The sequence below is a fragment of the Synechococcus sp. ATX 2A4 genome (assembly GCF_024346375.1).
Lineage (GTDB): Bacteria > Cyanobacteriota > Cyanobacteriia > PCC-6307 > Cyanobiaceae > MW101C3.
In genome coordinates this window covers 1-44,635 of record NZ_JAGQCV010000016.1, presented here as the reverse complement: position 1 = coordinate 44,635, position 44,635 = coordinate 1, and the positions used below count along the sequence as shown (strand labels likewise).

The 44,635-nt window shown below is 67.4% G+C and carries 41 protein-coding genes and 2 pseudogenes; 22 read left to right on the top strand and 21 right to left on the bottom strand.

Annotated features, from left to right (window positions below):
* Positions 1–206 precede the first annotated feature (206 nt).
* From KBY97_RS13415 to KBY97_RS13395, 5 genes are all read right to left on the bottom strand, one after another.
* Positions 207–1,010 carry an inositol monophosphatase family protein gene (locus KBY97_RS13415; RefSeq protein ID WP_255147662.1) on the bottom strand — a complete coding sequence of 268 codons (804 nt, stop codon included), beginning with the start codon at positions 1,008–1,010 and terminating at the stop codon, positions 207–209.
* Positions 1,007–2,407: a BCD family MFS transporter gene (locus tag KBY97_RS13410; protein ID WP_255147660.1), complete on the bottom strand. Its 1,401-nt coding sequence runs from the start codon at positions 2,405–2,407 to the stop codon at positions 1,007–1,009. The genes KBY97_RS13415 and KBY97_RS13410 overlap by 4 nt, the downstream gene beginning before the upstream one ends.
* Before the next feature lie 67 nt (positions 2,408–2,474).
* On the bottom strand, positions 2,475–4,235 hold the full coding sequence (locus KBY97_RS13405; RefSeq protein ID WP_255147659.1) for a TolC family protein: 1,761 nt from the start codon (positions 4,233–4,235) through the stop codon (positions 2,475–2,477).
* Positions 4,236–4,303: 68 nt separating this feature from the next.
* Positions 4,304–5,692: a TIGR03279 family radical SAM protein gene (locus tag KBY97_RS13400; RefSeq protein ID WP_255147657.1), complete on the bottom strand. Its 1,389-nt coding sequence runs from the start codon at positions 5,690–5,692 to the stop codon at positions 4,304–4,306.
* A gap of 116 nt (positions 5,693–5,808) precedes the next feature.
* The gene (locus KBY97_RS13395; RefSeq protein WP_255147654.1) at positions 5,809–6,684 is read right to left on the bottom strand and encodes an undecaprenyl-diphosphate phosphatase; all 876 of its coding nucleotides are present in this window, start codon (positions 6,682–6,684) and stop codon (positions 5,809–5,811) included.
* Positions 6,685–6,933: 249 nt separating this feature from the next.
* On the opposite strand from KBY97_RS13395, the gene KBY97_RS13390 reads away from it, so the two are divergent.
* The 3 genes from KBY97_RS13390 to nadB all read left to right on the top strand — a co-directional run bounded on the left by KBY97_RS13390 (position 6,934) and on the right by nadB (position 9,905).
* Entirely contained in the window at positions 6,934–7,560 is a 627-nt protein-coding gene (locus tag KBY97_RS13390; RefSeq protein WP_315857171.1) for a DUF3120 domain-containing protein, read from the top strand.
* A 145-nt stretch (positions 7,561–7,705) separates the two neighbouring features.
* Positions 7,706–8,083 carry a photosystem II complex extrinsic protein PsbU gene (psbU, locus tag KBY97_RS13385; protein ID WP_255147652.1) on the top strand — a complete coding sequence of 126 codons (378 nt, stop codon included), beginning with the start codon at positions 7,706–7,708 and terminating at the stop codon, positions 8,081–8,083.
* Between the two features lie 157 nt (positions 8,084–8,240).
* Complete coding sequence (gene nadB, locus KBY97_RS13380; protein WP_399217852.1) at positions 8,241–9,905, top strand: L-aspartate oxidase; 1,665 nt, start codon at positions 8,241–8,243, stop codon at positions 9,903–9,905.
* 31 nt (positions 9,906–9,936) lie between these two features.
* Here the strand turns inward: nadB and KBY97_RS13375 are convergent, their stop codons facing one another.
* Entirely contained in the window at positions 9,937–10,863 is a 927-nt protein-coding gene (locus tag KBY97_RS13375) for a vitamin K epoxide reductase family protein (protein WP_255147649.1), read from the bottom strand.
* A gap of 168 nt (positions 10,864–11,031) precedes the next feature.
* Here KBY97_RS13375 and rimO point away from each other — a divergent pair, with 168 nt between their 5' ends.
* From rimO to KBY97_RS13360, 3 genes and pseudogenes are all read left to right on the top strand, one after another.
* Positions 11,032–12,507: a 30S ribosomal protein S12 methylthiotransferase RimO gene (gene rimO / locus KBY97_RS13370; protein WP_255147646.1), complete on the top strand. Its 1,476-nt coding sequence runs from the start codon at positions 11,032–11,034 to the stop codon at positions 12,505–12,507.
* A pseudogene (locus KBY97_RS13365) lies at positions 12,504–13,393 on the top strand (MFS transporter); the annotation flags it as partial. The gene rimO and the pseudogene KBY97_RS13365, both read left to right, overlap by 4 nt.
* Before the next feature lie 313 nt (positions 13,394–13,706).
* Entirely contained in the window at positions 13,707–15,311 is a 1,605-nt protein-coding gene (locus tag KBY97_RS13360; protein ID WP_255147644.1) for a B12-binding domain-containing radical SAM protein, read from the top strand.
* A 27-nt stretch (positions 15,312–15,338) separates the two neighbouring features.
* On the opposite strand, the gene KBY97_RS13355 is transcribed toward KBY97_RS13360, so the two are convergent.
* Together KBY97_RS13355 and KBY97_RS13350 are read right to left on the bottom strand one after the other, a co-directional pair.
* Positions 15,339–15,722 (bottom strand): DUF4346 domain-containing protein, encoded by a 384-nt coding sequence (locus KBY97_RS13355; protein WP_255147642.1) that lies wholly within the window; start codon positions 15,720–15,722, stop codon positions 15,339–15,341.
* A 16-nt stretch (positions 15,723–15,738) separates the two neighbouring features.
* On the bottom strand, positions 15,739–16,917 hold the full coding sequence (locus KBY97_RS13350) for a GNAT family N-acetyltransferase (protein ID WP_255147639.1): 1,179 nt from the start codon (positions 16,915–16,917) through the stop codon (positions 15,739–15,741).
* Between the two features lie 62 nt (positions 16,918–16,979).
* Between KBY97_RS13350 and KBY97_RS13345 the strand changes: the two genes are divergently transcribed.
* A complete protein-coding gene (locus tag KBY97_RS13345; RefSeq protein ID WP_255147637.1) occupies positions 16,980–17,423 on the top strand; it encodes a hypothetical protein in 444 nt (147 codons plus the stop codon).
* On the opposite strand, the gene KBY97_RS13340 is transcribed toward KBY97_RS13345, so the two are convergent.
* Complete coding sequence (locus KBY97_RS13340) at positions 17,408–18,109, bottom strand: RibD family protein (protein ID WP_399217851.1); 702 nt, start codon at positions 18,107–18,109, stop codon at positions 17,408–17,410. The genes KBY97_RS13345 and KBY97_RS13340 overlap by 16 nt on opposite strands.
* On the bottom strand, positions 18,106–19,029 hold the full coding sequence (locus KBY97_RS13335) for a 6-carboxytetrahydropterin synthase (protein ID WP_255147634.1): 924 nt from the start codon (positions 19,027–19,029) through the stop codon (positions 18,106–18,108). The genes KBY97_RS13340 and KBY97_RS13335 overlap by 4 nt, the downstream gene beginning before the upstream one ends.
* Positions 19,030–19,091: 62 nt before the next feature.
* Here KBY97_RS13335 and KBY97_RS13330 point away from each other — a divergent pair, with 62 nt between their 5' ends.
* Positions 19,092–19,706, top strand: a complete 615-nt coding sequence (locus KBY97_RS13330; protein WP_255147631.1) for a shikimate kinase — start codon at positions 19,092–19,094, stop codon at positions 19,704–19,706.
* A gap of 12 nt (positions 19,707–19,718) precedes the next feature.
* Here the strand turns inward: KBY97_RS13330 and KBY97_RS13325 are convergent, their stop codons facing one another.
* Positions 19,719–19,988, bottom strand: coding sequence for a chlororespiratory reduction protein 7 (locus tag KBY97_RS13325; protein WP_255147629.1), 270 nt, complete (start codon positions 19,986–19,988; stop codon positions 19,719–19,721).
* A gap of 13 nt (positions 19,989–20,001) precedes the next feature.
* Between KBY97_RS13325 and KBY97_RS13320 the strand changes: the two genes are divergently transcribed.
* Positions 20,002–20,733 (top strand): DUF6816 family protein, encoded by a 732-nt coding sequence (locus KBY97_RS13320; RefSeq protein WP_255147627.1) that lies wholly within the window; start codon positions 20,002–20,004, stop codon positions 20,731–20,733.
* Here KBY97_RS13320 and KBY97_RS13315 read toward each other — a convergent pair.
* Positions 20,693–21,451, bottom strand: a complete 759-nt coding sequence (locus tag KBY97_RS13315; RefSeq protein WP_255147626.1) for a glutathione S-transferase family protein — start codon at positions 21,449–21,451, stop codon at positions 20,693–20,695. The two genes, KBY97_RS13320 and KBY97_RS13315, sit on opposite strands and share 41 nt — an antisense overlap.
* Positions 21,452–21,638: 187 nt before the next feature.
* Between KBY97_RS13315 and KBY97_RS13310 the strand changes: the two genes are divergently transcribed.
* Genes KBY97_RS13310 through KBY97_RS13290 form a run of 5 tightly spaced genes read left to right on the top strand, consistent with a single transcriptional unit; the run spans position 21,639 to position 26,035 of the window.
* Positions 21,639–21,845, top strand: a complete 207-nt coding sequence (locus tag KBY97_RS13310) for a DUF751 family protein (RefSeq protein WP_255147625.1) — start codon at positions 21,639–21,641, stop codon at positions 21,843–21,845.
* 2 nt (positions 21,846–21,847) lie between these two features.
* Positions 21,848–22,297, top strand: a complete 450-nt coding sequence (rbfA, locus tag KBY97_RS13305; protein ID WP_255147624.1) for a 30S ribosome-binding factor RbfA — start codon at positions 21,848–21,850, stop codon at positions 22,295–22,297.
* Positions 22,290–23,936, top strand: coding sequence for a glycoside hydrolase family 3 N-terminal domain-containing protein (locus tag KBY97_RS13300; protein WP_255147622.1), 1,647 nt, complete (start codon positions 22,290–22,292; stop codon positions 23,934–23,936). The genes rbfA and KBY97_RS13300 overlap by 8 nt, the downstream gene beginning before the upstream one ends.
* 50 nt (positions 23,937–23,986) lie before the next feature.
* Positions 23,987–25,180, top strand: a complete 1,194-nt coding sequence (locus KBY97_RS13295; RefSeq protein ID WP_255147621.1) for a TPR domain-containing glycosyltransferase — start codon at positions 23,987–23,989, stop codon at positions 25,178–25,180.
* Between the two features lie 3 nt (positions 25,181–25,183).
* On the top strand, positions 25,184–26,035 hold the full coding sequence (locus KBY97_RS13290) for a uroporphyrinogen-III synthase (RefSeq protein WP_255147619.1): 852 nt from the start codon (positions 25,184–25,186) through the stop codon (positions 26,033–26,035).
* Here the strand turns inward: KBY97_RS13290 and KBY97_RS13285 are convergent.
* From KBY97_RS13285 to zds, 3 genes are read right to left on the bottom strand one after another with little or no spacing between them, the layout of a single operon-like run.
* Complete coding sequence (locus KBY97_RS13285; protein WP_255147617.1) at positions 26,022–26,633, bottom strand: hypothetical protein; 612 nt, start codon at positions 26,631–26,633, stop codon at positions 26,022–26,024. The genes KBY97_RS13290 and KBY97_RS13285 overlap by 14 nt on opposite strands.
* A gap of 28 nt (positions 26,634–26,661) precedes the next feature.
* Positions 26,662–27,126 carry an SRPBCC family protein gene (locus KBY97_RS13280; RefSeq protein WP_255147616.1) on the bottom strand — a complete coding sequence of 155 codons (465 nt, stop codon included), beginning with the start codon at positions 27,124–27,126 and terminating at the stop codon, positions 26,662–26,664.
* A gap of 5 nt (positions 27,127–27,131) precedes the next feature.
* The gene (zds, locus tag KBY97_RS13275; RefSeq protein ID WP_255147615.1) at positions 27,132–28,649 is read right to left on the bottom strand and encodes a 9,9'-di-cis-zeta-carotene desaturase; all 1,518 of its coding nucleotides are present in this window, start codon (positions 28,647–28,649) and stop codon (positions 27,132–27,134) included.
* 183 nt (positions 28,650–28,832) lie between these two features.
* Here zds and KBY97_RS13270 point away from each other — a divergent pair, with 183 nt between their 5' ends.
* The 4 genes from KBY97_RS13270 to KBY97_RS13255 all read left to right on the top strand — a co-directional run bounded on the left by KBY97_RS13270 (position 28,833) and on the right by KBY97_RS13255 (position 31,291).
* Complete coding sequence (locus tag KBY97_RS13270; RefSeq protein ID WP_255147614.1) at positions 28,833–29,237, top strand: iron-sulfur cluster assembly accessory protein; 405 nt, start codon at positions 28,833–28,835, stop codon at positions 29,235–29,237.
* A gap of 125 nt (positions 29,238–29,362) precedes the next feature.
* Positions 29,363–29,788: a hypothetical protein gene (locus KBY97_RS13265; RefSeq protein ID WP_255147613.1), complete on the top strand. Its 426-nt coding sequence runs from the start codon at positions 29,363–29,365 to the stop codon at positions 29,786–29,788.
* An 8-nt stretch (positions 29,789–29,796) separates the two neighbouring features.
* Entirely contained in the window at positions 29,797–31,020 is a 1,224-nt protein-coding gene (locus KBY97_RS13260) for a lipid-A-disaccharide synthase-related protein (protein WP_255147612.1), read from the top strand.
* On the top strand, positions 31,013–31,291 hold the full coding sequence (locus KBY97_RS13255) for a hypothetical protein (protein ID WP_255147611.1): 279 nt from the start codon (positions 31,013–31,015) through the stop codon (positions 31,289–31,291). The genes KBY97_RS13260 and KBY97_RS13255 overlap by 8 nt, the downstream gene beginning before the upstream one ends.
* Here the strand turns inward: KBY97_RS13255 and KBY97_RS13250 are convergent.
* On the bottom strand, positions 31,227–32,171 hold the full coding sequence (locus tag KBY97_RS13250; RefSeq protein WP_255147663.1) for a TIGR01777 family oxidoreductase: 945 nt from the start codon (positions 32,169–32,171) through the stop codon (positions 31,227–31,229). The genes KBY97_RS13255 and KBY97_RS13250 overlap by 65 nt on opposite strands.
* 96 nt (positions 32,172–32,267) lie before the next feature.
* Here KBY97_RS13250 and ndhO point away from each other — a divergent pair, with 96 nt between their 5' ends.
* Positions 32,268–32,510, top strand: a complete 243-nt coding sequence (ndhO, locus tag KBY97_RS13245) for an NAD(P)H-quinone oxidoreductase subunit O (RefSeq protein WP_255147610.1) — start codon at positions 32,268–32,270, stop codon at positions 32,508–32,510.
* Positions 32,511–32,516: 6 nt separating this feature from the next.
* Here the strand turns inward: ndhO and KBY97_RS13240 are convergent, their stop codons facing one another.
* The 3 genes from KBY97_RS13240 to KBY97_RS13230 form a co-directional block, all read right to left on the bottom strand.
* Positions 32,517–33,212 carry a J domain-containing protein gene (locus tag KBY97_RS13240; protein ID WP_255147609.1) on the bottom strand — a complete coding sequence of 232 codons (696 nt, stop codon included), beginning with the start codon at positions 33,210–33,212 and terminating at the stop codon, positions 32,517–32,519.
* A gap of 117 nt (positions 33,213–33,329) precedes the next feature.
* Positions 33,330–34,991 (bottom strand): iron uptake porin, encoded by a 1,662-nt coding sequence (locus KBY97_RS13235; RefSeq protein WP_255147608.1) that lies wholly within the window; start codon positions 34,989–34,991, stop codon positions 33,330–33,332.
* 289 nt (positions 34,992–35,280) lie between these two features.
* Positions 35,281–36,891, bottom strand: coding sequence for an iron uptake porin (locus KBY97_RS13230; RefSeq protein WP_255147607.1), 1,611 nt, complete (start codon positions 36,889–36,891; stop codon positions 35,281–35,283).
* Positions 36,892–37,056: 165 nt separating this feature from the next.
* Here KBY97_RS13230 and KBY97_RS13225 point away from each other — a divergent pair, with 165 nt between their 5' ends.
* From KBY97_RS13225 to KBY97_RS13215, 3 genes are read left to right on the top strand one after another with little or no spacing between them, the layout of a single operon-like run.
* Positions 37,057–39,171: a glycosyltransferase family 39 protein gene (locus KBY97_RS13225; RefSeq protein ID WP_255147606.1), complete on the top strand. Its 2,115-nt coding sequence runs from the start codon at positions 37,057–37,059 to the stop codon at positions 39,169–39,171.
* Positions 39,172–39,198: 27 nt separating this feature from the next.
* The gene (locus KBY97_RS13220) at positions 39,199–40,713 is read left to right on the top strand and encodes a glycosyltransferase family 39 protein (protein WP_255147605.1); all 1,515 of its coding nucleotides are present in this window, start codon (positions 39,199–39,201) and stop codon (positions 40,711–40,713) included.
* 4 nt (positions 40,714–40,717) lie between these two features.
* A complete protein-coding gene (locus KBY97_RS13215; RefSeq protein ID WP_255147604.1) occupies positions 40,718–42,409 on the top strand; it encodes a glycosyltransferase family 39 protein in 1,692 nt (563 codons plus the stop codon).
* 327 nt (positions 42,410–42,736) lie between these two features.
* Here KBY97_RS13215 and KBY97_RS13210 read toward each other — a convergent pair whose 3' ends face one another.
* Both KBY97_RS13210 and KBY97_RS13205 read right to left on the bottom strand, forming a co-directional pair.
* Positions 42,737–44,362 carry a DUF2079 domain-containing protein gene (locus tag KBY97_RS13210; protein WP_255147603.1) on the bottom strand — a complete coding sequence of 542 codons (1,626 nt, stop codon included), beginning with the start codon at positions 44,360–44,362 and terminating at the stop codon, positions 42,737–42,739.
* Between the two features lie 144 nt (positions 44,363–44,506).
* Positions 44,507–44,635: pseudogene (locus KBY97_RS13205) on the bottom strand (photosystem II D2 protein (photosystem q(a) protein)); the annotation flags it as partial.

Genomic DNA, 44,635 nt, shown 5'->3' with positions numbered 1-44,635 from the left:
AGGCATGACGCAGCAAAAGCGTCAGTTCCTAAACTTTTTTAGTTGTCCAGGTGCGCCTTGCCCTCTTCAGGGCTCGGCTCTCGCGGCTTCCTCAGCCGCTTTGAAAACTTACAGCATCGTCGGCTTCCGCCTTCTCCTCTGTAAGCACTGCGGCAGGTGCCTCTCGGCTCCCGCGCAGTCCAAAAAACTAGCACACTCACCCACCCTTAGCTCCCAATCAAGGCTTCTGCCCACGGGGCAAAGCGCGCCAATTGCTCTGGATTGCTGGCAGCAAGCACGGGAAAGTCTGTGCTGGCAAGGCTTTCGCCGCTGAGGAGCAGCTCGGGGCTGCGCTGCAGCCACTGCAGGGAACAGCCCAGCTCCGTGAGCACCAGCCAGGCGGCTGCCAGGTCCCAGATCTTCGGCGTGGCCTCCAGGGCTGAGACGGTCTGGCCCATCGCCACGCTGACGAGGTTCAAGCTGGCGACACCCAGCAGGCGGATCTTGCCGGGGAATCTGCGGTCGGGAAGCTTCTGCAGCACACCGATCGACCGGCTACATAGGGACGCGCAGCCTGTCTGCAGCTGCTGGGCGGACGGGGGCAAGAGGCGTTTGCCATTGCGCCAGGCCCCCTGACCTCGCACCGCCACGATGCGTTGCCGCAGGGGAGGCACATCAAGCAGGGCCAACACGGGGACGCCCGCCTCGAAGCGGGCCATCGATATGGCCCAGTAGGGGATGCCCGCCGCGTAGTTGGTGGTGCCATCAAGGGGATCCACCACCCAGAACGCCTCAGTGGCTGGGACGAGATGCCGCCCCTCCTCGCTCAGCACTCCCTCGCCGGGATAGAGCTCAGCGAGACCCTGCACCAGCGTCTCGTCACTCCAGCGATCACAGGCGGTGATCAAGCTGCCATCGGCCTTGGCTTCTGAAGCCATATGGCCAAAATCGTGTCGCTGCCTTTCGGCCACTGCATCGAGCAGGGACGTGAGCCGCAGGGCTTCCGCCGGCAACGCGTGGGCAACGGTCATCCGAGCTCCATGGCAAGCACCTGGGTAAGGCTGCGGCCGGTATCCTCACGGAACCGGTGCAGATTGACGCGGCTGAGCATCAGCAGGGCGGCCAGTGCCACCAACGCCTCGATGCCAAGCACCAGAGCGAAGGGGGGGAACGGTCCCTGAGCGGGGAAAAGAGCCCGCCCAAGGTCGAGCAGACCACCGCCGAGCAACTTGGCGATGGCCCTGGAAAACGCCTGCGCCAGACCCCACACCCCAACGAAGGTGCCGGCCGCCTCGGGCAAGGTGAGATCAAGCATCAAGCAGAGCGCGCTGTTGGTTCCGATGCCGGAAGCCAGACCGAACAGAATCATCAGCCCTTGCAGAACAGCAACCCGGGCGGTGAAACCGGCCAGCAGCAATAGCAGGAGGGAGATCAGGATCAGCCGGCAGCCAAGGCGGGCCGCCCCGAACTTGCCCAGAACAGGCACGATCCACAAACCGGCCAGCAGCAAGCCCACCAACGTCCCCGCCCCCCAGAGCGCATTGAGCGATGCGGTGGCAGCGATGGGCATCCCGAACACATCGGCGCCATAGCTTTCCAGGATCGGGTCTTGAAGAAACAGGGCCAGGGTGAACAGGATCAAGAAGGTGAAAAAGATCGCCACCTGCGCGCTTGATCGGATCAGGCGCCAGGCGCGCGCTGGGGTGATGGCGTCGTCGCGGTCGACGGCAAGGCTCAGCGTTTCACCGGCGCTTGCGGGCTCGATCCCCCAGGTGGCTACGAGCGTGAGCAGGAACACCACCCCGGCCGAGCGCACCATGAATGGACCCAGAACCGCTTCGAGGGTGGCCCGATCGGTGATGCCATCAAGGCCCCTGAGGCTCAGCGAAATGGCAATGGCACCGATCACGATGCCGATGGTGAGCATGCACCAGATGATGCTCACCGCCCGGGGGCGTTCCTGCTCCTCGGTGCGGTCGATCACCAGGGCCAGGTAAGGAGTGGTGGACATGGATACGGCCAGGCCATAGAAGGCGAACAGACCGCACAACAGCACGATCCCCAGGATCACCCCCTCGCCACCAGGGCTGTCCCTGGCCTCCGCCAGACGGAAGATCAACGGAACCACCAACACCGCCAGAGAGCAGAAACAGGCGCTGCCCACCCAGATGTAAGGGGTGCGATGGCGGCCGGCGATGGCATGGCGGTCGGAAATCTGGCCGAACAGGATGCGCGACGGGGCGACGAACTGCTCAAAAGCCAACGCCCCGCCCACCAACAAACCTGGGAAGCCCAGTTCACTGAGCATGATCCGGTTCAGCAGCCCCGCAAACACAACCGCCAGGAAGCCGAGCGATCCCTGAAACAGACCCAGCCTGACTGTGGTGACGAACGAAAGGCCTGGCCGCGCCGTCGCTGCTGGGGTCATCCGGGTGGTCGGCGACGACACCGTGACCTTATCAACGGAAACAAGACAGCCAACGGAGAAGGGGCATTCAGCGGGAAAGCGGAACCCCGCCACCGGGGCCGCGGACCTCGGCCTGACAGGCCGGTTGCAGCGGCTGGGGATCGATCGAAATCTGGGTGGCGGGATCCACCGCGGGTTTCACGGCTGTCAGAGCCGGAGGCTTGCAGATGGCCACCTGATCGAGGCCCGTGCGCCGGCGCAGTTCCGCCAGCCGCTTGTTGTAGTCGGTGACGGCGGTGGCGTAACGCACCTCCGCCTGGGTGAGGTCGCGCTGGCTGTCGACCACTTCCCGCTGGGTGGTGACACCGGCTTGAAAGCGCAGCCGGGCCAACCGCAGCGCTTCACGGGAAGAAATCACCTCCCGTGACGTGGTGGTGATGTCGCGATTGTTCTGAAGCAGCTGATAGAAGCTGGTTTCCACCTCAAAACGGATCGCGTCCCGCCGGCTGGCGAAGTTGAAGCGGCTCTGCTGGGCCGCCTGCTTCTGCTGACGGAATTCGGCAGCGGCGCGCCCACCATCGAACAGCGTCCAGCGGAGGTTCAGGCCAATGGCGTTGTCGAGGGAGTAGGCGTAGTTGTCGAAGTTGATCGACTGTCCCTCGGGGACGTTGGTCTGGCCATTGTTGCGGTCCCAGCCGAAGTTGTTGACGATGCTGAGGAATGGCTGCGTCGCGCCGAGGGACGCATTGGCGTTGCTGTTGGCGATCGAGATGTCGAGCAACACCTGATCGAGCTCCTCGCGGAAAGCGAAGGCCGCCACGATGCTCTCCTGCAGTGAGGGGATCCAGGTGGCCAACACCCGTGCAGGTTCTTTGGCCGTGGGGGTGACGTCCTGCGGGAGATCCAGCAGAGAGGCCAGGCTGCGGCGGGCGATCGCCTGGGAGGACAACTGGTTGGTGAGGAGTTGCTGGTCGCGAGCGAGCTGGGTTTCCGCCTGCAGCACGTCCAGCTTGGTGGACACACCAGCCTGGAAGCGGGCACGGGCATCTTTGAGGCTGACGAGCGAGGCACGCACGGATTCCTGACCGATTCGAACCCCCTCATCGCTGAGCTGGAGGTCGAAGTAGGCCTGGGCAGCCTGCAGACGCAGATCGCGCAGGGCAATCAGGTATTGGTTCTGAGCCTTCTCGAAGTTGTCGCGGGCGGCGGCGATCTGGGGAACCCGCTGGGGGTTGATCAGATCCCAGTTGATGCCGATGTTCATCGCTGCACCCACCAGCGCGCCACGGGTGGCACCGGTTGGAGCGAACAATCCCGTGGAGGAGTTCTGGAAGCTGTAGTTGTTGCGCAGCGCCGGAAAATTGTTCTGGGTGGTGAGGTTGATGTTGGGGTACCACGCCGAGATCTGGGCCCGAAGGTTCGACTGGGCCTGGTCCACTTGCGAAGCAACCGCCTTGAGGTTGGGGTTGTTCACCTCTGCCAGGGTTTCCACCTCCTGCAGCCCCAGCGGGCGCAGCTGCTGGATCCGCACCTGGGCGGGCCGATCGGGCAGTGCCAGCGAGGGGGGAGCGAGCAGCGGTTGGAGCGCTTCGGGCAACTGACGGGCCGCCGGCGTGAGCACCGAGGGATCCGAGCGGGGGCGATCGCCCTTGAGATCGGTGGCCAGGGGCAGGGCACTGGAGCCGGCGACGACAGGCGGGACGGCAGCGGGGGCCGACGGATCGGCAGCAGCGCCGGTGGTGGGCTCAGCCGCCTTGGCGGGCTGCTGGGCAACAGCGTTGGAATTGGCCGGCTGGCCAAAGGAGCCCTGGGCGAGAGATGGACGTGCACCGAGCGGAAGGCACACCATCCCTGCCAGAGCACACGAAGCAAGGACGGAAGGGCGCACGCGTCGTGAGTCCTGGTGGTTTCCCGAGCTTAAGGAAGATGGGGGAGAGCGCCGACACAGGCAGACACGAAATCATCTGCCCCATCCACGACCCGGATCGGCACCCCGAGACGTTCCGCGATCTCGCGCAAGGGAAGATCGTCAAGAAACACCGGCTCTCCCTGGCGCAGCATCACCCCTGGCAGCAGCAGCATGTCGCCGAGATCAGCCCCGGCCAGGCCCGCCAGCAGATCTGAACCGGTGAGCAGGCCCGTGACCACCAGATCCTGCCCCCAGTAGGGACTGGGCAGGCCGTGCAGGTGCACCTGCAGCCCCTGCACGGCGTTGAGCCGCTCCACCACGGGGGCGAGCGCGCCGCCCACCAGGCCACCCACCACCCAACTGACGCGCCGCGGAACAGGCAGCCGCTTCGGCAAGGAGATGGTGGCCCGATCCAGCGCTTCGAGGAAGGCGCGAATGCTGCCGACGCCGTTCTCCTGCTGCGGCAGATCCTCGTAGTTGACGCGCTCCGGCAGGGGCAGACCGGCCATCAGATACCACTCATCGGAAAGCCAGGCGAAGCGGGTGTCGAGCCGCTGCTGGAAACCTTGCTGCAGGCTCTCCACCAGAGCAATCACCCCCCTGGCACAGGCAGAATCGACGGGTCTGAGGCCATCGTCGCTGGGGCGGAAGCGGGTGAGGCCGACCGGCACGACAGCCGCCGAAAGCACGGCAGGCCAGGGGCCCGACGCAAACTCCGCCAGATCCAGCAAGGTGCGCTTGAGGGCCGCACCATCGTTGAGTCCCGGGCAGACCACCACCTGGGCGTGGATCTGCAGGCGGCGTTGGGCGAACCAGTCGAGCTGCTCCAACAGCAGGCCGGCACGCGGATTCACCAACAGGCGGCTGCGCAGGTCCGGGTCGGTGGCGTGGACGGAGACGAACAACGGAGACAGCCGTTGCTGCTCGATCCGCTCCCAATCGGCGGCGGTGAGGTTGGTGAGGGTGAGGTACGAGCCGTAGAGAAAGCTGAGGCGGTAGTCGTCGTCCTTGAGGTAGAGGCTGCCGCGACGCCCAGGCGGCTGCTGGTCGATGAAGCAGAAGGGGCAGTGGTTGTTGCACTGCCGCAGGCCATCGAACAGCGCCTCGGTGAAGCCCAGCCCAAGCCCCTCATCAGCCTCCTTTTCCAGCTCCACCCGATGGCGCTCGCCGCCGGGATCCTCCACCTCCAGCACCAGCTCTTCTTCGCCCACCAGCACCTGCAGATCGATCAGGTCGCGGGGACGCACCCCATTGATGCTCAGCAGCCGGTCACCGGGTTGAAAGCCCAGCTCTTCGCCGATCGAACCGGGCTCCACCGTGGCCACCACGGCGGGCTGGGGCTGACGGCCCGGGGTGGCATCGGCCAACGCCAGGCCGGCGGATGGTTCGTTCCACATCGGGCGCTGGACATCAGGCTCCAGTGTGGAACCCAGCAGGCAGGGCTGGGGGCCTTGCCTCCACGGCTCTGTTGAGATCAGCTCCGGTCAGCGCAGGGAAGCTCTGGGCAGCGCGTTCAATTGAGCAGGACCGGGGCCGCCTGACGGGCCCAGACCAGCAGTGCCACGCCGAACACCAGCCGGTAGGCCACGAACACCCAGGTGCTGTGGGCCTGAAGGAAGCGGAGCAGCCAGGCGATTGCCAGCCACGACACCACCGCCGCCGAGAGGATCCCAACCAGTAGAGGCAGAGGGCCCAACGAGGCGCTGGCAGCAAACGCCGACTTCAACTCCACCAGCCCGGCCAGGGTGATCGCCGGAATGCCGAGCAAAAACGAAAAGCGCGCAGCAGCAGGGCGCTGCCAGCCATCGAACAGGGAGGCGGTGAGGGTGCTGCCGGATCGGGAGACGCCCGGAATGATCGCCAGCATCTGGGCAAGCCCGACCACCAGGCCATCGACGGGGCGCACCTGGGGCAGTTCCTTGCGCCGGCGCCCCACCACTTCAGCGCAGGCCAGCAGCAGCGCCATCACGATCGAGACGATCGCAATCGAGGGGACGCTGCGCAACACGGAGGTTTCGTAACCGCTCCAGAAGCGCTTGATGGCGCCGCCGGCGGCCACGATCGGCAGGGTGCCGACGGCCATCGCCAAGCCCAGCCGGGCGGACGGATCACGCCATTGCCCATCACGGACGGCCCGGGACATGCCCGCCGCCACATCCAGCAGGTCACGGCGGAAATACCCCACCACGGCGGCAATGCTGCCGAGCTGGATCACAGCCGTGACGGCAACGCCGGGGTCACCCCAGCCCAGCAGCACGGGCACGACCTTCAGATGGGCGGTACTGCTGATCGGCAGGAACTCGGTCAGACCCTGGACCACTCCCAGCACAAGAGCCTGCCAGCAGGCCTCCAGCAGTCCCGGTGGCTGGGATGCAAAGGCAGGAGGCATGGGGAGGGCCGTCAGGACATGGAGTGACCTTATGGCGGGTGACTGGCGCCAGCCACCGGGCCATCCCCTAAGGTTGGCAACCTTTCTTCATACATGCAGGTGCCCGGGGTTTCGCTCTACCTTGCCCGCGTCTCGACTCTGGAGCGATCCCCCGAGGTGGTTCTGGCCCTACCGCAGCCATCCGGGAGCACCTGGCCAGCCCGGCTCGCCCCTGTCTCGCGCGAGCGGGGCTGGCTTCTGCCGCTCACCGTGGGGCTGCTTGTTGCACTGCCGGTGTTTCTGCAGGCGCCATGGGTGCGCTTGCATCCCGCCAGTGCCACCGCCTTCACCGCCGTGCTGCTGAGCGCCGGGTTGTTTCTGGGCTGGGGCGGCCAGGGCCAGTGGCGCGAACTGGGCGCCGTGCTGGTGGGTTTCAGCGGCAGTTGGCTGGCGGGTTGTCTCTTCTGGGGTTGGCTCCGGCTGCACCCGGCCTGGCATCTACCGGTCGAAGCCTTCGCTGTGCCGATCGCTTGGGCAGGACTCTCGACCCGCTGGCGTAGCGCAGGGGCGTTCTATCTCGCCTCCTTGCTGGGCACGGCCTGCACCGATGGCGCCATGCTGCTCACTGGCGTGATGCCGCTCTGGCCGGAAGTGCTTCAGGCACCGGTTCAACAGGCGCCTGAGCTCTTGCGCCAGGCCGCAGCCCTGGTGTTGCAGCCGCTGGCCCTGGTCGAAATTGCTGCGATCGCCACCGGGCTGATCCTGCTCGGGCGTCGCTGGTGGCTGCGGGGAACCGGTGGCCGGGTGGCCGCCGCTGCCCTGATCACCACCCTGGCCGTTGATGGTCTTTTCCTGGGTGCGGCGCTGTTGAGCCCCCACCTGAGTGGCCTGATCTGAGCGCTCCTCCGACGCCGGCCCCATCGCGCCCGATCGTGCGTCGATTGAAGAACTGCAAAAGCCAGGGGTTGGCTTGGTGGGGATCGCAAGCAGGCGCTGTAGCGTTGCCGAGGTGCCGACCGGCAGCCTCAACAGGAGATTTTCGATGAAACGGGTGGTTGCCTGGCTAACGAGTGGTGTGCTTCTTGCGGGCCTGCTGATGGCCATGGCTCTGCCGCCGGCGGCCTTCGCGCAAGCCCCGCGGAACTTGGTGGACGACACGATCGCCGCCGCCGTGGGGAAGGTGGATCTCAACAATTCTCCGGTCCGCAGCTTCCAGCAATTCCCGGGGATGTACCCCACGCTGGCGGGCAAGATCGTGCTGGGCGGGCCCTACAACACCATCGACGACGTGCTCAGCCTCGACCTCACGGAGCGCCAGAAGGAGCTGTTTGAGAAGTACCGCGATAACTTCACGATCACCCCTCCTTCCATTGCGCTCAACGAAGGTTTTGATCGCATCAACAACGGGGTCTACCGCTGATTCAGCTCCTTTCTGATTCCTATCTGGCCGCCGGGGTTCATCCGGCGGCTTTTTTGTCGTTCCGTTGACCGCACCGACCCCTGGCCCCTCGTCCCACCAGCCGCCGCTGGCGGCCACTTGGGATGTGGTGGTGGTGGGCGGGGGTGCGGCCGGCCTGATGGCCTGCCTGGAGCTGCCGAGCGAACTGAGGGTGTTGCTGCTCAGCAAGGAGCGGGGCCCACGCTCAGCCAGCCGCTGGGCCCAGGGGGGCATCGCCGCCGTGACCCGCCCCGAGGACAGCTTCGCCAGCCACCGGGAGGACACGCTCAAGGCCGGGGCAGGGCTCTGCGATCCCGCCGCCGTGGAGTTGCTCGTTCATGAAGCCCCGCACTGCGTGGAACGATTGCTTCAACTGGGGATGGACTTCGATCGGGATGGCGCCAACCTCAGCACCACCCTGGAAGCGGCCCACAGCCATCGCCGCGTGCTCCACGCTCAGGACCGCACCGGCGGAGCCCTGGTGGATGCACTGGAGCGGGCGGTCGATCGGCGCGCCCTGCTGGTGCGCTGCCAGGGGGTGATGGCGCTGCAGCTCTGGATCGATGCCGGCCGTTGCCAGGGGCTGCAGGTGCTGGAAGGCAACCAGGTGCGCTGGCTGCGCGCCGGGGCCGTGGTGCTGGCCAGTGGCGGCGGCGGCCATCTGTTTGAGAAAACCACCAATCCTTCGCAAGCCACCGGCGATGGCGTGGGCATGGCCTGGAGGGCGGGCGCGCAGGTGCGGGATCTCGAATTCGTGCAGTTCCACCCCACGGCGCTGATGCTGCCTGGCGCTCCTCACTTCCTGATCTCGGAAGCCGTTCGGGGCGAAGGTGCCAAGCTGCTCGACAGGCAGGGCCGCAGCCCGGTGCGCACTCTGGCGGGCGGGGATCTTGCGCCTCGCGACCAGGTGAGCCGGGCACTGGTGCGCACGATGCACGAGCAGGGCGTGGATCACCTCTGGCTCGATCTGCGCCCCATCGGCAGCGCACGCATGGAGAAGCAGTTCCCCACGATCCTGGGCCGCTGCCGCCAGCTGGGGCTCGAACCGGCCGATGCACCGATCCCGATCGCTCCGGCAGCCCACTACTGGATGGGAGGGGTCAGCACCGATCTCAACGCCGCCACCAGCATTCCTGGCCTGTATGCCGTGGGGGAGGTGGCCTGCACAGGAGTGCACGGGGCCAACCGACTCGCCAGCAATTCGCTGATGGAGTGTCTTGTGTTCGCGCGCCAGTTGAGCCGGATCCAGCTCAACGCCAGCTCGACGGCACCACGTGCTGGTACTGCGGCGCGCAGTGCCACGGCGGAGCTTTCGTTGTCGGGCTCCCACGCAAGCGTCAAGGGCAACGGTGCCGGATGCAGCGCCGTTAGCTCCGGTCTCGGCAGCATGGTGAGCGTTGAAGCCATTGCTGCCCTGGTGGCATCCCTGCGCCGCAACTGCTGGAGGGTGGCCGGTGTTGAACGACGGGGCACGAGCCTGCGCCAGGGTCTGGCGGCGATCCAGAGGCAACGCAGCACGCTTGAGAGCGTGCCCCTGCTGGCCGAAGTGGCACGGCTGGCGACCATGGATCAGCTGGAGATCCACGCGGATCAGCTGAAGCTGATTCGGCCGCTGCAGGATCTCTTGCGGCAACAGGAACTGGGCGAACTGTTGATGGAAGCCGCCCTGTTTCGCACCGAAAGCAGAGGGGGTCACTTCCGCACCGATTGCCCGAGTGCCCAACCGTTCTGGCAACGCCACACCGTGCAGACGCTGGGGCAGGGGATCGGCACGGCACCACTGGCCGACGCGCTTAGTGGCTAGCCGCTAGCGATTCACGCTCTGGAAGCACCGCTCAGAAGTTGTCAGGTCCGGTGTAACCGGAGAGCTTGGCAAGGCCGGCGAGCGGCTTCACGCCAGAGGTGATCTCGCCACGAATTTCCCAGGAGGGGAAGCCCTGAACGTTCTTCTCCCTGCAGAGTTCGGTCTGGTTGTTGGCGCCATCAGGGGCACACTCAATGATGGTGAGCGATTTGTAGGCCTCCTTGCCGAACAGCTCTTTCTGTTCATGGCAGTGGGGGCACCAATAGGCCGAGTACATCACGGCGCCCTCCGCCTTCAGGTGATTGGCAAGGGAGATGGTGGCTTCCGTGCTGGGACGGACCACTTCAGGAGGCAGGCCCTGGGTGCTGAGGGCGGCCGGCCTGTCGACGGAGGCGGCCCAGCCGAGCCCAACGAGGCCCACCACCAACAGCACGAGAACGCCGCGGAACAGGAGCTGGCCTGGATCCTCCCAGTCACCACCGATCAGGCTGAGCACCAGTGCCGACACGCTGAGCAGCGCGGAGAGCACGCAGAAGAAACAAAACGCCTGGATCTTGAAGATCAGCAGGCCCATCAGCACCAGGCTGAACACCGACATGGCGCCGCTCAGCAGGAACAGGCCCCACCAGCTGCGGCTCTGCAGGTCGCTGCCGCGCTCGCCGCGCACCACCAGCGGCAGCACGGCCAGCAGCAGCAAGGCCGAATACGCCAGAAAACCGAACAGCGACAGGGGCTGGCCAAACAGGCTGCCCCAGACGCTGCTGAGCACCTTGTCGCAGCCATCCCCACCACCGGGGCAGCTGAGCGGGCCGATCAGGCCCCAGCGCTTGAGGGTGATGGCACCGGTATCGATCACACCGACCGTGGCCAGCACGGCAATGGCCACCCGCACCCAGCGGCTGCCGGCTTCACCGCGGCGACGGCTGCTGAGTCGGCTGGTAAGACGGGAGGGGGTCAAAGCACTGACGCTCGCTGCAGCGATTGTGGCAGCTTCCGTTTCAGGGCGTCCACCGGCAGGCCGGAGGTCACCACCCGCCCACGATGAAGCGCTGTGGGTGCCAAGCACCGGCCCTTCTCCCATAGGGTGATCCATTGGCCCTTCGACGGCCCCGGTCTTCCCTCCTCCATGCGCCACGCCACCGCCAGGGCCGGCATCGATTCCTCGGTGGTCGGTTCCGCCCCTTCCCTCGCTCCGGAGTCGCCCGCCGGAGCTCCGACGGCAGCCAGCCGCCCGCCCACCGTGGCGTTTGCGCACCTCGGCTGCGAAAAGAACCGGGTGGACACCGAACACATGCTCGGTCTGCTGGCAGAAGCCGGCTACGGCGTCAGCGCCGATGAGAGCGAGGCGTCGGTGGTGGTGGTGAACACCTGCAGCTTCATCCAGGACGCCCGGGAAGAATCGGTACGCACGCTGGTGGAGCTGGCCGAACAGGGCAAGGAGCTGATCATCGCGGGCTGCCTGGCCCAGCACTTCCAGGAGGAATTGCTGGATGCCCTGCCGGAAGCCAGGGCGATCGTGGGCACTGGCGACTACCAGCACATCGTGGAGGTGCTGCGGCGGGTGGAGGCAGGTGAACGGGTGAACCGGGTGAGCGCCACCCCCACCTACGTGGCCGATGAGCACCTGCCCCGCTACCGCACCACATCGGAGGCGGTGGCCTACCTGAAGGTGGCCGAAGGCTGCGACTACCGCTGCGCCTTCTGCATCATTCCCAAGCTGCGCGGCGATCAGCGCTCCCGCACGATCGAGTCGATCGTGGCCGAAGCACGGCAACTGGCGGCTCAGGGGGTGAAGGAGCTGATCCTGATCAGCCAGATCACCACCAATTACGGCCTCGACCTCTATGGGCGTCCGCAGCTGGCGGAGCTGTTGCGCGCGCTCGGCGAGGTGGAGATCCCCTGGATCCGGGTGCACTACGCCTATCCCACCGGCCTGACGCCTCCGGTGCTCGCCGCCTACCGGGAGGTGGCCAACGTGCTGCCCTACCTGGATCTACCCCTGCAGCACAGCCATCCCGACGTGCTGAGGGCCATGAACCGCCCCTGGCAGGCGAATGTGAACGGCGATCTGCTCGATCGCATCCGCGAGCTGCTGCCGGAAGCGGTGCTGCGCACCACCTTCATCGTGGGCTTTCCGGGCGAAACCGAGGAGCACTTCGAGCACCTGCTCAACTTCGTGACCACGCAGCGCTTCGATCACGTGGGTGTGTTCACCTTTTCGCCCGAGGAGGGAACGGCGGCCGTCGATCTGCCCGATGCCGTGCCCGCCGCCGTGGCCCAGCAGCGCCGCAACCGGCTGATGGAAGTGCAACAGCCGATCGCCGCCGAACGCAACGGCGCCTGGGTGGGCCGGATCGTCGATGTGCTGATCGAGCAGGAGAACCCTGCCAGCGGCGAACTGATCGGACGCTGCGCCCGCTTCGCGCCCGATGTGGATGGCGATGTGCGGGTGAAGCCTGGCGAGGGCGGCCTGACGGCTTCGCCGGGCCAGATGGTGCCGGTGCGGATCACCGCGGCCCATCCCTACGACCTGGAAGGGGAAGTGGTGGGCACAGCGGCGATGGTGCTTCAGGCGCGAGCCTCGCGCGGCAACAGCGATTGAAGGACTGGATCCGACGGCATCAACGCACCACCTTCCTGATCGCTTCAGGGGTGAGCACGGCCGGATCCTTCGCAGGCATCACGGCCAAGGCCTGGATCCTGATGAACGGCACGCGCAACCCCTTGCTGCTTGCCGTCAATTTCGCAGGCCTGGCCCTGCCCAGTCTGCTGGTGAGCGGCCAGGCAGGAGTGCTCACCGACCGTTTGGGCTGTGGGCGGATCCCGGTGCTGTCCCAATGGGGGCTGGTGGGCGGCGCCGCCCTCGGGGCGATCACCATTCCCCTGCTCACCGGAACGGCTCAGGTGGCGCTGCTGATGTTGAGAACCCTGGTGGTGGGGGTCTCCGGCGCCTTTGAGCCCACGGCGCGCCAGAAATATTGCCCCTTGTTGGTGGACGAACCCCAGCAACCAACTCTCCTCTCTATCTGGCCAGTTTCGCGGTGGTGTTCAACGAGGGGAAACTGGTGGGCCCCCTGGTGGGCGGGGTGCTGCTGGCCCTGACTGGTCCGGCGGCCACGCTCACGATCGATGCCGCCTCCTATCTGCTGCCGATCGCCGCGGTGGTGTGGCTGCTGACGCCGCATCACGTGCTGGTGTTCACCGGGCTGGCCTGCCTGGCGGTGTTCTTTCATCCGGAGCTGGCACCGTTGATCGCCGCGGAGGTGCTCGGACCCAGTCCGCAGGACCTGGGCCCGTTCACCAGCGTGCTGGCGGCCGGGCTGGCTCAGATCGCCGTTCTCGGCGGCAGAGGGCTGAGCGGGCTGCTGGAAGCCACCCTCTGCCTCAGGGTGGGGGTTCCGGCCACCTTTGCCCTGATGGGGTCGGTGGGGATGGCACTCGCCGTGATGAAGCTGGCGCGAGGCTGGGGCCGGCTGCTGCTCCAGGAGGCTGAAGGGCTCAGAACAGCTGGCGGCAATGAGCGGCCGAGCGGCGTAGGACGTGGCCGGGACTGGGCTGACGCGGCTTCAGATCAGCTTGATGCCGCGCAGCACGGTGGTGATGGCGAAGGCGGTGACCAGACCACCAACCACAAGAGCCAGATACAGCGCAATGCCCATGGCGATGGATGTGAAATCGTCCACCCATTAGAGCAGAACAAGTCTGCTTCCTTGGGGAGCCCCTAGGGTGGCTGCTACTCACGGCAGTTCCCTGCCGCCTCCTGCGGCGTGGGTTACGTGTCTCACCCTGACCCGGAACGGCATGCGCGCCCTGCTCATCTACCCGGAATTTCCAAAGACGTTCTGGAGCTACGAGAAGATCCTCGAGCTCGTCAACCGGAAAGTTCTGCTGCCGCCGCTCGGCATGGTGACCGTGGCGGCCCTTCTGCCGCAGCACTGGGAGTTCAAGCTGGCCGACCGCAACGTGCGCGAAGTGACCGAGGCGGAATGGGCCTGGGCTGAACTGGTGATCATCTCCGGGATGATCGTGCAGAAGGGCGACATGGCCGCCCAGATCGCCAACGCCAAGCAGCGCGGCCTTCCCGTGGCGGTGGGCGGCCCCTTCGCCAGCTCCACACCCGATGCACCCGAGCTCGATCTGGCCGACTTCAAGGTGCTCGACGAGGGGGAAATCACCCTGCCGATGTTCATCGAGGCGATCGAAAGCGGCGCCTCCAGTGGCCGCTTCAGCTCCAATGGTGAGAAGCCGGATGTGACCGGCACGCCGATTCCTCGCTTCGACCTGCTTGAGCTGGATGCTTACGACTCGATGTCGGTGCAGTTCTCGCGGGGCTGCCCTTTTCAGTGCGAGTTCTGCGACATCATCGTGCTGTATGGACGCAAGCCTCGCACCAAGGAACCGGCGCAACTGATTGCCGAACTTCAGTTCCTCTACGACCTGGGCTGGCGGCGTTCGATCTTCCTGGTGGATGACAACTTCATTGGTAACAAACGCAACGCCAAATTGTTACTGCCGGCCCTCAAGCAATGGCAGATCGAGCACGACTACCCATTCAGCTTCGCCACGGAAGCCTCCGTCGATCTCGCCGCCGACGACGAAATGATGCAGATGATGGCCGAGAGCCGCTTCGACAGCGTGTTCCTGGGCATCGAAACTCCGGATGAAGCCAGCCTCGAAACAGCGCGAAAACTGCAGAACACCCGCAGCTCCCTGGAAGAATCCGTCGACAGGATCACCTCCTACGGCATCCGGGTGATGGCTGGCTTCATCATTGGTTTCGACGGTGAGAAGACCGGCGCCGGCCAGCGCATCGTGGAGTTCGTGACCCGCACCGGCATTCCCGCCGCGATGATGGGCATGCTCCAGGCCCTGCCGAACACTGGGCTGTGGCACCGGCTGGAGAAGGAAGGCCGGCTGATTCAGGACAAAGCCGCCGCCAAGGGCGTGAACCAGACCAACCTGCTCAACTTCGTACCCACCCGGCCGATCCGCGACATCGCCAACGAATACGTGGACGCGTTCTGCGCGCTCTATGAGCCCAACGCTTACATGGACCGGGTGCACAGCTACTACCTCAAGGTGGGCACACCCCGCTGGCACCAGTTCCTGCGGCCATCCACCGGGGCGCCCAAACTTCCCGCCATGAGTGACGTGCGCGCGCTCAGCATCGTGGTGTGGAGGCAAGGCATCAAGCGAAACACCCGTACCCGCTTCTGGCGCTACATGCTCGACATCGCCCGCCGCAATCCCAGCCAGCTGGAGCAGTTCCTGGTGGTGCTGGCCCACAACGAGCACTTCCTGGAATACCGCAGCGTGGTGACGATGGAGATCCAGGAGCAGCTCAAGACGCTGCCGCCTGAACTACCTCCCGCCACCAGCGTGGAGAAGGAGCTGCAGCCGGCCTGAACGCCGGCAGGGGCTTCCCTCCGCTCTTTAATCCTGGATGTAAGGAAGTCCCATGTGCAGGCAGGCTTCCGCCTTCTGCAGTTCGCGCCCGAGGTAGAGGGCGTGGTCGAGGCGGCTGAGCGGCAACGGTTCGGCGGTTTCGGTGAGCCGGATACCAAGTTCCTTCGCCGTCCGTCCCCGGTAAGTGGCCAGAGGGGCCCGCGGTCCGGTGCCACGGCAGCTCAGCACCTCCCCGGTGTCGGGGTCGGTGGCGAGGCCACGGTCATCGATGCCGTTGCTGTAGTGCTCGGCGATCAATTCACCGGCGGCGGCATCCAGCTTGATCAGGAAGTAGCCGGCGGGATCCAGGGCGATGGAGCGCTGCGACAGCCGCTCATCGAGGCTGTCGCGCTCGCAGAGGAGAGTGTTCATCGGCTGATCGTAGGAATCAGACCGCTGCCAGGGGCAACTCCCGTCGGCAGAACGGCAGTTCTGCGTTGACGGCTTCAATCTCCTCCAGCAGCTGGGCGTTGGCGTGGGGCAGCCACTGACGCACGAGGCGATCGAAGCGGGGGTCGCTCCAGCGGTGCAGGCTGGCCCGCGGCTGGGCCACGAAGCCGCGGCGGCGCTTGTGGCTACCGCCCGCACCGGGATCGAACCAGCGCAGGCCCTGGCCGATCGCCCACTCGATCGGGGCGTAGTAGCAGACATCAAAGTGGAGGTTCTCGATCTCCTCGTTGCTGCCCCAATAACGGCCCCACAGGCCCTCGTGGCTGCGCACGCACAGCGACATGGCGACCGGCACCAACGGATCACCGCGGTGGGCGCTGAACAGCACCAGATCGGGGCGCAGGTGTTCGGCCGCGTAGCGGAAGAAGTCCTCGGTGAGGTATTTGCTGCCCCAGGCCCCCCAGCGAGCGCAATGCTGCTCATAGAAGCCGTGCATGCGCTGCAGCATCACCGCCGGAATCTCCTCCCCCGCCAGTGGGCTCACCGTGAGGCCCGCCTCCTCCACGGCGCGGCGCTCACGGCGGATGTTGCGCCGCTGGTTGGCATTGAAGCCGAGCAGGTAGTCGTCGAAGCTGGCAAAACCTGGGTTGCTCCAGAGGCTCTGCTGGTTGAGCCAGGTGGCCCAGCCCGCCGCTTCCGCCAGGGGCTGCCAGCTGGGATCGACGTACAGCAGGTTGCAGCTCAACAGCCGCTGCTCCCGGCAGAAGCGGTCGATCTCTTCGAGCATCAAGCGGGTGAGACCGGCCTCATCTTCGCCGGGGGCCACGTGAAAACGGTACCCCTGCACCGGGCTCACCGGGCTCATCCCCACCAGCTTGGGGTAGTACCGCAGGCCCATCTGTCCTGCGAGCTGGGCGAAGGATTGATCGAAAACGAATTCGCCGTAGCTGTGGCCCTTGAGGTAGAGCGGCGCCAGCGCCACCAGCGCCTCGCCCCGCCAGACCCCCAGATGGCAGGGTTGCCATCCTTGACGGGGAACGATGCTGCCGGAGGCCTCCAGACCATGCAGCCAGCGCCAGCTGAAGAAGGGGATCCGGGCCGCGCCACAGAGTTCCTGCCACTGGGCTTCGCTGAGTCCGGCGGTGGACGGGTGCCAGCGGGTCTCGAGTTCAGCCATGCCGCCGCACCACGCTCGTGCATCGCATCGCACGCAAAACTAACCACAGGAGCCGGATTACGGTGCGCCACGGAACCGCCAAACAACACGCCCTGGCCTGGCTGCTGGGGCTCGGCCTGCTCGTTGTCACCGCCGGCAGCGGGCAGCGGGCGGCGGCGAGTCTGCTGCAGCCCCTGCTGCTGCTGATGCGCCCCCAGCTGGAGAACCGGTTGGCCGAATTGTGCGTGCGCCTGGGCGCAGGGGGCACGGCAGGGCTGGAGCGGAGCCTGCGGCAACCCTGCCGCCAGCTGGCGGGGCCGGTGAGCACCTGCTTGATCCGGGAATCGGAAGCCACAGGCCGCACCTTTGGTGTGATCACCGAAATGTTGGGCGGCCGCTTCGGCGACGACAGCGAGGCGGTGGCCAAGCGTTGCGCCGCCAAGCTGCTGGGCCTGCCGGCTGAGAGCCTGAAGGATGTGTCGCTGGAGGATCTCGGGCGCCGCTTCAGCCCTCAGGGCTCCCGCTGAGCACAGGCCAGAGCCGCTGGGCGCCGGTAGCGCAGCAGCAGCTCCCCGCCGCCAAGGTCGTGGTGCTCCACCAACTCCCACGCCGATGGCGCGGCCAGCGCAGCCGCCGGCAGCCAGGTGTGGGGCCCACCCAGCAGGAGCGGGCACAGGGTGAGCTGCAGTTCATCCACCAGCTGGGCACTCAGCAGGGCACCCGCCAGCTCGGCGCCCCCAAGCAGCACCAGACGCTCCAGCCCCAGGGCACGCAGCTCAGCCAGAGAGGCGGCCCAGTGGCCCAGTTCCAACCGTCGCTCGAAGCCGGGGGGCACCGGCAGGAGCAATGGGGCCGGGTCGGCGGCCTGCAGCAGCCAGCGCCGCAGCGGCTGGCTGAAAAACGGCAGCGTGGGCGCAATCTGGCCGCTGCGGCTGACCACCACGGCCAGCGGCTGCGGTGAACGGCCCTGGGCGGCGCGCCGGGCCAGCAAGCCAGGCTCGCGGATCAAGCAGGTGGTGCCGTGCACGCGGAGGGTGCGGGCTCCGATCAGGCAGCCATCCGCCCAGGCCAGGGACGCTTCCAGCACGGCACGATCACCGGCGCCGCCGAACTGAGCTGCGCCGCCCCCGGCGGGCGCGAGGCGGCCATCAAGGCTGATGGCCAGCACCAGCCGCAGCTGGGGCAGCGGGGGGGTGGCGGCGGAGTGGCTCAGGCGTAGGCGAGGGCTTCGAGCGCCTGGGGGCGCATCTCCAGCTGCGGCACCTCGGCGTAGACCTCGGCAGCGTTGTTGGGGCTCTCCTGAAGGCGCACCTTGTGGAGCGTGGCTCCGGCGGCGGCCACCGGAGCGCTCAGGAGATCGGCAATGTGCAGCGCGATGTTCTCGGCGGTGGGCACGCAGTCGGCGAAATGGGCCACATCCTTGTTGAGGAAGGTGTGATCAAACGGCTCGACCACCAGCTCGTTCACCACCCGCTGCAGCTCGGCCAGATCGCAGACCATGCCGGTGCGGGCATCAATCGTGCCGCGCACGGTGACGTCAAGCAGGTAGTTATGGCCGTGGCCGTGCGGGCGGGCGCACTTGCCGTAGATGGCCTCGTTTTCAGCCATCGAGAGCTCGGGCCGGGCCAGACGGTGGGCAGCGGCGAAGTGGGTGCGGATCGAGAGGAAGGCTTCCATGGAATCGCCGAGGACATCGGCCCAGAGGGTGGATTGCTCGTAGAGGCGCAGACCCACCACCGGCAGGTGGGGAGCCAGACGCTGCCAGATCACCTGGCAAAGGGCTTCGGTGGTGGGCAGACGGCCCTCGGGCCGATGCAGATCGAACTCCGGCCAGCAATCGTTGAGGAACCGGAAATCGAGCGCTTCGGTGACCTCACGACGAATGGCGTGCTTCACCTCAGAGAGGTTCAGCACCATGCCGTCGCCATCAAGCGGGCCGGCCATCGCCACGATCAATTCGTAGTTGTGGCCATGGCCTGGAGCCAGGCTGCAGCGGCCGAAGCGCTGCTGGTTCTGCTCCGGCGTGAGCTCAGGCAGGGCATACAGATGGCTGGCACTGAAGGTGGCCCTGCGGGTGATCACGCAGCCGCGGCCGCGGCCATGGCGGGGGGATCTGGTGGCAGTTGCCGTCATCACCGGGAAGCCTCAGGAGCCATCCTAGGGATCTCCTCCCTGCGCCGTTCCATTCCCCGACCATGCCTGCCGCCCCTGCCCATCCGCACCAGGCCCTGAGGCAACGGCTCAGCGGCATGAACATCTATCTGATCGGAATGATGGGGGCGGGCAAGAGTTCCGTGGGACGGCCCCTGGCCGAAGCCCTCGGCTATCACTTCATCGACGCGGACCAGGTGATCGAGACGGCGGCCGGGCGTTCGATCGCCGCGGTGTTCGAAGCCGATGGGGAAGCGGGATTCAGACAGCTGGAAACGCAGGTGCTCAGCAGCATCGCCAGCTGGCACTCGCTGGTGGTGGCCACCGGCGGCGGTGTGGTCACGCGGCCGGGCAACTGGGGGCAGCTGCGGCAGGGGGTGGTGGTGTGGCTGGATGCCCCAGAACAGCTGCTGCTGGAGAGGCTCGCCGCCGATCCCACCCCCCGCCCGCTGATGCAGAGCGCAGATCCAGCCGCCCGGCTGCGGGAGTTGCTGCAGCAGCGCCGGCCGCTGTACGCCGAAGCCGATCTGCAGGTGCTGCAGGACGGCCGTTCGCCGCAGGCAGTGGCCGAGCAGCTGCTGGCGGCGCTGCCCGAGGTGCTGAAGGAGCCTCCGCAGCCGCCGGAAGCACCTGCAGATCGGTCAGGTCCGGCCCAATGAACCGGGCGGAACTCAATCCGGGCGGCTGGGTGCCTCCAGCCGCACCGCAAACCACTGCACCGCCACACCCGGCTCCAATTCCAGCTCGCAGGCGGTGTCGAGCAGGCGCTGGGCGCGGGCTGCATCACTGGGCAGATGGGCCAGCTCCTGCGGTGGCGCGGCCATGGCGGCCAGGGTGGTTTCCAGCCACCGCAGCGTTTCAGCGGCCGTGAGACAGGTTTCAGGAGCGGAAGGCTCCAGCACCACGTAATGATCGAGTTCGCGCAGCAGGGGATCGGACATGGCAGCCGCACTGATGGGCCCCATCCTGGCGGTGCTGCTGGCGATCTGGCCCCTCGGCGCCGCCCAGGTGCAGCCGCCCGAGCCAGCCGTGGCCCCTGCCGGGGGCGGGGTGCTGGCGGAACGGCTGGCCCACTGGCCCGACTGGAGCCTGCCGGCACCGTTGCCGCGCCCCGGCCGCCACGACCTCGTATACCCCGACAGCTTTGAAGGCACCTGGGAGGTGCGCAGCGAGGAGATGGTGCCAGGCAGCGCTGCCCCATTGACGTATCGGGTGCGCTTCGCGCGCAACCAGCGCGGCGAGCTGGTGGGGGATCGGGCCTTCAATGCCGCCCAGGTGGGCAAGGCGCTACTGGGAGCGCAACTGCTGGCGGTGGCCAATGACCCGGCCAACCCCAACCGCCAGCTCGCCAGCCTGCGCGGCGATCTGTCACTGGAATCCACAGTGGTGGGGCGGCTCAGCCAAGCGAAACCCGGAGGCCGCTTCATCGCCGATGAACTGGCGCTGCAGGTGGTGCACGGCCCCGGTGGCGCCCGGGTCAGCAGGGTGGAAACCCTCACCCGCTACGAACCTGCTGCGCTCTCACCCGACCAGCCGGTCAGGCTGCACGCCATGCAGTGGCAGGCCACCTATCCCTCACCGGAGAACGGGCTGGCAGCCATGCCACTCCACACACACAGCTTCCGCCTGGATCTGCAGCAGGTTTCTACGCCGCCGCTGACGCTGACTCAGGGTCAGCGGCGCTGACCGGTTCTGCCTGCCGCCCCACCTCGGCGTAGATGGCATCGCGCCAGCGGAACAGCCCTTCGAGCAGGGGGTGGTCGGCCACGCCGGCGACGCCCCGGCCCGCCAGCGGAGCACCGGCGCTGGCGGGAAACAGCAGAAGCGACAACTGGGCCGCCACCGCCAGATCGGCCAGCGACAACTGATCGCCGAACAGATAGGGGTGGCTGCTCACCAACGCCGCCAGCTGCTCAAGGTTGGTCTGCAGCTGCTGGCGCTCCGAGCGGCCCATCACTTCACCGACTCCGGCGAACAGATCCCCCGGCAGGGCGCCGAGCAGGGAGCGCAGGGGAGCAGGGGTGGCGTCGGGGAGCAGGGCGCCGCGCACCACGCTGTCCGTGCCCATCGCCTGCAGCAAGGCCATGCGGCCCCCGGCCGCCAGCGCCGTGTCGGCCCAGTCTTCAAGCAGCAGCACCTGGGCGCGGGCGCGGGGCTCTACCGGCAGCAGCGAGGGCGTGGGGTAGTGGGCTTCCAGGTGCAGGGCGATCGCGGAGGAATCGGCAATCACCTCGCTGCCATCCACCAGCACCGGCACCTGGCGCTGGCCGGAGAGGCGGAACAGGGCCAGCTGGCCAAAACCGGGCGTGACCTCCACCACGGTGTAATCAAGCCGTTTGGCGGCCAGAATCAGCCGCACCTTCTCGCAAAAGGTGGAATGTCTGAACTGGTGAAGTTCCAGCATCGGCGGCCCTGACCCGGTGGCGGCAGAGTAGCCATCGAATCGAGACCCGCGTGCAGGTGGGTGGTTCGGCTTCGGCTTCAGCACCAACTTGAGCCGGGCGGCTCCAGGTGTTGACCCTGGCCAGAGCCTCCCCCACGCCCGCGACTCTCCACCGCCTGAACCTCACCATCGCCTGAAGGGCTGCCCCATGAAAGAATTCTTTCTCAACGTCACCCGCTATCCGCGCTATCTGGTCGCCATCGGCCTCGGCGTGTTCAACTCGGTGCTTGAGCCGCTGGCCCGGCGGCGCAGCAACCCGGTCACCGCCGTGGCGCTGGTGGGGGCACTGGTGAGTGGCCTGGTGAGTCTTTCGCTGGTGCTGCGTGCGATGGTTGGCTCAGCACCACTGGCGTAGCAATGGCACAGACCCGACGGGTCGAGCGGGTCGCAGCTCTGATCCGGCGTGAGATCAGCGAACTGCTCGTGAACGGCATCAAAGACGAGCGGGTGTCGCTGGGCATGGTGAGCGTCACCAACGTGGATGTGGCCGGCGATCTCCAGTACTGCAAGATCTTCGTGAGCATCTACGGCAGCGAAGCCGATCGCGACCAGGCCATGGAGGGCCTCCGTTCCGCCAGCGCCTATGTGAAAGGTGAGCTGGGCCGTCGCTTGAAGATGCGCCGCACGCCTGAAGTGGTGTTCCATCTTGATCGGGGCCTGGAACGGGGCACCACCGTGCTTGGCCTGCTCAATGAGCTGGGACGCGAACGGGAGCAGCGGGGTGAGGTGCCGCCAGGCAGCGATGAGGAGCCAGGCGGCCTCGATGAGCTTCCAAGCGACAGCGACGCTGACGACCGAGGTGACTAAGCCCCCGTCCTCCAGCCTGCGGGAGCAGGTGGCCCGCCTGCTGGTGGTGCGCGGCAGCGGCCATCTCAGCGACGGCCAGCGGCGCTACCCCCGCTGGGAACTTCCCAACAGCGAGCTGCGCGACCTGCTCGCCGCCGGTGTGGGCGGGGTGATCCTGCTGGGCGGCAGCGCCGCGGAACTGCGGCTTCGCACCGAGCAGCTCAGCAGTTGGGCCAGCCATCCCCTGCTGCTCTGCGCCGATGTGGAAGAGGGGGTCGGGCAGCGCTTTGAGGGCGCCACCTGGCTGGTTCCGCCCCTGGCACTCGGTCGCCTGTTCGCCAGCGCCCGGGAGCAGGCGCTGCTGCTGGCTGGTCGCTATGGCCGCTGCACGGCCCGCCAGGCCCGCGCCCTGGGCCTGAACTGGCTGCTGGCCCCTGTCTGCGATGTCAACAACAATCCCGCCAATCCGGTGATCAACGTGCGGGCCTGGGGGGAGGATCCGGCCACGGCAGGAGCGCTGGCTGCTGCCTTTGTGGCGGCGGCGCAGGCGGAAGGGGTGCTCTGCTGTGCCAAGCACTTCCCCGGCCACGGCGACACGCTGGTGGATTCACACCTGGCGCTGCCGGTGCTCCCCCACGACCGCAAGCGGCTGGAGGCGATCGAGCTGCCGCCCTTCCGCGCCGCCATCGCCGCTGGTGTGGGCGCGGTCATGACCGCGCACCTGCAGCTGAGCGAGCTGGACCCTGAGCGCCCCGCCACCCTCTCGGCCCGGGTGCTGGAGGGGCTGCTGCGCGTTGATCTCGGCTTCGGTGGCCTGGTGGTGACCGACGCCCTGGTGATGGAGGCGATCGCAGGCCGCTGGGGGGCGGGGGAGGCGGCGGTGCTGGCCTTTGAAGCCGGAGCTGATCTGCTGCTCATGCCGGCCGACGCCCACGCCGCGATCGATGCGCTGGTGGCGGCCCTCAACAGTGGCCGGATCAGCCGGGCGCGGCTCACCCAGAGCCTGCACCGGCGTGATGCCGCGCTGGCCCACCTGGACCCGCCCGCTGACGCCGCTGCCAGCCCTGCGGCGGCGGGCCAGCTGCTGCAGGTGACCCACACGCTGGCCGCACTGGAAACGGCGGATGACCTCGCGCTCAGCCGGGAGCTGGTACAGCTCAGCACCGGCAGCCAGGGGCCCAGCGGCCTGCCGCCTGGGCCCGGAGTCAACCTGATCCGGCTCGACAGCACCCTGGCCAATCCGTTCCTGCCGCTGCTGGCACCGGCGCTGCAGAGGCCGCTGGGGAGCGGCTACGCGCCGGTGCTGATCGATGGCCGTGCCCCCAGCCCCTGGAGCGCCGACCCCCAGGCGCCGCTGGCGATCGAGCGGTTGCCGCAGGGCCCGGTGCTGCTGCAGCTGTTCGTGCGGGGCAATCCCTTCCGGGGCAGCGCAGGCGGCGAGGAACACTGGGCCGCGGTGGTGCGGCAGTTGCTGGCAGCCTCCCGCCTGGCTGGCCTGGCGGTCTACGGCAGCCCCTACCTCTGGGAGACCCTGCAACCCCTGCTGCCCGCCGAGCTGCCGGCCGGCTGGAGCCTGGCCCAGATGCCCCTGGCCCAGGCCCAGTTGCTGGAGCGGTTGGGCCTGCCACGCAGCGCCCTGGAGGGGGGCTTCACCGACTGAGCCGGTGAGGAAGGGGCACTAGCCTCGGCCCCAGCTCAGGGGCTCCTGCAATGCTCAGCCTGTCGATGATCGTGCGGGACGAAGCCGAGCGGCTGGCGGTCTGCCTCGACTCGGTGGCGGGCTTCGTGCAGGAGATGGTGGTGGTGGACACCGGCTCCAGCGACGACACCGTGGCGATCGCCAGGCAGCTGGGGGCGACCGTGCACGAGCTCGCCTGGCCGGGCGACTTCGCCCCGGCACGCAATGCGGCCATGGAACTGGTGCACGGCGACTGGGTGCTGGTGCTGGATGCCGATGAGCAACTGCTGCCGGAGGCACGGCCGGCCCTCAAGGCGCTGATGGCCCAACCGGACGTGCTGCTGATCAACCTGCTGCGCTACGAGCGGGGCGCGCGGCAATCGCCGTATTCGAACGTGAGCCGCCTGTTCCGCCGCCATCCAGGCATCCGCTGGAGCCGCGCTTATCACGCGATGGTGGACGACAGCGTGGCGGCAGTGCTGGCGTCCGAACCCCACTGGCGCATTGCCGATTGCTCCCAGCCCTGCCTGGTGCATGACGGCTACCGCCCCGATCTGCTGCTGGCCGGCCGCAAAGCGGAGCGCCTGCGCCAGGCGATGGAGCAGGAGCTGATTGAGACCCCCAACGACCCCTATGCCAGCGCGAAGCTGGGCGGCCTGGAGATCAGCGAAGGGAACCGGGAGCGGGGGATTGCCCTGCTGGAGGCGGCCCTCGCCCACTGCCCTGCCTCCGCCCGCGTGGAGCGCTACGAGCTGCTGCTGCATCTGGGCATCGGCCACGCCAGCGCCACGCCGGCGCGGGCCGAGCTGCTCTACCAGGAGGCCCTGGCCCTGGGCCTCAACCCCCGCCTCAGCCTGGCGGCACGGCTGAACCTTTCCGCACTGCTGCTGCAGCGCGGTGCGCTGGAGGAAGCCAGCCGCCTCTGTGAGGCCGCCGTACGGCTGTCTCCCGAGGTGGCGCTGGGCTGGTACAACCTTGGGGTGATCCGCCGTCGCCAGGGGGACATCGCCGGCGCCCTGGAGGCCTACGCGGCCGCCCGGCAGCTCGCCCCCGACCACGCCGAAACCCACCAGAACCTGGCGGCGGCCCAGCTGCTGGGCGGCAACATTGAGGCGGCCCGTGGCAGCTTCCGCACGGCCATCGCCCTGCTGCGTCAGCAAGGCCGCGCTGAAGAAGCCGACCGGCTTCGCCAGCAGGCCGGCGCGATCGTGAAGCTGGAGGCCTGAACCATGCCGGAGCCGCTGAATCCACCGCCGCTGAAGCTGCCACCTGTGTCGCTGCCACCCCTGCAGCACCGCTGCGTGGTCGTCACGCGCGCGGCCAGTCAGCAAGGTGAAGCACGCCGGTTGTTCGAGGCAGCCGGCGCCCGGGTGCTCGACCTGCCGGCCCTGGTGATCGGGCCGCCGGACACCTGGGGGCCCCTGGATGACGCCCTGGCCGAACTCGAAGACTTCCACTGGCTGGTGTTCTCCAGCGCCAACGGAGTGGAAGCGGTGGAAGCGCGGCTGGAGCGGATCGGCAGCAACCTGGCCGACCGACCACGGGGCGTAAAGATCGCCACCGTTGGGGCCTCAACAGCCCGCCGGCTGGAGCAGCTCGGTGTCCCGGCCGATTTCGTGCCGCCGGCCTTCGTGGCCGACAGCCTGATTGAGCATTTCCCTGTTTCAGGCTGGGGGTTGCGCCTGCTGCTGCCCCGGGTACAGAGCGGCGGTCGCACCCACCTGGGCGAAGCCTTCGCCACCGCCGGCGCCCGCGTGGTGGAGGTGCCGGCCTACGAATCCCGCTGCCCGCAGGAGCTGCCCCTGGCCACAGCAGCCGCCCTGCGGGCCGACCAGGTGGATGCGCTCACCTTCAGCAGCGGCAAGACCGTGCAGCACACCTGCGCGCTGCTGGAGCGCAGCTTCGGCAGCGACTGGCGGGCGGCTCTCGATGAGGTGGCGCTGATCTCGATTGGCCCGCAGACGAGTGTCCGCTGCATGGAACTGCTGGGCCGGGTCGACGCGGAAGCCGACCCCCATGACCTCCACGGCCTGGTAAGAGCCTGCGTGGCAGGCATCAGCAGGCCGGTCAGGTCGGTCTGAGGGCGGCGCTGATCGTTTGCTTGCCCAGGCGCATGCGCAGGCGGCCGTTCTGGACGTCGATTTCGGTGACAACCCAGCCGTTGGGAATCAGCCGGGTGGAGCGCCCGCCCTGGTCGCCGACCACCACGCTGCCGCTCTGTTCAGAGCGCTGCACCAGGGCCTGAGGCACTCCCGCAATCGCGATCACCCCGCTGAAGCGGAAATCTTCGGGGAGCCGCAGCGGCCCTGGGCCGGCCGGCCTGGAGGCGGCGCCAGCCGCCGCTCCGGCGGACTGGGGCCGGATCACCGGCGCGAAGGGATCGGGGCGATCGGTCGGCGCCGCCGCCAGCACCTGCTGCTTGCTGGGCAAGGGGGTGAGGCCGGCGAGCAGAGCTGGTGGGGCCGAGGCCGCTGCCGGGGCGGCGGCAGCGCCAGTGGGGGCAGGAGCAGTGGCAGGTGCCCCTGCGGCCTCGGCGGGTTGGGCGGGCGGAGCAGGGGCGGGCGGCGGCGGCGCGCTCGCCTCGGGCGCTCCGCCGCATGCCATCAAGCTGGAAAGCACCAGCAGGGCTGCGGGCGCCAGGAAACGCTTGCCAGGCGAACAGAACAAGCTTCCGGCCACGAAGCTGGGGCCGGAAGCAGAACGCTGATCAGGGCTGGGCATCATTTCCACGCTCGACAAGTCCACGCTCGACAAGATCCCTGAAACGATCAAGATTGGCCTGCAATTCCTTGGTGACGATGCCACCGAGGATCGAAGGCTCCATCAGTGGTGCGAGCACCCCAGGGAGTTCGTAACTCACGGTCAGTTTGACGACCGTGAGCGAATCGCCCTGAGGATAGAAGCGAACGGCTCCTTTGGTGGGCAGACCCCCCACCGATTCCCAGTGCAGCTGCTGGGCCTCCACGCGCTGGGAGATGCGGGCCTTCCAGTGAAAGCGGAAGCCCTGGGCGGCCAGGGTCCAATCGGTGATGTCCGGATCATCAAGGGTGACCACAGACTCGATCCAGCGCATCCAGAGGGGCATGGCCTCCAGATCGCTCCACACCTCCCAGACCCGCTGCACCGGGGCCTTGATCTCTGTGGTGACGCTGTGCTCCAACCAACGGCCCATGGTCGTCAGGCCGCCGCGCCGAGTGACGCCATCGCCACCGGCTGATCAAGAATCACGCCGGCCGCCAAGCGCCCACTCATGGTGGCCCCTTCCATGGAATCAATGTAATCCTGCTTGGTGTAGCTGCCGGCCAGGAAGAAGTTGCTCACTGGCGTGCGTTGCTCAGGCCTGAACGGTTCCATGCCAGGAGCCTCCCGGTAGAGCGATTGGGCCAGTTTGACCACATTGCTCCACAGCAGCGTGAGTTGGCTGGCGGACGGAAACAACTCCCGCACTTGAGCATCGACGGCCGCCACGATCGCCTCGTTCCCCTTGGCGATCCAGGGATCTCCCGGGGTGAGCACGCACTGCAGCAGCGAGCCCTGGCCTTGGCGGCGGTAATCGGCAGGGCTGGCCAGGGCGAGATCGGCGAAGCAGCTGAAATCGGCGTCTGCGGTGTAGAGCAGGTTGTTCAGGCCGGCGGGGTGCTGAAGATCGGAGCGGGCGGCCGCATGGGCTTCGCCATCCCCCAGTTCGGTCACCCAGCCGTCGTAGCGCAGCTGCACGGTGGCCACCGGCACGGCCTCCAGCCGGTAGATGTTGTCGAACTGCTCGTAGCGGCGCCAGGCACTGGGCAGCAGTTTCTGGATGCCCGGCACATCGCAGGCGGCAAGGTAGGCATCGGCCTCCACGTGGATCTCACCCTCGGGCGTGCCCAGCCGCAGACCCGTGACCTGCGGCGCCAGCGCATCAGGGCCGCTCCGACCGTCAGCACTGGCACCATCGCTGGCACCTTCACTGGCGCAGAGCTCCAGCACCCGGTGGCGCAGGTGGAGTCTGGCGCCGCGGGCCTCGATGTAATCGAGGATCGGCCGGTGCAGCCAGCGGTGCGGCGAGCCCTTCAGCAGATTGAGCTTGGAGGCCTCGGTGCGGGTGGCGAACATCAAAAAGATGGTGAGCATGCACCGGGCCGAGATCGAGGCGCAGTCGATGAAGCCGAGCGCGTAGGCGATCGGATCCCACATCCGCTCGATGCTCTTCGGGCTGCCGCCGTGGCCAACGAACCAGTCGCGGAAGCTCATGCGATCCAGCGCCCGGATCACCCCCATGGCGCCATCGGGGTCGATCAGGCCCCGCACGATCGGGCTGGTGCCCAAGGCCAGGGCATTGCGCAGTTTGTCGATCCAGTCGAGCTGCGGGGTGGTGAAGAACGCCTTGAGGCCATTGAATGGCGCCCCGACGGGGAAGCGGAAATCGAGGGCACGCAGGTCGCCGCCCTTGTTGACGAACAGGTGGGTGTGCTCCTTGGGCAGCAGGTTCTCGAACGCCCCCACCTTGCGCATCAGGGCGAAAAGGTTGGTGTAGTTGAAGAAGAACACGTGCAGCCCCATCTCGATGTGGTTGCCGTCTGCGTCTTCCCAGCTACCCACCTTGCCACCCACGAACGCCCGCGCTTCGTAGAGATCCACCTGATGGCCGGCGTCGCAGAGATCGACTGCGGCTGCCAGACCGGCCAGACCCGAACCCACGATGGCGACCCGCACCCTTGACCTCCAGAACAACGTGACTCTATGGAGCCGGCGCAGGCCGCGGCGTTCGGATGGCCGCTCCCGCCTGGCCGTTCTCGCCGGGATGCAGGAGCCCAGGCGGGGGTACGGAGGCTTCGAAAACCGGCCACCCTCCATAGAGTGCACGCACGACGTTTCCACTTTCCTCAGGCTCCGCCCATGAGCAGTTCCACCCCGACGGCCCCTGCCGCTCCCCTCACCCACACCGGCCGCGATGGCAAGGGGATCCTGATCACCGCTCCGGCCATGCATCAGCTGGGCACATTGATGCGGCAGCAGGGCGAAGAGAAGCTGCTGCGGGTGGGCGTGCGCTCCGGCGGCTGCAGCGGCATGAGCTACACGATGGATTTCATTGAGGCGGGCGGCATCCGCGCCGACGATGAGGTGTACACCTACGAACCCGATGGAGCCCCCAGCTTCCGCGTGGTGTGCGATCCCAAGAGCCTGCTCTACATCTATGGAATGCAGCTGGATTTCAGCGCCGCGCTGATTGGTGGCGGCTTCAACTTCACCAACCCCAACGCCAGCCAGACCTGCGGCTGCGGCAGCTCGTTCGCGGTCTGAGCCAACGGCTTGAACCAACGCTCTGCACCAACGGCTGGCGCCGCCACCTGCTGGCCGCCTGAGAGGCCGAGCTCCTGCCCACGGCGTGGGAATCTGAGGGGCACTTCCTTGCCGCAGTGTCCACGATGGCCACGGACGCTTCCACTGAATCCGCCTTCGAGCAGGCCATTCGCCGCTACCAGGAAGGTGACGAGCCCGCCGAACTGATCCCCGAATTCCAGGCGATCACCGACGCCGCCCCGCGGCTGGCTGCGGGCTGGACCTGCCTGGCCTGGCTGCAGCTGCTCGACGATCAGCCTGTGGCGGCCCTGCGTTCAGCGCGCATGGCCGTGAAACTCAATCCGCAGGATCCACAGTCGCGGGTGAATCTTTCGGTGGCCATGCTCGAAACCGGCGCCAAGGGCGTGCGCGAACACATCGACATGGTTCTGAGGGTCACGGCCGTGGCGCCCGAGCTGGGCAACGAGCTGCAGGAATCGATCGCCGATGGCCTCCGGCGGCGGCCCGGCTGGGGAGCGCTGGAGAAGGTGAAGGCCTGGCTGAAGGGGTGAACGGGACGGTGTCGCCCCCAGCAACGGCCACGAAACGCATCCTGCTGATCAGCAATGGTCATGGGGAAGACCTCAGCGGCAGCCTGATCGGCCAGGAGCTGCTGGCAAGCGGGGCCGAGGTGGCGGCACTGCCCCTGGTGGGCCACGGGCACGCCTACCAGCAGGCGGGGGTGCCGGTGTTGGGCCGCACCCGCACCTACAGCACCGGTGGACTGGGCTACACAAGCCTGGCGGGCCGCCTCACGGAGCTGTTCCAGGGGCAGGTGACTTACGTGATCAGGCGCCTAGTCCTGTTCCTCACCCAGTCGCGGCGTTTCGACCTGGTCGTGGTGATCGGCGATGTGCTGCCGGTGCTGGCGGCCTGGTTGAGCTGCCGGCCTGTGGTCACCTATCTGGTGGCCTATTCCAGCCATTACGAAGGGCGGTTGCGCCTGCCCTGGCCCTGCGGGTGGTGCCTGCGCAACGCCCGCTTCCAGCGGGTGTACAGCCGCGACAGCCTCACCGCCACCGATCTCACGGCCCAGCTGGGCCGCCCGGTGCACTTCCTCGGCAACCCGTTCCTGGACCGGGCGCTGGAGCCGGCGGCACCGCTGCAGCCATTGGAGCCGCGTCTCAGCACCGGGGCCAGGCTGCTGGGCCTGTTGCCGGGCAGCCGGCTGCCGGAAGCGCTGCGCAATCTGGAACTGATGCTGAAGGTGCTGGTGCGGCTGCCGCCGTCGTGGCAGCAACGGCAGCGGCTTGAACTGGTGGCAGCGCTGGTGAAGGATCTTCAGCGTGAGCTGGTGGCCCAGTGCGCCGCCCCGCTGGGGTGGACCCTGCAGGGCGACCGGCTGGAACGGGGTCCGCTGGTGCTGCACCTGGTGTGGGGGGGCTTCGCGGCGGTGGTGCAGCAGAGCGACCTGCTGCTCTCCATGACCGGCACGGCGGCCGAACAGGCCGTGGGACTGGGCAAACCGGTGCTGCAACTGGTGGGCCAGGGCCCGCAATTCACGGTCAGCTTCGCCGAGGCGCAACGCCGGCTGCTGGGTCCGTCGCTGGCCTGCAGCGATGGCGAGCCCGGTTCAAAAGCCAGCCTGGCCGGCACGGCGGCCCTGGCCACCGGCCTGCTCACCGCCCTGGCGGACCCCGCCTTTGCAGAACGCTGCCGCCGCAATGGCCTCGAGCGCATCGGGGGTCCCGGCGGCGCTGCCAGGATGGTCCGAGAGATCCATGCGGTGTTGAGCGATGTCTGAGCCGCAATCCCTGAGCGTTCGCCTGAAGGGCTGGCTCGACAACCTCCTGGTGGCCAATGTGTTTCTGGTGATCGCTGGAGCCGTGTGGTTCGGCTTGGCGATCGCCCTGCACAGCCGCAATGTTGAGGCGCCCCTGAAGCTGTTTCAGCAGCTGTGGGAGCCTCTGTTCACCCCGGCGATCGGCCTGCTGATGGCGGCAGCCGTGCTCAGCGGGATCCTGGGCTGGTGGCAGCGGCGAGCGCAGAAGCAACATCCGGATACTGGAAGCTGAACCCCTGCTTCTGCAGGCGTTCGGGCACCACTTGCTGCCCTTCAAGCACCACCTTGGCGCCGTCGCCGAGCAGCAGCTGCAGCACCGGAGCCGGCACCGGCAGCAGGCTCGGGCGGCCCAGCACTTGCCCCAGGCTGGCAGCGAAGGCCTGCATGGTGACGGGCGTGGGTGCCACGGCGTTGTAAGCACCTGCGAAGGCCGGATCCACCAGGGCGGCGGCGATCAGCCGGCACAGATCGGTGCGCTCGATCCAGCTCATCCACTGGCGGCCCGAACCCACGGGCCCCCCGAAGCCGGTGCGGAACACCGGCAGCATTTTGCCGAGGGCGCCACCGTCGGCGCCAAGCACGATGCCGATGCGCAGCTTCACGACTCGGATGCCCAAGGTGGCGCGATCGGCTGCCGCCTCCCACTGGGCGCAGAGCTGGCCGAGAAAGTCGGCCGCCGGCGGTGAGGCCTCGGTGAAACTGCCGCTCGGGCTGTTGCCGTAGTAGCCCACGGCCGAGCCATTGACGAGCACAAGAGGCGGGGTGCTCAAGCGGCCCATGGCCTCCACAAGCTCCGTGGTGGTCACCAGCCGGCTGTCGAGCAGGCGCTGGCGGTGCTCCGGGGTCCAGCGCTGGTCGGCGATCGGCTCACCGGCCAGGTTCACCACCCCCTCGGCATCGGCCAGGGCCTCGAGCACGTCGGGGCGCCTCCAGGTGGCGGAGTCAGCGGGATCTCCCTGGAGCCGGACCACACTGCCGGAGCCGGAGCCGCCCCCGGCGCTGGCGCTGGCCGGCTGCCGGCTCAGCAGGGTGCAGCTGTGCCCTTTCCGCTGCAGCAGGGGCACCAGTTCACGGCCGATGAAGCCGGTACATCCGAGCAGAAACAGCCGCACAGCAGGGAGGACGCACTGGTTCAACGGTAGGGCTGGCACCGGTGGCCGAGGCGACCGGAGAGGGGCCCTAACCTGCGCGCATCGATCACTGTCGTGATGGCTGACACCGCACCCGCCCCGATCAAGCCCGCACCGATCAAGAAAGGCAGCCTGGTGAAGGTGAATGCGGCGCTATACGCCGGCAGCCTGGAAGCGGCGGCCAGCGATCCCACGCCACCGGCCTACCTGTTCGAGGGGCCCGGCGAAGTGCTCGCCGTGAAAGGCGATTACGCCCAGCTGCGTTGGCGCCTGCCCGTGCCTGATGTGTGGCTGCAGCTCGATCAGCTCGAAGCCTGCTGAACCACATCAGAGATCCAGCCGGCGCCGCTCCTCCTTCATCAGGCTGCGGCGGCGCTTGGCTTCGCGCAGCATCTCGCGGCCGTCGTGGAGGTAGCTGTCCACGTAGCCGAGGGTGTAGCGCTCCAGTTCCGCCAAGGCATCTTCCACCTGGCTGAGGCAGTGGTAGAGGCTCAGGCCAAATCCCTTGGCCGACGACGGACAGGCCATGGAGCTGTAAAGCGTCTGCACTTTGTCGAGCTTGGCCTTGCTCTGTTCCAGGAAGGCGCAGAACGCCTCCATGAGCAGGTCGTCGTAGGGGTCGGCGGCGAGGGCGCGCAGCTCACCCGGGAAGGCCAGGATCACCTGCCCGAGCAGCCGGTCGATCGGCGCATACACCCGCTGCAGCCACACCAGCAGTTCCCCGTCGCGGGCCGCGCCGCGGCTGTCGGGGGCTGGGGCCTGCACGCGCACACCCCGCACAGACGTCGGCCTGCCGCCGCCCAGCCCAGGGCTGTGGGTGCTGTCGTAGAGACGGCGACGCTCAAGGTCGCCCAAGACCTCCCAGGCGGCATTGAGCGCCACGATCGTGGCCGCATCGCCGCCGGCATCCGGGTGGTGCCGCTTCACCAGCTGCCGGTAGGCCGCCTTGATTTCGGCGGCGCTGGCCTGGGCGCCCACACCGAGCACGGCATAGGGGTTGGCGGAGGTGGGAGGAGTGGCCATCCAACAGCCCGGGAGCGGTGCCATCATCTCCACGCTGGAGCGCAAACGCGAAAAAAAGCCCCCCGTTTCCGGGAGGCCGTGTGGTGTGTGAGGAGGGTTGAACTGGAGAACCGGTCTTCAGAACTTGAAGGTGGTCTGCACGAGGCCGCCGAACACGCTGAAGGACTGATCGCTGGGGCCGGTGAGCTGGCCGAGGGGACGGCTGAGGTAGAAGATCGCCGGAGTGATCGAGATGTTGTCGGTCACTTGGAACTTGTACCACCACTCCCAGACATAGTTGCCGTCATCCGGGCTGGTGTTGAGCCCAGCGGTGGTGCCTGACTTCAGCTGGGTGGCGAACACCGGCTGACCCACGGCCATGCCGGCAGCGTTGCCCTTGGCGAAGAGGTCCTTCCACTCAAGGCCAACGAACCAGCTTTGCGACTCGCTCACGAAGGGCGTGGCGAATTCAACGCCGCTGGAGCGCGTCTCGTTGCCGGAAAGGCTGTTGAGGCCCCAGCCGAGGCTGATCGAGGGGATGAAACCACCTTTCTTGGGCTGCCAGTAGGCGTTCACCGCCACGCTGTTGGAATCACCACTGGCCAGGAACCAGCTGTTCGAAGCGACGAAGTTGGTGCCGCGACGGAAGTTGGTGGCCTGTTGGCCGTAGCGGTAAGCCGCCGAGATGTTCCACTGGGGGGCGGTGTAGTTCAGCTGAGCCAGGATGTTGCCGCGGGCGCAATCCGTGCCGATGCCGCCCTCGGCGCTGGAGCAGGCGTCAGGGTTGCCATCGAAGGCGGTGCCGGAGAAACCCTGTTGAGCCGTGTAGCTGGCACTGGCGCTGAAGCGAGCTCTTCCCTTGGGAACGGTTTGCCTCCAGATGATGCCGGCCGCAGGGCCAGTGGCCTTGTTGTAGACGCCAGGAGCGCCATGAAGGCTGAACAGATCAAGGATCTTGTCGGCCCGGCCGTACGCCGAAGGGGTGACAGCCAGCATCTCGGTGCCGCGAGCCCTGGCGCCAAGAGTGAACGTGAAGTCCTTGCCAACGGGGAAGCGGTAGAAGAGACGATCAATGAAGACCGAATCATCGCTGTTGCCGGCAACATCAAGGGCCGTGAGGTTCACACCCCGGCCATTGAAGGCGTTGTTGAAGTTGTTCGCGCGCAGGCGGGTGAGGAGCAGGTCCTTACCGGTGAAACTCGTGTTGAAGTTCAGGCGAACGTCATAGTTGAAGGTGGTGGCGCCGAACTGGGCGTTGTAGTTTTCACGCGCCCGGTTGCCGGTGGCCGTGCCGAAAGCCGTGCTGGTGCTGTTGCCACCGGCATTGACGGCACCCAGCACGAAGGTGGCCTGACCTCGGAGTTTGGTGGTGGTGGAGAACTGGGTGGCTTCCAGTTCACCCACCTTGGCTTCGAGGCCATCCACCCGGCCCTTCAGCACGGCGAGTTCAGCTTCGAATTCCTTGAGCAGGCGACGCAGCTCGTCGGTCACCTCAGTGACGCGATCAAGGCAGGCGTTGAGCAGAGCAGCGGCTTCCCAGCGGCTGAGGGCTTGCTTGCCGCGGAAGGTACCGTCGGGATAACCGGCGACGCAGCCGTAACGCTCGATCAGGTTGGAGAGCGCCTGATAGGCCCACTCGGTGGGCTGAACATCAGAAAACTGATTGATGCTGGTGACCTGTTCCTTGACATTGGCATAGCGATTGACGCCATCCATGTTCAGGTCCGAAGCCGAAGCTGCCACGGGGGCGAGCAGGCCAAGAGCGGCAGGAGCCAGCAACAAGTGCTGAAGGCGATTCATGAGAGTCCTCACACCAATTGAGGGGATGCTTCTGTAGTGAAGCATGCAGATTGTATGAACTGGTCACGCCTTCCGCCTGTCCTGAGCTACCCGATGAAGTATCCCAGGCTACACGCGGTGATTTTGGTCACATTCGAGACCGCACCTGGGATTTGGCCAATAAAAAACCCCACCTGATGGTGGGGTCAATGACCTGATTAGCCGATGGTCGTTCACTCAAATTGGTCGTAGTGGCCTGAGCAATGTGTGAGGGGCTCAGGCCGAACGATTCAAGTGAAGAGGGACAGGATCAGAACTTGAAGGTGGTCTTGACGAGGCCGCCGAAGTTGGTCAGCGTGGCGTCGTTGAAACCAGTACCTCGGATGGTTTGGCCGAGCGGTGCACTCAGGTAGAAGATGGCAGGGGTCACGCTGATGTTGTCGGTGACCTGGAACTTGTACCACCACTCCCAGGCGTAGTTGCCGTCGTTGGGGGACAGCGCCGAGTCGTCACCCGACTGGGTGAGGAAGGTGGCCTGGCCGACGGCCATGCCAGCTGCGTTGCCCTTGATGAACACATCGCTCCACTGCAGGCCCACGTACCAGGACTGGGTCTGGGCGCCGTCGATCACGTTCGCCAGGCCGCCATTAGCAGGGTTGCCAGCGGAAGCGAAGGTGGCCTTGTGGGAGTTGAGGCCCCAACCAGCGCTGATCGAGGGGACGAAGCCAGAGGTGGAGGGTTGCCAGTAACCGCTGACGCCAATGGAGTTGACGGCGCTGGAAAGGGCAAAGCCGGTGACAGCCAGCGGGGTGCCGTTGCCGCCGTAGAGGCCAGCCTGACCAGCTTCAGGGCTGGTATAGACGTAGGCAACAGCCAGACCGTAGTTGGGCTGGGTGTAGGCAACCTGGACGGTACCGGTCTGAGCCGAGCCGGAGGTGCCGATGCCACCCTCGCTGGGGTTGCCTGAGTTGCCGTTCACAGCAACGTAGTTAGCGCTGACGCTGAAGCCGTCCTTCTGCCACCAGAGGCCAGCACCTGAGCCGAGGGCAAGGCTGTAGGCACCGGGAGCGCCGGCGTAGGTGAAGATGTCGAGAACGGTGTCAGCGGGATACACGCTCGGCCAGACAGCCAGCATGTCGTCCTGACGGACACGGCCACCCACGGTGGCGGTGAAGCCGGTGCCGATGGGGAATTGGTAGAAGAGGCGGTTGATGCCGACGCTATCGGCACCGGAAGGCTCTTCAAAGCCGGCTTCAAGGGCGTTGAGGCCGACAGGACCATTGCCCCAAGGGGAGGAGCCGAAGTTACCGGCGCGCAGGCGGGTGCGCAGCAGGTCTTTGCCGGTGAAGCTGGTGTTGAAATCAAGCTGGAGGTCGTAGTTGAAGGCGGTAGCGCCCTGCTGGTTACGGGTGACTCCAAGAAGGCCTTGGGCGTTGGAACCACCAAAAGCGTTGGCGCCAATCACGAAGGTGGCTTTGCCGCTCAGCTTGGTGGTGGTGGAGAACTGATTGGCTTCCAGTTCGCCGACTTTGGCTTCGAGGCCATCGACACGGCCCTTGAGCACGGCCAGTTCGGCTTCGAATTCCTTGAGCAGACGGCGCAGCTCGTCGGTCACCTCAGTGACGCGATCGAGGCAGGCGTTGAGCAGAGCAGCTGCTTCCCAGCGGCTGAGGGCTTGCTTGCCGCGGAAGGTGCCGTCGGGATAACCGGCGACGCAGCCGTAGCGCTCGATCAGGTTCGAGAGCGCCTGGTAGGCCCACTCAGTGGGCTGAACGTCGGAGAACTGGTTGATGCTGGTGACTTGCTCCTCAGTGGCGTACTGGTTGACGCCGTCGAGGTTGAGTTCTGCAGCGGACACGGCCATCGGGGAGAGAAGCCCCAGAGCGGCAGGTGCCAGCAGCAGTTGCTGGAAGAGTTTCATTGTGTCCTCACACAAAAAGGGGCGCAATGCGCCGACCACATCTTCCCGGCAGCTTCAAGCAGCTACCAGGTCGGATGTGACAGAAAAGACAATGGACGGTGTGCGCTACGGCTTGCCACCCGGTGGCTCGCCGGCTGCTGGCCGGTCCACACTGGGGCGCCCAGCTTGAACATCCTGGCTTCCCGTTCCTCTCGCGCCTGGCCGTGGTGGCTGGGCCTTGGCCTGCTTTGGCTGCTGAGCACCTTCGCCGACAGGCTCTGGTTGCGGCTTGATCAGCGGTTGCCGGCCTGGGATCAGGCCGAATACCTCAACACCGCCGTGGACCATGGCCGCGCCCTCGGCCTGCTGGCCGGCGGCGGCTGGCAGGGCTGGAGTTCCCTGCTGGATCTCTCCCCGAAGATTCCGCCGCTGGCCAGCCTGGTGAATGGCAGCGTGATGGCCTTCAGCGGCGACAGCCCGGACGAGGCCAGCTGGGCACTGGCGATCTGGCAGTTGCTGTTGCTGGTGGTAGTGGCCTGTTGGGGCCGTCAGTTGGACGGGCCCAGCTTCGGCCTGCTGGCCGCCACGCTTGTGTGCCTGGCGCCCGCCATGGCAGCGCTGCGGGTGGATTTCACCCTGGACCTGCCGCTCACTGCCACCGCCATGCTGGCCCTCTGGCGGCTGGGATGCTGGTGCGCCCCCGCTCCGCAGGGTGGACGCTGGAGCCAGGCGCTGACGGCGGCAGCCGCTGTGGCAGCCGCCGTGATGGTGAAGCAGAGCGCCCTGCTGGTGCTGCTGCTGCCGTGCCTGTGGGCCGCCGGCACAGGCCTGCGGCAGCCGGGTCGCCGCCTGCAGGTTGGGGCCGCCCTGGCTCTGGTGCTGGCCGTGGCCTTCCCCTGGCTGAAGCACAACTGGATCACCACCATCGGCGGCACCAACCGGGCCGTGCTCGAATCGGGCGCCGCTGAAGGCGATCCATCGCCCCTCAGCCTGGCCAGCCTGTTCTGGTACCCCAAGCTCTGGCCTGCCCAGCTCGGTACGCCGATGCTCGCTGCCGGGGCCGCGGGGGCGGCACTGGCAGGCTGGCGGCGCTGGCGTGGTCCGGCTTCATCGCCGCGGAGACAGGGATCTGGGCCACCAGAGGAATCCAGCAGCAGGGGCTCCGGCTGGGGCTGGTTGCTGGGGTGTGCCATCGCCGGCTGGCTGTTCACCAGCCTCAGCCCGAACAAGGACGCGCGTTACATCGCCCCGGTGCTGCCATTGCTGGTGATGGTGCTGGCACGCGGTTGGTGGGTGCTGCTGCTGGCGGCCCGGTCGCGCTTCGGCCACCGGCTGGGGGTCGCGCTGCTGGGCGCGGGCCTGCTGGGAACAGGGGTCGCCACGGCCGCTGGGCGTGCCGAAGACCTGCAGCCTCGCGCGAAGGCGCCCGTGCCTGACATCGTCAACCTGCTGCGCCAGCGCGTGGGGAACGCTCCGACCACCGTGGTGGTGATCCCCACAACCGCTGACGTCAACCAGCACAACGTGAGCACCTTCGGGCGCCTGGGGGGCGGGCAGCTGCTCGGGCGGGAAAGCGGCAAGCAGGAACGGGAGCATGCCCTGGTGCTGCAGCAGGCCCAATGGCTGCTGCTGGCCAGCGGTGACCAGGGAACGAAGCGCAAGGAATCCAGGCGGCTGAGCCACAGCGTGCGCAGCGATGGCCGCTTCAGCCTGGTGCGCAGCTGGCCCTGGAGCAGAGACCGCCAACTTGAGCTCTGGCAGCGGCGGCCCGATGCGCCGGCAGCGGCGCCGTTCGATGCCCGCTTCATCGCGCTTGCCCGTGGTCTTGAGCAGGGCCCAGCGGGCCTGGGCGCCGTGTTCGACGCGATCGGGCCGGAACATCAGCTCGAAGGGCACTTCCTCTATCAGGAGCGCGTGCGCGCCTGGGCGGAATCCCAGCTCAACAGCAACCCTGCCGACCGCGAGGCGCTCTGGTCGCTGGCGCTGCTGGAGGTGCTCCAGAACCGCCCGGCCGCCGCCGCCCAACGGTTCGAGCGCCTGGAGGCGGTGGACCCGACCAATCCGTGGCCGAGTGCGTACCGCGCCGTGGTGCTGCTGGCCGATTGGCGCCCCTGGCAGGCGGCGGCTGTGGCCGAGGCGGCGCGCCTGCGCCACGACGAACCGGTGCTGGACGGGCTGATGCACGTGGCCGGCAGCCTCGGCGGCGATCTGCGCCGCATCCCCGGCACCCGCGCCGCCGTTGAGGCGGCGATTGCCTCGGTGGAGGCCCGCATCGAAGCCGGCGCCAAAGAGGGCCGGTAGCCTCCTGCCCACGCCTGATCTCTGCCGATGGCCGCTGCGGCGCCGGCTTCCGCCTCCAAACCCGCCACGACCCTGCCGCTGTGGCTTCCGCTGCTGGTGGGGGCCACGTTGCGGCTGATCCAGATCCAGGCCCCGATCCTCGGCATCCACAGCTGGAGGCAGGCCGACACGGCGGCGATGGCCCGCAACTTCGCCGAGCAGGGCATGAACCTGCTCACGCCTCAGATCGACTGGGGCGGAGCTGGCAGCGGCGTGGTGGAGGCGGAGTTTCCGCTGTATCCCTACACCGTTGCGCTGCTCTACCGCTTGTTCGGGGTGCAGGAGTGGTTGGCGCGGGGCCTGTCCGTGCTCTGCAGCCTGCTCACGATCGTGCTGGTGGTGCGGATCGGCCGCCAGCTGGTGGGGGAGCGGGCCGGCTGGTGGGGCGGACTGTTCTATGCCCTGCTGCCGATTCCAGTGTTCTACGGACGCACCGTGCAGCCGGAAGCGGCGCTGATGCTGCTGGCGGCCCTCGCGCTGGAACGCTTTCTGGCCTGGTTGCGCGGCGGCAGGCTGGCGGCCCTGGGGGTGAGCTGGCTGGCCTTCACCGCCGCCTGCCTGATCAAGGTGCTGCCCTTCCTGTGGCTGGGCCTGCCGCTGTTGTGGCTGTGGGGCCAGGCCCACCGCTGGAAGATCGCGCGGCGGGCGGGCAGCTGGCTGTTTGCCCTGTTGGCGCTGGCGGTCACGGCGGCCTGGTACTGGCATGCCCACCAGCTGGGCCTGGCCAGTGGCCTCAGCTTCGGTTTCTGGGGCGGCGAGGCCAACCGTTACAGCTGGACCGACCTGTTCGCGCCGGGGTACTGGCTCGGGCTCGGGCTGCGGGTGAGCGTGCGCAACCTGGCCGTGCTGGGGCTGCCGTTGCTGGTGCTGGGCCTGCTGGCCAGGCCCGGCCCGCAGGCGCGCGTGCTGCCGGTGGGGCTGGCGGCCGTGCTGCTGGCCGGGGCGCTGGCGCCGGAATCCAGCGCTGTGCATGAGTATTACCAACTGCCGCTGATGCTGTTCGCCTGCCCGCTGATGGGCCTGGGCTGGGTGCGTCTGCGGCAGCAGGCCACGATCTGGGGGCGGCAAGGGGCCTTGGTGCTGCTCACGCTGCTGATCCTGGTGAGCCTCACGGTGCTGGGTGTGGATTACTGGAGCCGGGAACGGGTGGCCGGATCCCCGGTGTGGGAGCTGGCGCAGCAGATCCAGGCGCGCACACCGCCCGGGGCCAAGGTGGTGGTGGCGAGTGGTTCCGACCCCACCGTGCTCTATCTGGCCAACCGCAAGGGATGGCTGGTGAGCCCTCAGCGGCTGATGCGGCGCGATGCGGCGGCCTGGCGGGCGGGCGGCGCCGATGCGCTGGCCGGCAGCTTCGCGGTGATCGAAAGCTATGAACCCTTTCCCGATGGCGAGCGCAAAACGCGCCTGAAACGCTGGGTCTGCGACCAGCCACCGGGCTGCCAGAGCGGCCCCAGTTTCGTGATTCCGCTGCCGGCCGCCGGGGCCGTGCCGCCGGCAGGCTGAGCCCATGACCGCCCGTTATTCCCAGACCCCGCCCCGCGCCGTTCCCTGGCGGGGCCTGCTGCTGCTCTGGCTCGCCGCTGTGGTGCTCGCTGTCGCGGGCCTGGGCAACCTGCCTTTTCGCGACTGGGACGAGGGGATCGTGGCGCGGGTGTCGCTGGAGATCGCCAACCGGGGCCTGCCGGAAGGCTGGCTGCCCACGATCTGGGGCAGTCCCTACCTCAACAAACCGCCTGGGCTGCACGTGCTGATCGCCGCCACCATCGGCCTCTGGCGCCAGCTGAGCCAGGCGCCAGCGCAGGCGCTGCCGCCGGAATGGGTGGTAAGGCTGGTGCCGGCCCTGCTTTCCTCCCTGGTGGTGCCGGTGGGGGCCCTAGTGCAGCTGCAGCTGCGGCCAGGCGACAGCCGTGCCGCCCTGGCGACCGGGGCGATCCTGCTCACCCTGCTGCCGGTGGCACGCCACGGGCGGCTGGCGATGCTGGATGGGGCACAGCTCACCGCCATGGGGCTGCTCTGGTGGGCGCTGCTGCGCAGCCGTTCCAGCGGGGCCGGAGCGGGTTGGCGCTGGGGGCTGGCTGCCGGCCTGGCTGGCAGCGCGCTCTTGATGTTGAAGGCCCCGATCCTGCTGCCGGTGCTGGCCGCCGGCCTCGCTGGCCTGGTGCTGGATCCGGAGCGGCCGCGCCGTGCCCTGGCGCCGCTGCTGGCGGCCCTCGGCGTGGGCCTGCTGCCCGGGCTGGCCTGGCACGGCTGGCATGCGCTCATGCGAGGCAGTGACGCGCTCTGGCTCTGGGGCGGCGACGGGGTGACCCGGGTGCTGCTGGAGGCGGGCGAAGGCAGCGAGCTGGGCTGGCGGGTGCCGGTGATCGAGGTGCTGGAGGGCGGCTGGCCCTGGCTGCCGCTCTGGCCCCTGGCGGTGGTGATCGCCTGGCGACAGCGCCATCGCAGCTGGGGGCGCTGGTGCCTGGTGCTGCAACTGGTGATCGCCGCTTCAATCCTGCCGCTGCGCACCCAGCTCCCCTGGTACAGCCACCCGCTATGGCTGCCCTTCGCCCTGCTCTGCGGGCCACTGCTGGCCGCTCTGATGCAGCCGTCCGAAGACCTGGGCCGGCAGCGGATCCTGCGGCGCCTGCCGTGGTTCTGGGCCCTGCTTGGCGGCGCGCTGCTGCTGCTGCCTCTGGTGGTTCTGCTGGCCGGCGGCGGCAGGCTGGCACCACTGGCGCCGCTGGTAATTCCGGCGGGGCTGGGCCTGCTGGCCGGCGGCATCCTGCTGAGCCGCCCGGCGGCGTTAGGTCGTCAGCTGGGGGCGGGTCTGTTGGTGGCCGGGTGGTGGCTGTCGTTGCTGTTGTTCTTCCAGAGTCCGCTCTGGAACTGGGAACTGAATGAAACCTGGTCGGTGTTGCCGGTGGCTGAGCTGGCCCGCAGCGGCAACGCCGGGGAGCCGCCGCAACCGGTTTACCTGGCGGGCAAGGCGGCCCAGCGGCCCAGCCTGCGCTGGTATGCCCAGGGAGCCATCCAGCGACTGCCGCGCGGAGAGCGGCTGTCTGCGCTGCCTCCCGGTGGGTTCGACTTCATCCAGCGCGCCGTTGACCCGCTGCCGGACAGCCTGCTAGAGCGCAACGTGAGCTGCCGGCTGGAGGGCCTGGCGGAACCCGACTGGCAGCGCTGGCGCTGCCGGCTGCCAGGCGATCCGGCGGGCTGAAGTGTGTGCTGGCAGCGAAAAGCTGAGGACTGAGGACTGAGGACTGAGCAGAACGATGCCCCCACCCGCGGACCGAAGCCTGCGAATGGGGGCGCTCGCCGGATCCGCTATGGCGCGAAACCGTTTGACGTTGGAACTAGCTGCCTGAAATCAGACGGCGTTCTCCGCGATCAGCAGACCCTCTTGAAAACAACTGTGACTCACGGGCACCTCCTCCTGAAAACAGGACAACGACAGCCGGCGGGGCCTGCGGCTCATGCCCGAAGGCGAGCCACCCCACTGCTGACACAACCTCGAAAATCTAGCGACGATTGCTGTTAAAGGCGACTAGGAATCCGCCAGCGCGCGGTCGATGCAGCCCGCCAGTTCCGGCTTTGAAGGCACCTGGCGGCGCAGCACAAAGGCCCCATCCCGGCAGGCCACCACGCCATAGCGGCCACTGGTGAGCTGTTCCCGGGTGCGCTCACGCAGCGCCCTCTCCACCCCACGCTCGGTCTTGAACACCTGGCGGTAGGGGTGGTAGTAGGCGGGGAAGGCGGCGATCCAGTCGACAGGGCGCACCTGGCCGTCCCTGTCGCGGTAGGTGTCGTTGCGGGGATAGCGAAGCGCCACCTCCCGGCCCGCCAGCCTGGGCAGCAGCGGGGTGTCCGCTGCCACGGAGGCCAGGGGAGGCACGAGGTCCACCATCTCCCTGGCCGTGGCCGCGCGGCGCAGCATGCCAGGGATCGACACATGCACCCAGGGATCAAAGCTGTCGGGGATCAGCGCCGAAAAGCTGCGGTAGGGATTGCTGGTGAGAGTGAGCACCAGCGAGAGGGCCAGGGCACCGGTCCAGCAGCGGCGAAAGCCACGCTGCTGGAACAAGGGCAGATGCGTCTGCCACCAGAGCATGGTGCCGGCGAACAGGGCCGGCACCAGGAACATCACATAGCGGAGCGTCACCGACAGCGCGCTCATCCCCTGGGAAACCAGCGGGACAAACAATGGTGCCGCGATCAGCAGCCCCACATCCACCGAGCGCAACGGGATCAGGGCCAGCGGCAAGGCGATCGCCAGCAGGAAGGTGAGGGTGCGGCCGGGGGGTGAGAGCAGTTCCCGCAGCAGCAGGCCGGGCTGTTGCAGCATCGACTGCAGCAGCACCAGGGTGCCGCCGCCTTCGCGGCCGGCCATGAAGGGCGCGAACTTCTCCTGCATGAAGCGGTCGGAAAGATCCGCACCGAACTGCGGCTGCACCACGGCGGTGAGCAGGGCCACATAGGCCACGCTGTAAATCATCACCACCAACCCCTGGCGGCGCGAGCCAGGGCAGCGCACAAGAGCCCACAGGCCGATCGAAAACGCCGTGATGCCGGCGTCCTGGCGCACCAGGCACAGCAGCACCAGCCAGAGCAGGGTGGTGCCCCAACGGTGCTTCAGCAGGCTGCGGATCAGCAGGAAGCCAAGCAACGGAATCGCACAGAGATCGTGGTAGTTCTCCACCAGCGGGCCGATCACCGTACCGGCAGCGAAGTAGGCCACCGCAAGCCGCACCGCCAGGGGCTCCGGCAAGACCTCCTGGGCCATGCGAAACAGCACAAGTCCGGCGGCTGTCAGAAGCACCACCTGCAGCAGCGGCAGAGTCCAAAGACCCAGCAGCGATAACAACGGCGCCGCCATAACTGTGAGCAGATTGCTATGCTGAGCGATGTGCAGATAGCCCAGCTGAGGCGGCAGATCATGCACCGTGACCGCCGCAGAAAGCTCAGAGGAGAGCGTGCTCTCAAACGGGTGGCCCTGCCAGGTGGACCAGAGCAGCTGATAAAACAGCGCCTGATCAAAGCTGGCCGTGAAACTCGCCAGCCGCCACCACTGCACCAGCAGGCCGAGCGCAAAGAACAGCACGGCCGCCCAGCGCAGCGGCACCGGGTAAGGACGCAGCAGGGCACCGAACCAATGCCGAAGGGCTTCAGGCATGGGACCGGATGAACGGAACGCGAGGCCCACCTTATGGGCAGGCCTGCCGGGCCACCATGAGGGCTGCGCGGGCGAGCCGCTGGTGGCCCAAAAAAAGCGCCCTTACGGGCGCTTCATGCATGGAGTCAAGAGTCTCTGAAGCAATCAGAGAGCGTTACCACGGGGCAGAACCTCTTCAGGGAAGACGAAGTTTTCATGCGGCTGGTCAGCCGGTGCCATCCAGGCACGCAGACCTTCATTCAGAAGAATGTTCTTCGTGTAGAAGGTTTCGAA

Coding starts and splice junctions, on each gene's coding strand:
- KBY97_RS13415 (WP_255147662.1), bottom strand. CDS start 1,010: ATGACCGTTGCCCACGCGTTGCCGGCGGAAGCCCTGCGGCTCACGTCC.
- KBY97_RS13410 (WP_255147660.1), bottom strand. CDS start 2,407: ATGACCCCAGCAGCGACGGCGCGGCCAGGCCTTTCGTTCGTCACCACA.
- KBY97_RS13405 (WP_255147659.1), bottom strand. CDS start 4,235: ATGGTGTGCCTTCCGCTCGGTGCACGTCCATCTCTCGCCCAGGGCTCC.
- KBY97_RS13400 (WP_255147657.1), bottom strand. CDS start 5,692: ATGTGGAACGAACCATCCGCCGGCCTGGCGTTGGCCGATGCCACCCCG.
- KBY97_RS13395 (WP_255147654.1), bottom strand. CDS start 6,684: ATGCCTCCTGCCTTTGCATCCCAGCCACCGGGACTGCTGGAGGCCTGC.
- psbU (WP_255147652.1), top strand. CDS start 7,706: ATGAAACGGGTGGTTGCCTGGCTAACGAGTGGTGTGCTTCTTGCGGGC.
- nadB (WP_399217852.1), top strand. CDS start 8,241: ATGGCCTGCCTGGAGCTGCCGAGCGAACTGAGGGTGTTGCTGCTCAGC.
- rimO (WP_255147646.1), top strand. CDS start 11,032: ATGCGCCACGCCACCGCCAGGGCCGGCATCGATTCCTCGGTGGTCGGT.
- KBY97_RS13360 (WP_255147644.1), top strand. CDS start 13,707: ATGCGCGCCCTGCTCATCTACCCGGAATTTCCAAAGACGTTCTGGAGC.
- KBY97_RS13355 (WP_255147642.1), bottom strand. CDS start 15,722: ATGAACACTCTCCTCTGCGAGCGCGACAGCCTCGATGAGCGGCTGTCG.
- KBY97_RS13350 (WP_255147639.1), bottom strand. CDS start 16,917: ATGGCTGAACTCGAGACCCGCTGGCACCCGTCCACCGCCGGACTCAGC.
- KBY97_RS13335 (WP_255147634.1), bottom strand. CDS start 19,029: ATGACGGCAACTGCCACCAGATCCCCCCGCCATGGCCGCGGCCGCGGC.
- KBY97_RS13330 (WP_255147631.1), top strand. CDS start 19,092: ATGCCTGCCGCCCCTGCCCATCCGCACCAGGCCCTGAGGCAACGGCTC.
- KBY97_RS13325 (WP_255147629.1), bottom strand. CDS start 19,988: ATGTCCGATCCCCTGCTGCGCGAACTCGATCATTACGTGGTGCTGGAG.
- KBY97_RS13320 (WP_255147627.1), top strand. CDS start 20,002: ATGGGCCCCATCCTGGCGGTGCTGCTGGCGATCTGGCCCCTCGGCGCC.
- KBY97_RS13315 (WP_255147626.1), bottom strand. CDS start 21,451: ATGCTGGAACTTCACCAGTTCAGACATTCCACCTTTTGCGAGAAGGTG.
- KBY97_RS13310 (WP_255147625.1), top strand. CDS start 21,639: ATGAAAGAATTCTTTCTCAACGTCACCCGCTATCCGCGCTATCTGGTC.
- rbfA (WP_255147624.1), top strand. CDS start 21,848: ATGGCACAGACCCGACGGGTCGAGCGGGTCGCAGCTCTGATCCGGCGT.
- KBY97_RS13295 (WP_255147621.1), top strand. CDS start 23,987: ATGCTCAGCCTGTCGATGATCGTGCGGGACGAAGCCGAGCGGCTGGCG.
- KBY97_RS13290 (WP_255147619.1), top strand. CDS start 25,184: ATGCCGGAGCCGCTGAATCCACCGCCGCTGAAGCTGCCACCTGTGTCG.
- KBY97_RS13280 (WP_255147616.1), bottom strand. CDS start 27,126: ATGGGCCGTTGGTTGGAGCACAGCGTCACCACAGAGATCAAGGCCCCG.
- KBY97_RS13270 (WP_255147614.1), top strand. CDS start 28,833: ATGAGCAGTTCCACCCCGACGGCCCCTGCCGCTCCCCTCACCCACACC.
- KBY97_RS13265 (WP_255147613.1), top strand. CDS start 29,363: ATGGCCACGGACGCTTCCACTGAATCCGCCTTCGAGCAGGCCATTCGC.
- KBY97_RS13255 (WP_255147611.1), top strand. CDS start 31,013: ATGTCTGAGCCGCAATCCCTGAGCGTTCGCCTGAAGGGCTGGCTCGAC.
- ndhO (WP_255147610.1), top strand. CDS start 32,268: ATGGCTGACACCGCACCCGCCCCGATCAAGCCCGCACCGATCAAGAAA.
- KBY97_RS13240 (WP_255147609.1), bottom strand. CDS start 33,212: ATGGCCACTCCTCCCACCTCCGCCAACCCCTATGCCGTGCTCGGTGTG.
- KBY97_RS13235 (WP_255147608.1), bottom strand. CDS start 34,991: ATGAATCGCCTTCAGCACTTGTTGCTGGCTCCTGCCGCTCTTGGCCTG.
- KBY97_RS13230 (WP_255147607.1), bottom strand. CDS start 36,891: ATGAAACTCTTCCAGCAACTGCTGCTGGCACCTGCCGCTCTGGGGCTT.
- KBY97_RS13220 (WP_255147605.1), top strand. CDS start 39,199: ATGGCCGCTGCGGCGCCGGCTTCCGCCTCCAAACCCGCCACGACCCTG.
- KBY97_RS13215 (WP_255147604.1), top strand. CDS start 40,718: ATGACCGCCCGTTATTCCCAGACCCCGCCCCGCGCCGTTCCCTGGCGG.
- KBY97_RS13210 (WP_255147603.1), bottom strand. CDS start 44,362: ATGCCTGAAGCCCTTCGGCATTGGTTCGGTGCCCTGCTGCGTCCTTAC.